A 57671-nucleotide genomic window follows, 5' to 3' on the forward strand; every position below is an offset into this window, starting at 1 on the left:
GATGATCCAGTCGAACCGCGCCGACCGTTCCCCCGGCTGCGTCGTCGGTCTCCACTATCACCTCCACCAGGCCGACTACTGGTACGTGCCGTTCGGGCGCGCGCGCATCGTGCTGCACGACCTGCGCCACGGCAGCCCCACCGACGGGGCGACCATGTCGTTCGACCTCGGACTCCCCGAGGGCACCGGCGTCGAGCACGATCACCGCGGCGTGTTCATCCCGCCCGGCGTCGCGCACGGCTTCGCGTCGCTCACCGAGATGACGATCACGTATCTCGTCGACGGCTACTACAACGCGGCCGACGAGCTCGGTGTCGCGTACAACGACCCGGAGATCAACGGCGACTGGCACGTGAAGGACCCGGTGCTCTCGAACCGCGACCGCGAGAACCCCTGGCGGCGCGACCTCGAGGCCGGCGCGCGCCCGGTGTGGCCACTGCGCACGTGAAGATCCTCGTCACCGGGGGCGCGGGCTTCATCGGCTCGAACTACGTCCGCCATGTGCTCGCGAACACCGACGACGAAGTCACGGTCTACGACGCGCTCACCTACGCGGGCAATCTCTCGACCTTGCGCGACGTCGACGACAGCCCGCGCTACGAGTTCGTCAAGGGGAACATCACCGACCCGGGCACGCTCGAGTCGGCGATGCGCGGGCACGACGCGGTCGTGCACTTCGCGGCCGAGAGCCATGTCGACCGCTCGATCGCCGGTCCGGACGACTTCATCAACACGAACTGCTTCGGCACGAACATCGTGATGGACACCGCGCGCCGCCTCGAGATGGCGCGCGTCGTGCACATCGGCACCGACGAGGTGTACGGATCGGTCGAGGTCGGGTCGTCGAGCGAGAGCGATCCGCTCGAGCCCCGCTCCCCGTACTCCGCGTCGAAGGCGGGCAGCGACCTGATCGCGCTCTCGTATCACCACACGTACGGGCTTCCGGTCGTCGTCACGCGCTGCACGAACAACTTCGGGGCGTTCCAGTACCCCGAGAAGGTCATCCCGCTCTTCACCACGAACCTGCTCGACGGCAAGCGCGTGCCGCTGTACGGCGACGGCCTGAACGAGCGCGACTGGATCCACGTCGACGACCACTGCGCGGGCGTGCACCTCGCGCTCGAGCGCGGCGAGCCGGGCGACATCTACAACATCGGCGCCGGCAACGAGACGCCGAACCGCGTGCTCGTCGACAAACTGCTCACGCTGCTGGGTCGCGACGACTCGTTCGTCGAGTACGTGCCCGACCGCCTCGGCCACGACCGCCGCTACTCCGTCGACATCGCCAAGGTCACGGCGCTCGGTTGGAAGAAGCAGCGCACGCTCGACGAGGCGCTCGCCGAGACCGTCGAGTGGTACCGCGCGAACCGGTGGTGGTGGGAACCGCTGAAGGCGGGCGCGTGAGGATCTTCGTCACCGGTGCCGGCGGCCAGGTCGGCCACGAGGTCGCGGCGCGCTTCCACGCGGCCGAACGCCACACCGTCGTCGCCGCCGACCACGCGACGCTCGACGTCGGTGACCGCGACGCGGTGCTCCAGGCGATCACGTCGACACGGCCCGATGTCGTCGTGCACTGCGCGGCCTGGACCGCGGTCGACGCGTGCGAAGGCGATCCCGACCGCGCGTTCCTCGTGAACGCGCTGGGAACCCGATACGTCGCCGAGGCGTGCGCGCGCACCGACGCGCACCTGATCACCATCTCCACCGACTACGTGTTCGACGGCGACCAGCCCGAGCCGTACGTGGAGTGGGACCGACCGAACCCGCGCTCGGTGTACGGGCGCTCGAAGCTCGCGAGCGAGACCGAGGCGGCAGGTTGTACGAGCGCGACCGTGGTGCGCACGTCGTGGGTGTGCGGCGCGTACGGCGCCAACATGGTGAAGACGATCCTGCGGCTCGCGGCCGAGCACGACACGCTCACGTTCGTCGACGACCAGCGTGGTCACCCCTCGTTCGCCGACGACCTCGCGGTGATGCTCGAACGGTTCGCGATCGATCGCCGCCCGGGCGTGTTCCACGTCACGAACCAGGGCGCGGTCAGCTGGTACGAGTTCGCACGCGAGGTGCTTTCGGCGGCCGGCCTCGACGCCGATCGGGTGAAGCCGATCTCGACCGCCGAGCTCACGCCGCCCCGCCCCGCGCCGCGGCCCCGCAACTCGGTGCTCGACAACGCCGCGCTCCGCCTCGGCGGCGTGCCCCTGCTCCCCGACTTCCGCGAGCCGCTGAGCCGGCTCGTGAAGCAGCTCACCGCCTGACCTGCGGACGAGCGCGGCACGCGGCGAGGTGCCGTCGGTCGCACGCGCGCGGATGCTATTTTCCGCCCGTTGACGACGGTTGTTGATCGCGACGCTTCGGACGCCACGACCGCGTCGAGCTCGTCGCAACCGATCCTCGAACGGCTCGCGGCCTCGCGACTAGCCGAGACGATGGCGGTCCTCGTCTCGCCGGTCGTGCTGTTCTACGTCCTGCGCATGCGCCCGATGGCGCCGAACGACCTGCCCGATCCCGGCATCCACACCGCGTACATCGTGCACTCGCGCGACATGTTCGCGCGCTACTTCGCGGTGATGTCGCCGTCGGCGCGCATGCGGGAGGCATATCGCATCGGATTCCTCGCGCCCGCACATCTCTTCTACGAGCTGTTCGGTGCGCTCCCGGGTTTCTTCGTCACTCGCTACTTCTTCGCGCTGATCGCGATCGCGCCGACGTATCTCCTGCTGCGCCGACTCTACGGCCGCCCCGCCGCCGCGCTCGGTGTGATCGTCGTGCTCAGCAACCCCGTGTTCATCACCGCGTGGGGTACCGACTACCCCGACTCCGCGCTCATCGCGTACGCAACCGGCGCGCTCGCCTGCATGGCGATGCCTTCCAAACGGCGCGGCATCTGGGTCGCACTCGGAGCTGCGCTCTACACGGCCGGAGTCTGGACCTTCGGCGTCGGGGCATTCGTGGCCGTCGCCGCCTTCGTCGGGCTCGTCGCGATCGGCCTGATCCGCGATCGCAAACGCGTGCTCGCGGGGATCATCGTCTTCGCGGGCGCAGCACTGATCGTGACCATCGTGCTGAGCCTCGTCTTCGAGAACATGTTCGGACACCTCGACTTCATCCGGCCGACGTTCGACTCGGCCCGCTTTCTGAGCCAACCCGAGCAAACCCGCCGTTACCACTCGACGACCTGGCGCTGGGCCCCGTACGTCGCATACCTCTTGGTGCCGCCTGCGGTCGCCGCCGCGTGGGCGATCGTGTTCGTGAAGAAGCGAGTGCGCATTCCGACGCCGCAACTCACCGTCGGCCTGATCTTCACGCTGCAACTGCTCCTCTTCATGGCCGCACAGTTCCTCGGCTCGGTGCAGGTGCTCGAGATGCACTACTTCTCGTCGGCGCTGTGGTCCGGCGTCTGCCTGACGCTCGCCATCGCCCTCGCCGAGATCGCGCAGCCGCTGTTCGCTGCGTCGCGCGCCGCGCGATGGCTACCGGCCGCGCTGTTGCTCGTGATCCCGCTCGTGTACGAGACCGATCCGCACGTGCCTGCGTTCGGTTGGGGTCCGTTCGGCTATCTGCTCGTGGCCGGGGTGATTCTCGCCGCGTGCGCGCCGCGTCTGGGCGCCCGGTTCGCGCCGGCGCGCCACGCGTGGATCGGCGCCGCGACCATCGTGGTGATCAGCGGTTGCGTGCTCGTCCTCACGGTCGCACCGATCCCGGCGCACCATCGGCTGTCGGGATCGGCCATCGCGCAGGGCCCGCCGCCGGCGTACGCGAGCGCGCTGGGTGGCACCGCCGATCGCTCGTTCGCCGAGTATCGGATCGAGACGGAGTTGCCGAAGTTCGTCGGCCCGGCCACGTACACCGGCGACGACCTGCTGCTGTGGTGGAACATGCCGCCGCACGCAGCACTCGACATCCCGGCCGCGCAGTACCACACGAACTTCAACTCGCTCATCGGGTCGAAGCCGCCGATGTTGACCGCCGGCGCGCGCCAGAAGCTCGCGCTGCGAAAGCCAACCGAGATCCTGCTGTTCGACCCCACCGACACGCACTTTTCGGCATCGGTCGCCGCGCTCGACCGCGCCGGCTACGACCCGGTCGTGCTCCGCAAGAAGGTGCTGCGATCCGGCGAGCTCGTGATGCACGCCTGGCTGATCCAATTGCGGGTCTTCGCGCACGGCGCGCGCTGACGAACGACTACGAGATCGCGGGCGCGCCGGCGTGCGATCGCCCGCGCGGTTCCACCAGCCGGTCGACGTCGAGGTACGGGTAGCGCCGCACGCCCATGCGATGCAGGCGGTACTGGCACGCGGTGCGCAGCACACCGACGCCGTACCGGACGCTCGAGCGGAAGTCGATCGAAGACGAATCGTCGGCGTACCGGGTCGGGCACGACAGCTCGCCGATCTTGGCGTCGGCCGCGAGCGCCTGCACGATCATCTGGTTGTCGAACACGAAATCGTCGGAGTTCCGTTCGAGCGGGAGCGCACGCAGCAGGTCGCCGCTGAACGCGCGCAGGCCGGTGTGGTACTCGGAGAGCTTGGCGCGCACGACGACGTTCTCGATACCGGTCAGCACGCGGTTCGCGATGTACTTCCACCACGGCATGCCCTGTTGCACCGCGCGCTGGGCGAGGATGCGCGAGCCGAGCACCATGTCGTACTCGCCGCTCACGACCATGCCGGCCATCGGCACGACCAGCTTCGGCGAGTACTGATAATCCGGATGCACCATGACGACGACGTCGCCGCCCGCTTCGAGCGCCCGCGCGTAACAGGTCTTCTGGTTCGCGCCGTAACCCCGGTTCTGCGCGTGACGGATCGGGTCGAGGCCGATCCGCTTCGCGACCTCGACGGTCTGGTCCGCGCTCGCGTCGTCGACGAGCACGACGAGGTCGATGATCTCGCGGTCCAACTCCTCGACCGCGCGCGCCAGCGTCGACTCCGCGTTGTACGCCGGCAGCACGACGACGACCTTCTTGCCACCCAGCACGTGAACTCCTCCCACGGACCAGTCGACGGAGCCCAACCCTCCGCGCCGATCTCGGCGTTCGAGCGCCGGTCGAACGTAGCACCGCACCCCTCCGGAATCGGGAGCGGGGCGAGCGCGGTTCCGAACGCGCTCAACCTTTCCGACGCACGACGCGTCTGGGAGATTGATGGTCGCGATGGCGGGGTCGGCGCGAGAGGTCGGGGCACAGACGTCGGCCGATGTCGCCGCGACCGAGCTCCACTCCGCCACGCCCGCCGGCTTCGACGCCCTCTTCGACGCGCATTTCGCACGCGCTGTACGCCTCGCGTGGTTGCTCGCGCCCGGCGATCAGGGCGGCGCCGAGGACGCGGCCGCCGACGCGATCGCGCGCGTCTGGCCGAAGTGGGCGAAGGGTCGCGTCGAGGAGTTCTGGCCGTATCTGCGGCTCGCGGTCGTGAACCAGGTCCGCGGGCGCGGGCGGCGCCTCGCGATCGCGCGGCGTTACGAGCCGATCGTCGGTGGCGCCGCGACGCGCGCCGACGACTTCGAGCTCGCGATCGTCGATCGCGCCCTGCTCACCGACGCGTTGCACGCGCTCCCCGACCGCCAACGCACCGCGGTCGTGCTGCGGTTCTACGAAGACCTGTCGGAAGCCGAGTGCGCGCGCGTCATGGGCTGCTCACTCGGGACGGTCAAGAGCACGACATCACGCGGGCTCGCCGCGCTGCGTGCCCTTCTGGAGACGAGCCGAGATGACTGACGATCCACGTTCATTGCGCGCCGAGCTCCACGACCTCGCGTCCGACGTCGCCGCGTCATCGGGCGCGACCACGCGAGCGCGCGACCGCGCGCACCGCGGGATCGTGCGGCACCGCCGCAACCAGCGCGCCGCGGTCGCGGGCCTTGCGACCGTCGTCGTGCTCGCCGGCGTCACCGCGGCGTTTGCGCTCGGCCACGACTCCCGCCACTCCGCACCGCCGGCCCACGACACGACCACCGTCGCGCCGTCCACCACCACGACCACCGCGGTCGCGAACACCGCACCTCCGTCGACACTCCCCTTCGTGAACCGCAGCCCGTACGCAGTGCCGTCCGTCGACCAGCTGACGCCCGCGAATGCGGTGTACTCGGCGCCGTTCGCGTGGGGCAAGGCTGACAACCAGGTGTCGTTCGCCACGACGGGTGGCGAAGGCGCCAGCGGCGGCCCGGCCGCGTTCCTCGCCGACCGCGTCGGCAACAAGGAGCTGTTCGACCACTCGAACGGGCGTCTCGTGTTCGAGCCGAAGGGCATGGCGCCGTATACCCGCACCCTCGACCTGCCGTCACCCGCGGTGACCGCGGCGGTGTTCGACGGGAACGCGCAGCACCGGTTGATCGCGGCGTTCTACAACGACCTCGTCGTCTACGACGCGTTCGACGGCTCGAAGATCGGCAGCTTCCCCGGCGCCGGACCGTCGGGACCGGAGATCACCCGGCTCGTCGTCGCCCGATCGACCGTCTACTCGGTGGCCGAGGACGGCGCCCTCACCGCCGAGCTCCACGACGACGGATCGGGTTACGTGCCAGCGTCGGACAACGCGCCGCTGGAGCCCGGCGCGATCACGATCACCTTCCACGCTCCTGCGTCGCAGCTCGATCTGTCCGTGAGCGGGAACGGCCGGCAGTACTCCTTCACCGGCACCGACTCCGTCAGCACGATCGACGTCCGCGCGGCGCGGGCGCTGCCCGACGGCTCGCTGGTGCTCGTGCTCACCGCGGTGCAGAGCGACGTGAGCGATCCCGACCGACCGCGGATGTACGAGATCGTCCGCGTCGATGCGTCGGGGAACGCCACCTACACGCGAGTCGACGCGCCGGTCGGGTACCTGATCTACGGCGCCGAGTTCGTGATCGACGACACGGGCGTCGCCGCGATGAGCAGCACGATCACGGGCGGCGTGACCATCTCGTACTACCCGTTCTGATCTTCTCGCTACAGACGATCCACGATGGCCTGCGCGAATTGCGACGTCTTGACTTCCGTCGCGCCGTCCATCAGTCGCGCGAAGTCGTACGTGACGACCTTCTCCGCGATCGTCGCCTCGAGCGCGCGCACGACATCGTGCGCGGCGTCGGTCCAGCCGAGGTGCTCGAACATCAGCACGCCGGACAGCAACAGCGAACCCGGGTTCACCTTGTCCTGGCCTGCGTACTTCGGCGCGGTGCCGTGCGTCGCCTCGAAGACGCCGTGGCCGGTGACGTAGTTGATGTTGGCGCCCGGCGCGATGCCGATGCCGCCCACCTGCGCGGCGAGCGCGTCGGAGAGGTAGTCGCCGTTGAGGTTCGTCGTCGCGATCACGTCGAAGTCGGTCGGTCGCGTGAGTACCTGCTGCAACGTGATGTCGGCGATGTTGTCCTTCACGAGGATCTTGTCGCCGGGGTCGCCGTTGCAGTCGTCCCAGCCGACCGCGACGTCGGCGAACTCGTCACGCGTGAGCTCGTAGCCCCAGTTGCGGAACGCACCCTCGGTGAACTTCTGGATGTTGCCCTTGTGCACGAGCGTCACCGACTTGCGATCGTGCTGCACCGCGTATTCGATGGCGGCGCGGATCAGGCGCTTCGAACCCGTCTCCGAGATCGGCTTGATGCCGACGCCCGAGTCGGGCCGGATCGTCCAGCCCATCTCCTTGCCGAGCAGCTCGATGAGCCGCTTCGCCTCGGGCGTGCCCTCCTCGACCTCGAGGCCCGCGTAGATGTCCTCGGTGTTCTCGCGGAAGATCACCATGTCGACCTGGTCGGGCCGCTTCACCGGTGAGGGGACGCCCTCGAACCACCGCACCGGGCGCAGGCACACGTAGAGGTCGAGGATCTGGCGCAGCGCGACGTTGAGCGAGCGGATGCCGCCGCCGACCGGCGTGGTGAGCGGTCCCTTGATCCCGATGAGGTACTCGCGGAAGGTGTCGACCGTCTCCTGCGGCAGCCAGTCGCCGGTCGCGTCGAACGCCTTCTGGCCCGCGAGGACCTCCTTCCAGGCGATCGACTTCCCGTGCTTCTTGGCCGCCGCGTCCATCACCAGCTGCGCGGCGGGCCAGATGTCGACGCCGGTGCCGTCGCCTTCGATGAACGGGATGATCGGTTCGTCCGACACCTCGAGAGTGCCGTCGCTACGCATCGTGATCTTGTCGGCCATGACGTTGGAGACTACTGATCCGGTCGCGCTCACTCGGCTCCGGGATACCCGTCGCCGCCCCCCGGGGTCGCGCGCCGCTCCGACGCGGGATGGGAGCGAGCGCTCGTCGATCGTGTGCTTCGCCGCCGGCGAGCGGTGTGAGTCACTCGTCGAGCGCGTGCCGCAGCTCGGAGACGAACGCGTGCGCCTCCTGCGGTCCGCCGCCCTGGAGCAGACGACGGACGAGCGCGCTGCCGATGATCACACCGTCGGCCGCGGCTGCGGCTTCCTGCGCCTGCGCGGGGGTGGAGATGCCGACACCGAGCAGCGCGGGCTTGTCGGTGGTGGCCTTGAGCCGCGCGCCCATGCGGTGCGCCGACTCCGTGAGCGCGCTCCGCTCGCCGGTCACACCCAGCAACGACACGCCGTACACGAATCCCTGCGAGCGCGCGCAGATCGCCTGCAAGCGTTCGTCGGTCGTCGTCGGCGAGGCGAGCAGCACGGTCTCGACGCCGGCATCGACGGCCGCGTCACCCCAACCGTCGAGCTCGTCGAGCGGGAGGTCGGGCACGATCGCGCCCGCGATGTCGGACTCGACGAGCGCGCGCGCGAAGCGCTCGTGCCCCGCGTGCGCGACGAGGTTGTAGTACGTCATGACGACGAGCGGGATGTCGACGTCGAGCTGCGCCGCGCCCGCGAGCACGCTCATCGGTGTCGCACCGAGCTCGAGCGCGCGCTGGCTCGCCTCTTGGATCGTCTTGCCGTCCATGACCGGATCGGAGAACGGGATGCCGATCTCGATCGCGTCGGCACCCGCATCCGCGCACGCGCGCACGACGTCACACCACGCGCCACCGAGGCCGCCGGTGACGTACGGCGCGAGCAGCTTGCGGCCCTCGTCACGACGCTTCCGGAGATGGGTTTCGAGCGGGACGCGACTCACCCGAGCTCCCCGAGCATCTCCGCGACCTGCGCCGCGTCCTTGTCGCCGCGACCGGAGAGCGTGACGAGCACCGTCGATCCGGTCGGCACGGAGTGGCCGGCTTCGCGTTCGAGCCACCCGATCGCGTGCGCAGGTTCGAGCGCGGGCACGATGCCTTCCGTCGCCGAGAGCAGCTTGAACCCACTCAACGCCTCGACGTCGGTCGCGACCTCGTAGCGGGCCCTTCCGGTGTTCGCGAGCATGACGTGCTCGGGACCGATGCCGGGATAGTCGAGGCCCGCGCTGATCGACGACGCCTCGAGCACCTGGCCCTCCTCGTCCTGCAGGAAGAGCGAGCGCATGCCGTGCACGACGCCGGGCACGCCGCGTGTCACCGCGGCGCCGTGCTTGCCCGACTCGAGCCCGAGGCCGCCGGCTTCGACGCCGATGAGCGCGGCGTCGGTGTCGAGGAAGCCTGCGAACGTGCCCATCGCGTTCGAGCCGCCGCCGACGCACGCGACGACGAGATCGGGGTCCTTGCCGTCGAGCACGGCGCGGCACTGCCGACGCGCCTCGTCGCCGACGACGCGCTGGAACTCGCGCACGATCCACGGGAACGGGTGCGGACCCATCACCGATCCGATGCAGTAGTGCGTGCTCTCGACGCTCGCGACCCACTCGCGCATCGCGTCGTTCACCGCGTCCTTGAGCGTCGCGCTGCCGGACTCGACCGGCACGACCTCGGCGCCGAGCAGCCGCATGCGCCACACGTTGAGGGCCTGACGCTCGACGTCGACCGCGCCCATGTACACGGTGCACTCGAGGCCGAAGAGCGCCGCCGCGGTCGCGGTCGCGACCCCGTGCTGGCCCGCGCCGGTCTCGGCGATGACCCGTTCCTTGCCCATGCGGCGGGTCAGCAGCGACTGGCCGAGGACGTTGTTGATCTTGTGCGAGCCCGTGTGGGTGAGGTCCTCGCGCTTGAGGAGGACGCGGACGCCGAGGCGATCACTCAGCCGGTGACACTCGGTGACCGGCGTGGGCCGCCCTGCGTAGCTCTCGAGCAGGGCCGCGTACTCGGCTCGGAACTCGTCGGAACCCCAGGCCCGCCGGAACTCGGCCTCGAGCTCCTCGAGCGCGGAGACGAGGGTCTCGGGCACGAAGCGCCCGCCCCACTCGCCGAACCGGCCGAGGCCCTCGGGCTCCGGACCCGGCGGGTCGAGCTGCACCGCGCCGCCGCGCGTCGGCACTGGCGTCTGCTTCGTCAGGGCGGGCTCCTCGACAGCGCTGGCGGGGGAGCCGCCATGTTACGGGAGCCGCCTCCCCGTTTCGCCGGGAATCCCGCCCGCCGGGCGGCGACCCTGGGCGGCGCCGGCAGCGCCCGACACTCGGCTCAGGCGTCGAGGGCCCAGTCGAAGGGGCGGTTGCGCACGGCGCGGGACATGCCGTCCGGAACGAACTCGGAGGTGAGGTCGAGGTCGGAGAACCCAGCGCCCTCGTAGCCCTCGTAGGTCCCCTCCCGGCGCGGTAGGTGGGCGTCGGCGAGCAGCTCGCCCGCCTTCCGCGCCTCCTCGACGAACAGCCGGAGCTTGCGGGCGTCCTTGCGGCCCGGCGTCGCCTCGACGCCGCTCGACACGTCGACACCCCACGGCCGCACCCGGGCGATCGCCTCGGCCACGTTGTCGTGGTTGAGCCCGCCCGAGAGGACCAGCTTCACGCCCCCCGGCGCGCCCTCGGCGAGTGTCCAGTCGAAGACCCGGCCCGAGCCGGGATTGGGCGAATCGATCAGCACCGCGTCGGCCGGCCCGTTGGCGGCCGCCGCCAGGCCGGGGTCGCCCGCGGTGAACGCCTGGATCACGAACGGCACCCGCTCGCGGATCCAGCGGACCTCGCTCAGCGGCTCGTGCCCGTGCAGCTGCACGCCGTGCAGCCCGACCTTCGACAGGATCGTCACGACCCGCTCGGGTCGCTCGTTCCTGAACACGCCGACGGTCGTGACGCCGTGCGGCAGCCGGCGCACGATCTCCCGCACATCGGCCGGCTGCACCTGGCGCACGCTCGGTGCGAACACGAAGCCGAGCGCGTCGGCGCCGACGCTCGTCGCGAGCAGCGCGTCCGACGCGGTCGTGATCCCGCAGATCTTCACGAACACGGCGACAACTCTACGAGCTTCGACGCGACTGCGCGACGACGACCTCGGACATCTTGCGCAGCAACGTCTCCGGATCGTCGGCGCGCACGAACGCCTCGCCGACGAGCACCGCGTCGAAGCCCGCGGCCGCCATGCGCGCGGCGTCGTCGACCGAGCGCACCGCGCTCTCCGCGACGCGCACGACCTCGGGCGGCAGCATCGACGCAAGCCCCTCGCCGACCGCGAGGTCTTCGGCGAACGTCTGGAGGCTGCGGCTGTTCACGCCCACGATGCCCGCGCCGCACGCGACCGCGCGCTCGACCTCGGCTGCGTCGTGCGCTTCGACGAGCACCGCGAGATCGAGCAAGCGCGCGAGCGAGTGCAGGTCCGACAGCAAACCGTCATCGGGAATCGCGGCGACGATCAACAACATCGCGTCGGCACCGATCCCACGCGTCTCGTAGACCTGCACCTCGTCGATGACGAAGTCCTTGCGCAACGCGGGCAAGGCCGTCGCTTCGTGCGCGGCTTGGAGGTCGGAGACCGCGCCGCCGAAGAACGGGCCGTCGGTCAACACCGACAGCGCGGCCGCGCCGCCGGACTCGTAGCGCGCGGCCAACGCGGCCGGATCGAGATCGGGCGCGAGGTCGCCCTTCGACGGTGACCGCCGCTTGATCTCCGAGATCACCGCGAGCCGGCCGTCGGACCGTCGCAACGCGGCCGTGAAGTCGCGCGGCGGCGCCGCGTTCAACGCCGCCTTCTGGATGCGATCGCGCGTCTTGGGCTGGTGCAGCACGGTGACCTCGTCGCGCTTCACCGCCAGGATCTCGTCGAGGATCGCCATGCGCTCCGAGCATGACACAGCGAATGCGCCGAGCAGCCGCCGCCTAGTGTCCGGCCCCGTGAGCATCGACTTCCCGAACGGTTTCGTCTGGGGCACCGCGACCGCCGCGCACCAGACCGAAGGCGGCAACTGGAACAACGACTGGTGGGAGCTCGAGCACCGCGAGGGCACCCACTGCCGCGACGTCTCGGGCGACGCGGTCGATCACTTCCACCGCTATCCCGACGACATCCGCATGCTCGCGGACCTCGGGTTCCAGGCGTACCGGTTCTCGCTCGAGTGGTCGCGCATCGAGCCCGAGGAGGGCGAGTTCTCGCGCGCCGCGCTCGACCACTACCGGCGCATGCTCGCGTGCTGCCTCGAGCACGACGTGATGCCCGTGCTCACGTACCACCACTTCACGACACCGCGCTGGCTCGTCGCCGACGGCACGTGGGCGAACCCCGCGATCGTCGATCGCTTCACGCGTTTCTGCGAGCGTGCGACCGCGGCACTGGGTGATCTCGTCGGAATGGGCTGCACGATCAACGAGCCCAACGTCGTGTCGACGCTCGGCTACATCATGGCGGACTTCCCTCCGGCCGTCCGCGACTTCGACGCGTTCGCGAAGGCGAACGAGCACCTCATCGCCGCGCACCGCAAGTCGTACGACGTGATCAAGGGCGGGCGCGGCGACTTCCCGCTCGGGCTCACGCTGTCGATGAGCGACTGGTCGGCACCCGAAGGCTGCGACGACAAGCTCGCGCGCACGCGCTACGGGCACGAAGGACAGTTCTGCGAAGCCGCGCGCGGCGACGACTACTTCGGCGTGCAGGCGTACACGATCATCCGCCTCGACGAGCGCGGCATGCCGACCGATCCCCCGGCCGGCTCCGAGCTCCTCGACATGGGCTACGAGTACTGGCCGCAAGGGCTCGAGGTGTCGATCCGCTACGCGGCCGAGACCGCGCAGACACCGATCTACGTCACCGAGAACGGCATCGGCACAACCGACGACGCGCTCCGCATCCGCTACACGAAGGACGCGCTCGACGGTGTCGGCCGCTGCCTCGACGACGGGCTCGACGTCCGCGGCTACTTCCACTGGTCACTGATGGACAACTTCGAGTGGGCCCAGGGCTACCTGCCCTGCTTCGGGCTCGTGGCCGTCGACCGGGAGACGCAGCGCCGCACGCCCAAGCCGTCGGCCGAATGGCTCGGCTCGATCGCGCGCGCCAATCGCCTCGCCTGAGCCTTCTGGTCGCACCACGCGATCCGGCCGGTCCTGCGGGAACGCCGCCTCACAAACTCCTCACACAGCCATCACCGTTGGCTGGCTGCTTCTTCGCGACGATGAAGGCGCATGGAGCAGGGCACGATCCTGGTGGTCGACGACGAGACGAACATCGCCGCGCTCGTCGACCTCTATCTGACTCGGGAGGGTTACCGGGTCGTGCAGGCCGCGAGCGGCGCGGCCGCGCTCGAGGCCGTCGACCGCTCACGGCCGCGCCTCGTCGTGCTCGACGTCGGCCTGCCCGACATCGACGGGCTCGAGGTCTGCCGCCGCCTGCGCCGCTCATCGAACATCCCGGTCATCTTCCTGACCGCACGGGACGGCGAGGTCGACCGCATCCTCGGTCTCGAGCTCGGCGCCGACGACTACATCACGAAGCCCTTCTCCCCCGCCGAGCTCGTGGCGCGCGTGAAGGCGGTGTTGCGACGCGTCGACGGCGGCGCGGGCGCGGCCGAGGTCGTGCAGGTCGGCACCGTCGCGATCGACGTCGGGCGACGCGAGGTGCGCGTCGACGACGAGCCCGTCGAGTTCACGACGAAGGAGTTCGAGCTCCTCCGCTTCCTTGCGGAACGTCCGGGGCTCGCGCTCTCGCGCCAGCAGATCCTCGACGGCGTGTGGGGCTACGACTGGTTCGGTGACGCGCGCACGGTCGACGTGCACATCGCACAGGTGCGCAAGAAGGTCGGCGACGCGGTGCCGATCACGACCGTGCGCGGGCTCGGGTACCGGCTCGACCGACCGCGATGAACGCGACCGCGTCGACCTCGAAGACGCGGTCGTCGCTCCGCACGCGACTGCTCGTGAGCCTCGTGCTCGTCGCGGTGCTCGTGCTCGCGCTCGCGGGCGGCGTCACCTATGGGTTCGTGCACGGCACCGCCGAGCGCGCCGCGGTGCACGACCTCCGGTCGAAAGCCCCGACGGTCCAGACCGACGTGACCCAGCTCGCCACCGCGCTGAAACGTGCGGAAGTCGCCGCGAACCGCGGAAACCGGGAGGCCCTGCGGCTCGCGCAAGCCGGACAGGCGCTGCGCCAGATCCGCGGCACCCTCCGCCTCTCCGACGCGCGCCTGGTGTTCCTCGACGCGAAGGGCGCGCTCACAGCCGCGTCCCACGTCGGCCGCCTCGGCACGCTCCTCACCGCGGCCGGGCAGGCCGACAACGACCTCTTCACGCTGCCCGACTCGGTCGACGCGAGCGCGCTGCGGGCGTCGCATCTCCTTGCCGGCGCGACCGTCACCGGCCGCCACGGCGACGTCGCCTTCCTCGCCGAGCCGCTGCCCCCGCTCACCGCGCAGGTGTACCAGCCGGTGCTCGTGCTCACCGAGCCCGTGCAGACCGACCTGCCGGGCCGCGCGGTCCCGGCCTTCCTGATCGCGGGTGCCGCCGCGCTGCTCGTGTGCGTCGCGATCTCGCTGTGGCTCACGCGCCGGTTGACGCGCCCGCTCGCGGCGGTCGAGTCGACCGCGCGCACGCTCGCTCGCGGCGACCTCACCGCGCGCGTCGCGGTGGACGATCGCGCCGACGACGAGATCGCCGACGTCGCCCACGCGCTGAACCTCATGGCGGCGCAGCTCGAGAACGCGCGCGGCTCGGAGCGCGCGTTCCTGCTCAGCGTGTCGCACGATCTGCGCACACCACTCACGTCGATCCGCGGCTACGCGGAGGCCCTCGCCGACGGGACGCTCGACGGCGACGATCCCGACGGTCGGCGACGCGCCGCGGTCATCATCATGTCGGAGGCGCGCCGACTCGAGCGGCTCGTCGGCGATCTCCTCGACCTGTCGCGTCTCGACAGCCATCAGTTCTCGCTGCACCCACGCCCGGTCGACGCCGCCGCGGTCGTGCGCGACGCGGTCGAGGCGTTCCGCCCGCACGCCGACGAGGTCGGCATCGCGCTCGCGGCCGACGCGAGCGGCGCGTTGCCGGCCGACCTCGATCCCGAACGACTCGGTCAGATCGTCGCCAACCTCGTCGAGAACGCGCTGAAGTACGCGCGCTCGTCGGTCGCGGTCACGGTCGCGGGCACGGTCAGGAACGGCGCCGACGGGCCGATCACGATCACCGTCGCCGACGACGGTCCCGGCATCCCGGCCGACGCCGGCGACCGCGTCTTCGAGCGCCTGTACACCGGTCGCGAGGGGCCGCAGCGCGCGATCGGCACGGGCCTCGGCCTCGCGATCGTGCGCGAGCTCGCCAGCGCCATGGGCGGCACCGCGTCGGTCGACGGCGGCGCGACTCCCGGCGCCCGCTTCGTCGTCACGGTCAGCCGCGGCGCCGTGCTCCCCGTCTGACCCGTGGTACTGCGTTGCCCGGCGATATGCCGGCAACGCAGTACCACTACGGGAAGGGGAGGTCCTGGACGACGGCGGCAACGCCGGCAGCGGACACCGCGGCGCCGGGCTCGACCTCGCGGCGCAGCATCGCGAGCGCGATCACGCCCCGCCGCGGTGACCGCGCGATCGACGTGACCTTCCCGACGACCTTCTCACCGACGACGACGTCGGCGCCGCGCGCGACGTCGCCTTCGAGCGTGAGCCCGCGCAGCGAACGGTTGACGTGACCGCGTGTGTCGATTCGGCACACGAGCTCTTGACCGAGGAAGCAGCCCTTCGTGAACGACACCGCGTCGCGCTCGAGGAACGCTTCCTGCGGAATCGTCGTCTCGTCGACGTCGAAGCCTTGGCGCACGACACCGGCCTCGATGCGCACGACCTCGAGCGCGCCCTCGCCCGCGAGCCCGACGCCCGCGTCGACGAGCGCACGCATCGCGTCGTCGACATCGTGACGCGGACCGACGACGTCGACCCCCGATGAACCCGGCCAGTCGGCGCGCACGACCCGCGCGCCGCGCCACGCGACGTGCGCGTGCTGCTGCGTCGGCACCGCGACTCCGAGCGCGTCCGACACGACGGTCGCGGCGTCGGGACCGCGCACCGTGAGCTGACCGCAGTCGTCGCTCACGTCGACGACCTCGACCTGCACGCGGATCTTGAACCGGTTCAGCCCGCCCGCGAGCACCGCGCCGAAGCCTTCGTCGGTGTCGAGCCACAGCTCCTCGGCACCGATCCGCAACATGCGGAAGTCGGCGGTGAGCTTTCCCTGCGGCTGGAGCAGCAGCGAGTGCGCGCCCTCGCCGTCGCCGAGCGTCGTGATGTCCTGCGAGACCAGGCTGTCGGTGAACGACACCGCGTCCCGGCCCGTCACACGCACCGAGCCGCGATCGCTGCGGTCGACGACCGCCGCGCGTGACACGAGTGCTTCGTAGGTGTCAGTCATCCTGGGCCTTGGTCGGGAACAGCCGGCGGGCCGCTTCGGCCGCGGTGAGCAACGCTCCCGCCTTGTTGCGGCATTCCAGGTCCTCTTCGGCGGCGACCGAATCGGCGACGATCCCGGCCCCCGCGGAGATGCTCGCGACGCCGTCCCGCCAGATCATCGTGCGGATCGCGATCGCGGTGTCGAGGTTGCCGGAGAAGTCGAGATAGCCGACGACACCCGCGTACGCGCCCCGCTTGCTCGGCTCGAGCTCGTCGATGATCTCCATCGCACGCACCTTGGGCGCACCGCTCACCGTGCCCGCGGGAAACGTCGCGCGCAGCACGTCGACGGGTCCCTTCGCATCGACGAGGTCGCCCGAGACCTGACTCGTGAGGTGCATCACGTGCGAGTAACGCTCGAGCGTCATGAGCTCGTCGACGTGCTCGGTTCCGAAACGCACGACGCGTCCGACGTCGTTGCGCGCGAGATCGACGAGCATCACGTGCTCGGCGCGCTCCTTCGGATGCTCGGTGAGCTCGGCAGCCATGCGGCGGTCGTGCTCCTCGGTGCGACCGCGACGACGCGTGCCGGCGATCGGACGGCTGATCACGCGCCCGTCGAGCAGCTGCACCATCGGCTCCGGCGACGAGCCGACGATCGTGGCCTCGGGATGGCGCAGGAAGTACATGTACGGCGAGGGGTTCACGAGCCGCAGCACGCGATACGTCGCGAACGGGTCGAAGTCGCCGACGAGATCGAAGCGCTGAGCGAGCACGACCTGGAAGATGTCGCCCGCGAGGATGTAGTCGCGCGCGGCCTCGACCGATTCCGCGTATTGCGTCTCCGAAGTGCGTCTGCGGACCTCGGGGCGCGCCGACAGGTCGTCGCCCGGCGGCGGCGTCGGGAGATACGGCAACGGCTGCGCGAGATCATCGACCGCGTCCGAGAGTCGCGAGCAGGCACGCGCGTAGGCCGTGGTGAGCGCGTCGCGCGACGCGCCCGGCGCGGGATACACGTTCTCGATCAGGAACAGACGCTGGCGGAAGTGGTCGAACGCGGCGACCTGACCGGCGAGGCACAGCACCGCGTCGGGCATGCCTTGGTCGTCGGGCGGCGCGTCGGGCAGCCGCTCGATCTCGCGCACCGTGTCGTAACCGAGCCAGCCGACGATGCCGCCGTGGAACGGAGGCAGCTCCGGGATCGTCGGTGCGCGATAGCGCGCGAGCAGCGCCTCGATCGCGGCGAGACTTCCGGCATCGGTCGGGATGCCGTCGGGCGGCTCGCCGTCGAGGAACTCGACGCGGTCGCCGCGCACGACGAGCGTGAGCGCGGGATCGCGCCCGAGGAACGAGAAGCGGCCCCACCGTTCCGCGTGCTCCACCGATTCGAGCAAGAACCCTTCGCGATCACCGACCAGCTTCACGAACGCCGACAGCGGCGTCTCGAGGTCGGCGAGCACCTCGCGCCAGACCGGGACGACCGCGTACTCGGTTGCGAGCGCGACGAACTCGTCGAGCGTGGGGTGAACGCCCTCCGAAGACCCGCTCACACCGCGCCGGGCGTCGCGCCGCCGCCGAACTCACGGAAGAAGCACGACCGCGAACCCGTGTGACAGGCGCCCGCGCCTTCCTGCTCGACGACGAACAGCAGCGCGTCCATGTCGCAGTCGTACGCGGCGCGGCGCACGTACTGCCGGTCGCCCGACGTCTCGCCCTTGCACCAGAACTCTTGGCGACTGCGGCTCCAGAACCACGTGCGGCCGGTCTCGAGCGTCTTGCGCAACGACTCGCGGTTCATCCACGCGAACATCAGCACCGCGCCCGTCGACGCTTCCTGCACGATCGCGGCGACGAGACCGGAATGGTCGAACTTCACGGCGTCCAACTCGGCTTCGCTGAACGGAACGGGCGTCGTCACGGGGGCCGCGGGCATGCGCGGCAGCGTAGTCCGCACCTGTGTTTCTGGTCGCGCTCGCTTTCGCTCGCCGCTGCTGACGCCTCGGGCTTCGGCCCCGGCGGCCCGCAGAGGGACCCGCACGTCCTGTGGGAACCCGCCGCCGATTCGCGCGCCCGCGCACGGCCGCTGCGCGAGACTCGCCGACCATGCCGGACCCCACCGCTCCCGTCGCCCCGCGCATCCCGAACGTCCTCCGAGCCCACGGAGACGAACGCATCGACGACTGGTTCTGGCTGCGCGAGCGCGCCAACCCCGACGTGCGCGCGTACCTCGAAGCCGAGAACGCCTACACCGACGCAGTGATGCGTCCGACGGCGGCGCTGCAGGATCGCATCTACGGCGAGATCGCGTCACGCGTGCAGCAGACCGACTCGTCGGCTCCGGTTCCGCACGGACCGTTCGAGTACTACCACCGCACCGTCGAGGGCAGTCAGTACGCGATCCACTGCCGCCGGCCACGCGGTGGCGGCGACGAGCAGGTCGTGCTCGACGTGAACGCGCTCGCCGTCGGCCACACCTTCATGGAGGTCGGCGATCTCGAGCTCGACCCGACGCACGCGATCGCCGCGTACACCGTCGACACGAACGGTGGCGAGCGCTACGAGTTGCGTTTCCGCGCCATGGCGACGGGTCGCGACCTCGACGACGTCGTGCCCGACGTGTACTACGGCCTCGCATGGGCCGACGACAGCCGCACGATCTTCTACGTGCGGCCCGACACCGCGATGCGTCCGTACACCGTCTGGCGGCACACACTCGGCAGCGACCCGTCAGAAGACACGCTCGTGTTCCGCGACGACGACGAGCGCTTCGACGTCTACCTCGGCCGGGCGCGCAGCGGGCGCTACGTGTTGATCCACTCGGTCTCGCGCACGACGGCCGAGGCGTGGTTCGTGCCGACGGCCGCACCCGAGACCGCGGCGCGTGTCGTCGCTCCCAGACGCGACGGAGTCGAGTACTTCGTCGAGCACTGGGGCAACGAGGTCGACGATCGCTTCTATATCGTCACCAACGCCGACGGCGCGCAGAACTTCAAGGTCGTCGCCGCGTCGTCCGCCGATCCCGACCTTGCGAGCTGGACCGAGGTCGTCCCCCACCGTCCGCACGTGCGCATCGAGCGCGTCGCCGCGTTCGCGGAGCACCTCGTGATCTCCGAGCGCGCCGACGGTGGGCAGCGGCTCCGCGTGCGCCGACTCACCGACGGCGCCGAGCACACGGTCGAGGTGCCCGAGGAGGCGGCGAGTGTGTGGCTCGGGCCGAACCCCGAGTTCGACACGACGACGATCCGCTACGGGTTCGCGTCGCTCGTCACCCCGACCACCGACTTCGACTACGACCTCGAGACGCGCGCGCGCACGCTCGTGAAGCAGATGCCCGTGCCGGGAGACTTCGACGCGTCGCAATACGTGTCGCGCCGGCTGTGGGCCAAGGCGAGCGACGGCACCGAGATCCCGATGTCGATCGCGCACCGGCGCGACCTCGAGCTCGACGGCAACGTGCCCGTGCTGCTCTACGGCTACGGCGCGTACGAAGCGTCGATCGATCCCGACTTCCGCGTCACCCGGCTTCCGTTGCTCGATCGCGGGATCGTGTTCGCGATCGCGCACGTGCGGGGCGGCGGTGAGATGGGTCGCGACTGGTACGACCACGGCAAGCTCGAGCAGAAGCCGAACACGTTCACCGACTTCATCGCGTGCGCGGAGTTCCTCGTCGAGACGAACGTCACCGCGCCCAAGCGGATCGTCGCGCGCGGTCGCTCCGCGGGTGGCCTGCTCATGGGCGCGATCACCAACCTGCGACCCGATCTGTTCGAGGGCGTCGTCGCCGAGGTGCCGTTCGTCGACGTCGTCACGACGATGCAGGACGCGTCGATCCCGCTCACGGTTCCGGAGTGGGAGGAGTGGGGCAACCCGCAGAACGTCGCGCACTACGAGGTGATGAAGTCGTACTCGCCGTACGACAACGTCGCCGCGAAGCCGTATCCGCAACTGCTCGTGACCGCGGGCTTCAACGACCCGCGCGTGCAGTACTGGGAACCCGCGAAGTGGGTCGCCAAGCTGCGCGTGACGGTGTCGAGCCCACGCATCCTGCTGCGCACCGACCTCGGCTCGGGCCACGGCGGACCGTCGGGTCGCTACGACGCGTGGCACGAAGAGGCGTTCACGCTCGCGTTCGTGCTCACGACGCTCGGCATCGACGCGTAGTCGTGGCGGAGGCCATCTCGCTCACCACCGCCGACGGCGTGGTGCTCGAAGCCGAGCACGCGCGCCCGGCCGCGGCGTCGGTACGCGCCGGGATGGTGCTCTGCCATCCGCATCCCCAGTTCGGCGGCACGATGCGCTCGATCGTGATCAGCGCGCTGTTCGAGGCGATGCCGGCGGCGGGGGTCGAGTGCGTGCGTTTCAACTTCCGAGGGGTCGAGGGCAGCGCCGGCTCCTATTCCGAGGGCGACCTCGAACGACTCGACGCGCAGGCGGCGATCGCGGCGCTTGGCACCTCGCTGCCCGCAGGCGCGCCCCTGATCCTCGCGGGCTGGTCGTTCGGCGCCGACGTCGCGCTCTCCTGCTCGGACGACGCGATCACCGGATGGCTCGCGATCGCGTGCCCCTTGCGGTTCGTGCGCGACCTCGAGCGTGTCAGCGACGACCCGCGCCCGAAGCAGCTGGTGCTCGCGCAACACGACGAGTTCCGCGCCGCGGACGATGTCGTCGGCGAGGTCGGCAGTTGGCGCAACACGCGCGCCGACATCGTCGGCGGCGCGAGTCACTTCTTCGTGGGTCGGACCGACCGCGTCGTCGCGCACGCGGCCGCGTTCGTGGACGCGGTGGCCGGTGCGTCGGGATGACCGAGGAGATCGGTCGGGTCAGCCGAGGGTGCCGAGACTCAGCGCCGTCGTCGACGCCGTGAGATCCGGTGCCGCGACGCCGTTCCGGTTGAGGAACACGTGGCGCCGCTCGAGCGCTCCATGCCAGGCGGCGAGGTCGAGCTCGAAGTGCGCTCGGTCACCGTCCTCGTATGCGTGCTCGAGCTCGTCGAACGCGCAATCCTCGGCGTCGAGCAGCTCTCGGTAGCGCCGGAAGAACTGCTCGCCAAAACCGTGGGTCTCGGGCATGCAACCCCCTCGCTCGTACGCCACCACCATGGCGTTCCGAAAACGCTACCCCGGTCGGGGGACGTTGTCGTCCACCGCTTCTCAAGGTCGCCCCCGCTTCGGGAACGCCCCTGGTCACGGCCGGACCGTCACCCCGCGATCGGTGAGGTATTGCTTCGCCTCGCGAATGCGATACGTGCCGAAGTGGAAGATCGACGCCGCGAGCACCGCGTCCGCACCACCCTCGGCGACCGCGGTGTACATGTGCTCGAGCGTGCCGACTCCCCCACTCGCGATCACGGGCACGGGCACCGCGGCGCCGACCGCGCGCAACAGCTCGAGGTCGTAGCCCGCCTGCGTTCCGTCGCGATCCATCGACGTCAACAGGATCTCGCCCGCGCCGAGCGCGCACACTTCGCGCGCCCACTCGACGACGTCGCGTCCGGTCGGCGTGCGTCCTCCGTGCGTCACGACGTCCCAGCCGCCTTCGCTCGCGCGCCGGCGCGCGTCGATCGCCACCACGATGCACTGCGCGCCGAACTCGTCGGACGAACGCCGGACCAACTCGGGATCCGCGACCGCGGCGGTGTTCAGCGACACCTTGTCGGCCCCCGCGCGCAGCATGGCGCGCACGTCGTCGACGGTACGGATGCCGCCGCCGACGGTGAACGGGATGAACACCTGGTCGGCGACACGCTCCACGACGTGGACCATCGTGTCGCGCGCGTCGGAGGACGCGGTGATGTCGAGGAACACGAGCTCGTCGGCGCCTTCCGCGTCGTAGCGCGCCGCGAGCTCGACCGGATCACCGGCGTCGCGGATCTCGACGAACTGCACCCCCTTGACGACGCGCCCCGCGTCGACGTCGAGGCACGGGATCACGCGGGTTGCGAGCACGCCGCGATCGCCTCCTCGATGTCGACGCGTCCTTCGTAGAGCGCGCGCCCGACGATCGCGCCCGCGAGCGAACGCCCTTCGACCTCCAACGACCGCAGCGCGACGAGGTCGTCGACCGTGCCGACCCCTCCGCTCGCGACCAACGGCGTGGCGCCGAGCACGCCGAGCAGCGCCGTGTACGCGTCGAGGTCGGGGCCGGTGAACATGCCGTCGCGCGAGATCTCGGTGACGACGACCGCGCTCACTCCGGCATCCGCGAAGCGTGCAGCCGTCTCCAACAGGTCGACACCCGTCCCCTGCTGCCAGCCGCGGATCGCGACCTCGCGCCCGCGTGCGTCGATCCCGACCGCGACCCGGCCGGGATGGAGCGTCGTGAGCTCGGTGACGACGTCGGGATGCTCGACGGCCGCGGTGCCGACGACGACGCGCGCCGCGCCGGCCGCGAGCCGGTCGCCGGCCGCGGCGACGCTGCGCACACCGCCCCCGGTCTGCACCTTGCACGAGACCGCTGCGCAGATCGCCTCGATGACGGCGAGGTTCGCGGCGACGCCGGTGCGCGCGGCCTCGAGGTCGACGACGTGGATCCAACGCGCACCCGCGTCCTCGTAGCGACGCGCGACCGTGACCGGGTTCTCGTCGTAGACGGTCTCGCGCGCGTAGTCACCCTGCTCGAGCCGGACACAGCGTCCGTCGAGCAGATCGATCGCCGGGAACAGGTCCATCAGCGGGTCACGGCCTCGTCGGCACGGCAGCGCGCGACGAAGTTGCCCAGCAATTGCAGGCCGGCGGCGCCGCTCTTCTCCGGGTGGAACTGCGTCGCCCACACGTTGGCGCGCTCGACCGCGGCCACGAACCGCCGTCCGTGCTGCGCCCACGCGGCAACGATGTCGTCGTCGGTCTCGGGCGCGTACGAGTGCACGAAGTAGAGCCACGCGGGATCGGTGAGCCCCGCGACGAGCGCCGAGCTCGCCACGCGCTCGATCGTGTTCCAACCGATCTGCGGCAGCTTCACGGTCGCCGGCAGCCTCGTGACCCGTCCGGGCAACACGGCCAGCCCCGACACGCCGGGCGCCTCGTCGCTGCCCTCGAACAGCATCTGCATGCCGATGCACACGCCGAGGAACGGGCGCCCCGAGTGCGCGGCCTCGACCGCGAGGTCGTGCAGTCCCGCGTCGTGCAGTGCGCGCATGCAGGCACCGAAGTGGCCGACGCCGGGCAGCACGACACCGGACGCGTCGCGGATCAGCCCCGCGTCGCGCGTGAGCACCACGGGCGCGCCGAGGTGCGCGAGGGCCTTCTCGGCCGAACGCAGGTTGCCGATCCCGTAGTCGAGGACCGCGACGACACCGCTCAAGACGACGCTCCCGCGGCCGTGGAGCGGGCGGCTGAGGCGTCAGGAGCGGCGAGCGAAGCGAGAACGACCAGACCGCTCAGAGCATGCCTTTCGTGGAAGGGATGCCGGAGCCTTCGACGCGCACCGCGTCGCGCAGCGCGCGGGCGACCCCCTTGAAAGAGGCCTCGATCACGTGATGCCCGTTCTTCCCGCTCACCGAGCGCACGTGCAGGGTGACGCGCGCGCCGTCGACGAAGCCCTTCCAGAACTCCTCGCAGAGCTGCGGATCGAACGTGCCGATCCACTCCGCGACCGGGTCGACGTCGTACGCGAGGAAGGGCCGCCCCGACAGGTCGAGCGCGACCTGCACGAGCGCCTCGTCGAGGGGCACGAGCGCATTGGCGAAACGCCGCACGCCCGCCTTGTCACCGAGCGCCTCGCGCAGTGCGGTGCCGAGCGTGATGCCGACGTCCTCGACGGTGTGGTGCAGGTCGACGTCGAGGTCGCCCTTTGCCTTCACGGTGAGGTCGAAGCTGCCGTGCTTGCCGAGCTGACTCAGCATGTGGTCGAAGAACGGGATGCCGGTCTCGACCTCGATGCGGCCGTCGCCGTCGACCACGAGGTCGACCGCGACGCTGGTCTCCGCAGTCGTGCGTTCCTGCCGGGATGCGCGAGTCACAGAACCTCCTGCAAGGCGCTCTGCAGCGCGGCGAGGAACGCGTCGTTCTCGGCGGGAGTGCCGACGGTGACGCGCAGGCACTCGTCGAGCCGCGGCCAGCGTGAGAAGTCGCGCACGAGGACGCCACGCGCGACGAGCGCCTTCCACACCGCCGCGCCGTCGCCGTGCACACGGAACAGCAGGAAGTTCGCGCCCGACGCGAACACGCTCACGCCGTCGAGCTCCGACAGCGCGGCGTCGAGGCGACCGCGCTCCTCGACGAGCGTCGCGACGCGCCGTTCCATGTCGTCGCGGTGCGCGAGTGCGAGCGTGCCGGCGAGCTGCGTCGGGATCGAGAGGTGGTACGGCAGCACGACCTTGTCGAGCTCGGCGACGAGCCATTCGGGCGCGACCGCGAAGCCGAGCCGCACCCCCGCGAGCGACCACACCTTCGAGTACGTGCGCGCCACGACGAGCGGCACCGAGTCGTCGACCAGTTCGAGCGCGCTCCACGACGAGAACTCGCCGTACGCCTCGTCGACGACGAGCAGGCCGCCGACGGCGGCGACCTGATCGAGCAGTCCTTGCACGACCTCGCGGCGCTCGACCCTGCCCGTCGGGTTGTTCGGGCTGCAGACGAACGTCACCGCGGGCCGGTGGCGCGCGATCAGCTCCGACGCGGCGTCGACGTCGATGGCCAGGTCGTCGTCGCGCTCGCCTTCGACGACCTCGGTCGCGGTGATGCGCGCGAGGTGTGCGTGCAGCGCGTACGTCGGCTCGAAGAGCAGCGCGCGCCGCCCCGGCCCCGCGTAGGTGAGCAGGAGCGTCTGCAAGACCTCGTTGCTGCCGTTGGCCGGAAAGATGCGTGCCGCGGGCTGGCCGAGCAACTGCGCGAGCCCGGCGCGCAACTCGCCCGCTTCACGATCCGGATAGCGGTGGTACGACGCGTCGCCCATCGCGGCCAGCCATTCCTGCAGGAACTCGGCGGGCGGCGGGAAGGGACTCTCGTTCGTGTTGAGCCGCACCGGCACCTCGACCTGGGCCGAGTGGTAGCCCTCGAGCGCGCGGAGGTCGTCGCGCGGCTGCGGGCGCGGCGCGTTCACGAGGGGTCCTCGCGCCGGCGGACCTCGATGGTCTGCGCGTGCGCGTCGAGGCCTTCGCTCGCGGCGAGCGTCGTGACGTACGGGCCGACGCGGTCGAGCGCGGCGCGGTCGAGGCTCACGACGTGAATGTGCTTCTGGAAGCTCGACACGCGCAGCGCGCTCGCGAAGCGCGCGGTGCCGTTGGTCGGGAGCACGTGGTTCGTGCCGGCGACGTAGTCGCCGATCACCGCGGGCGCGTACGGCCCGCAGAAGACCGCACCGGCGTTGCGCACCTCGGGCACGAGCATCTCGGGATCCGCGTTCATCAGCTGGAGGTGCTCGGGTGCGATCACGTTCGCGACCGCGATCGCGTCGGTCGCCTCGTCGACGAGGATCATCCGTCCGCCCGAGAACAAGGTCGCCGCGGCCTCGGCCCGGCGGGTCGTCCGCTCGAGCCGGCGCACCAGCGCGGCGTCGACCGCGTCGGCGAACGCCTCGTTCCAGGTGATGACGACCGCGACGCCCCCCGGACCGTGCTCGGCCTGCGCGAGCAGGTCGGCCGCGACCCACTCGGGATTCGTCGAGCCGTCGCCGATCACCGCGAGCTCGGACTCCGCCGCGAGCGAATCGATCCCGACGACGCCCTGCACCTCGCGCTTCGCGGTGGTGACGTAACGGTTGCCGGGCCCGACGATCACGTCGACCGCGGCGACCGATTCGGTCCCATAGGCCATCGCCGCGATCGCCTGCGCGCCGCCGATCCGGTACACCTCGTCGACATCGGCGAGCGCGGCCGCCGCGAGCGTCGCGTCGGGCGGCAGGCCGGTGTCGCCGTCGGGCGGCACGCAGAGCACCACCTCGGGCACCCCCGCGATGCGTGCGGGGATCGCGGTCATCAGCACGGTCGACGGGTATGCCGCGCGACCACCGGGCACGTACAAGCCCGCGCGCTCGACGGGCACGACGACATCGCGCACGTGCACACCGTGGCGCTCGTGCTTGCCGTCGCTCTCGCGCTGCGACTCGTGGTAGGCGAGGATCTGGTCGCCCGCGAACTCGAGCGCGGCGCGCAGGTCCGGGTCGATGCGGTCGAGCGCGCGCTCGATCTCGAGCTCGGGGACGCGCAGGTCGTCGACGAGCACGCAGCCGTCGAAGCGTTGCGTCAGCTCGCGGAGCGCCTCGTCGCCGCGCTCGCGGACCGCGGTGATGATCTCGCGCACCGCGTCGACGACATCCGGCTCCGCGCCCGCCGGGCGGGGAATCGCCTCGGCCAGGTCGCCTTCGTAGCCGCGGAGGTCGAGTCGCGTCAGCATGACAGCCCGCGAGCCTACGCGACCCCTACCCCACCCCCGGTCCGCTTTGCACCCCTTGGCGGGCGAGGCGGCGCGGCCGGGTCTGGCACGCTGTCGCCATGCCCGGCTCCGACAGCGCTCTCCTCTCGAGCATCTCCGCGCAGGTCGAGGACATCTCGAAACGCGTCACCACGCTCGCGGAGTCGTACGGCTCGACACCCGACTCCGCGATCGCCGCCGAGCTCTACGCGGCCGAGCGCGCGCTCCTCAACGCTCGCCGCGCCCTCGAGCGCGCCATGCGGTCGATCAACAGCTGATGCGTCCCGGCCAAGATCCGGCCGCGTGAGGAGCATCGTCGCGTTCGGCCGTGAGTGGCTGAGCCCGCGCGCGACGCGAGCAGGGCGGCCACGGTTGCTCCCATCCTGCGTTGCGGAGGGCGAAGCTCGCGAGCCCGACCAGATCTAGAAGTCGTCGGACATGACGGGCCGGCGGCCCGAGAAGACGGCGTCCAGCGTGATGGCCTCGGCGGCCGACAGGCCTTGCGCCATCCCCGAGTCGAGCAACACCGCGCTCGACGACCACCCCGTGTAGAGGGCGCCCAGGCCGTTGACGGTGAGCACCGCGTCGGGCTCGGTCGCAGCCGGCTCGATGCGTCCGCGACCGTCCTCGACGATCAATCGCCAACTGCCCTCGTTGCCCGGCGCGAACGGATCGCGCAACCGGAAGCTCACGTCGGCGCGCGCCGCCGGCGCGAACCCGCGCGCCGCGATCGCGCCCACGACGTCGAGGATGCGCGTCATCCAGACCTGCTGACCGAGCGGCTTGATCCGTTGCTCCGGCAGCAGGTGCTCGAGCGCGTCGAGCGGAACTCCGGCGACGGTGACGTGCTCGGCCTGCGCGAGGTGCGCGCCGAGGTGCCGCCACAAGGTGCGCTGCGCGTCGGCGTCGGTGCCGACGAGATCGTCGACCCACACGTTGATCCCGCGCGGCACCGCGCTCTCGTTGTAGGTGACGTAACCCTCGATGCGCGCGTCGCGCTCGACGACGTAGGTGAAGCGGTTCGGGGCGTCCTCCAGCCGCTCGTCCCACAACCAGGTCGGGCGCGCGAGGAAACCGGGATGACTCGGCGCGGCGCGGTCGTACGCGGCGATCATGCCGTCGCGGTCCGCGGTGGTCGCGCGGCGCTCGCGCGTCGAGCCTTCGGCGAGACCGACGAGATCCGCGGTGCGGACGCTCACCACGCCGTAGTGCCCGGCGAGCTCCCAGCCGCACTTGCGGTACGCCCAAGTCGTCGCGGGACCGAGCGTGCTGACGACCTCGCCGCGCTCGGCCATGAGCGTGAGCGCGAACGCGAGCATCCGCGGCGCGATTCCCCGCCCGCGCTCCTCGGGCGCGACGACGACCGACGCGACACCGCCCATCGGCACCGCGCGCCCGCCGAACCACTGCTCGAACGCGAGCACGTTCAACATGCCGACGAGCCGATCGCCGTCGAACGCGCCGACGAGCCGCTCGGTGCGCCCCGTCGTCGACACGCGCTCGATCCAACCCGACCGCTGGTTCACGGGGATCGCGTAGCCCTGCTCGCGCAATCGCGCGAAGCGCTCGAGCTCGTCGGTGTGCGCGACGCGCAGGTCGATGCTCATGCGCGCTTCACTGCCTTCTTCTTGTTCGCGACCGTCTTCTTCTTCACGGGTGCTTTCTTCACGAACGTGAACGCCGACGGGCAGACGTCGTTGAGCACGCACTCGTCGCATCTCGGCTTGCGCGCGTCGCAGATGCGGCGACCGTGCTCGATGAGCCGCAGCGAATAGCGACCCCGCTCCTCCGGCGCGACGAGCGCGTTGAGGTCGAACTCGATCTTCACCGGATCCTTCTCGTTCGTGAGCTTCAGCCGGTGCGAGAGGCGGGTCACGTGCGTGTCGACCGGCAGTCCCGGAAGATCGAAGGCGACCGAGCGCACCACATTGCCGGTCTTGCGGCCGACGCCGGGCAGCGTCACGAGGTCTTCGAGCTCGGTGGGCACCTCACCGTCGAAGCGCTCGACGACGGCCTGGGCCATCCCGATGATGCTCTTCGTCTTGGCGCGGAAGAACCCGGTCGCGTGGATGAGCGTCTCGACCCGGTCGGGATCGGCCACCGCGAGGTCGGCCGGCGCCGGGAACTCCGCGAACAGCGCGGGCGTCTCCATGTTCACGCGCACGTCGGTCGACTGGGCCGAGAGGATCGTCGCGACGAGCAGCTCGAACGGATTCTCGTGCACCAGCGCGCACCGCACGTCGGGGTAGAGCTCGGCGAGGCGCTCGCGCACGATCTCGGCCCGCGACTTCGCTCCACGGGGACGGGCCACGACCGGGCAGCGTACGTGCCCGCGGTACCGTCGTGTCCATGGCGGGACCGGAGATCGTCGTCACCGGTCCGCACGACCGCGACGCGATCGCAGCCCTCGATCACGCAGTACACGAAGCGACCGGACATCCCGCGCTCGGCGCGGCCGTGTGGCGCGACCTCGCGTCGCCGGGCGCTGATTCCGTCGGGCTGCTCGCGCGCCACGACGGGCGCGCCGACGCGTATCTGCACGTCGCGCGCAGCGACACGTTCGCGCCGCAGCACTGGGTGCTCGGACTCGCCGCGTCGCCGTCGACCGCCGACGGCGCGGTCGCGCGCCTGCTCGACGCCGCGACCGATCACGTCGCCGGACGCGGCGGCGGCGAGGTCGTCGTGTGGCGCTTCGACCCGACCCCGGGCGACGACGCGGCCCTCGTCGCGCAGGGCTTCGAAGCGCAGCGCGATCTGTACCAGATGCGCGTCCCGCTCCCCCTCGCCGAAACCGCGCGGTTTCCCGACTCGGTCACGGTCCGCACGTTCGAGCCCGGCCACGACGAGGACGCGTGGCTCACGGTGAACAACGCCGCGTTCGGGAACCACCCCGATCAGGGCGGGTGGGTGCGCAGCACGCTCGAGCGGCGCATGGCCGAGCCGTGGTTCGACCCGACTCTGTTCCTGCTCGCCGAGGACGACGCCGGCCTCGCCGGCTTCGACTGGCTCAAGGTCCACGAGCCCGACGGGCGCGACCCGCGCATCGGCGAGATCTTCGTCATCGGCGTCGACCCCGCGCACCAGGGCCTCGGGCTCGGACGCTCGCTCGCGGTCGAGGGGCTCGCGCGCGTCGCGGCGCGCGGCATCACCACCGGCATGCTCTTCGTCGCGGCCGAGAACGCGGCCGCGCTCGCGCTGTACCGCTCACTCGGCTTCACCGTGCATCGCACCGACCGCGCCTACGCGCGCACGGTCGCAGCCCGATGACCACCCGCTACGGCGCGACGCGCACCGACATCGACGAGCTCGTCGCGAGCTTCGGCGAGCCCGCCTACCGCGCCACGCAGGTCTGGGAAGGGCTCTGGACGCAGCGCCGACCGCTCGAATCGCTCACGAACGTCTCGAGATCGTTGCGCGACCGCGTCGCGACCGCGCTGCCCCTCGCGCTCGAACCCCAGCTCGTCACGAGCGCGGATCGCGACACGACGCGCAAGTGGCTGTGGCAGACGACCGCCGAAGCTCGTCCCGCGCAGATCGAGACCGTGCTCATGGGCTACCGCGACCGCGCCACCGTCTGCGTGTCGTCGCAGGCGGGGTGCGCGATGGGGTGCCCGTTCTGCGCGACCGGGCAGGCAGGCTTCGAGCGCCACCTCGACGCGGGCGAGATCGTCGAGCAGGTCGTGCGGGCCGCGCACGAGTCACCGCAGCGCGTCAGCAACGTCGTCTTCATGGGTATGGGCGAGCCGCTCGCGAACGTCGACGCGGTGCTGCGTTCGATCGATCGTCTGCACGGCGACCTCGGTCTGTCCGCGCGCCACATCACGGTGTCGACCGTCGGCGTGATCCCCGGCATGCGTGCGCTCGCCGCCGGTCCGCTGCCGGTGACGCTCGCGGTCTCGCTCCACGCACCCGACGACGCGCTCCGCGACGAGCTCGTCCCGCTGAACCGCCGCTACCCGATCGCCGACGTGCTCGACGCGGCGCGCGACCATGCGCGCACGCGCGGCCGCCGGGTGACGTTCGAGTACGCGTGCATCGACGACGTCAACGATCATCCGCACCAGGCGCGGGCGCTCGCGGGGCGGCTGCGCGGATTTCCGGGCGGCGCGCACGTGAACCTCATCCCGCTCAACGGCACCGGCGGCTTCGCCGGGCGCGCGTCCTCGAGCGTCCGCATCGAGGAGTTCGCGACCGTACTGCGGGACACCGGCATCACGGCCACCGTCCGTCGCAACCGGGGCACCGAGATCGACGCTGCGTGCGGTCAGCTGCGCGCCCGGGCCGCGAAGGCGTGAGCATTCGCACCCCCCGTGCGGCCTGAGGCGTGCGCGAAGCGAGCGAATGACCATGAGGCAGAATGGCGGCGTGAACGACTACCAGTGGGTCAACCGGGGTCACCCCCAGACCCTCGTCACGGCCACGGTCCTGCTCTACCTCGAAGGCATCTTGAGCCTGATCGGCCTGGGCGGCGTCTACGGCGGCTACCTCGTGTGCGTCGCGATGGTGGTCGGCGGCTTCGGCATCGCCAACGACAAGCGCTGGGGGTACGGCCTCGCGCTCGCGGCCTCGATCGTGAGCGTCGGCTTGCTGCTCTGGGCGTGGGGCTTCGGTGCGCTCACGAACTTCGGTCCGCTCATCGACCTGATCTTCGGCGGCGCGCTCCTCGGGTTGCTCCTGCACCCGATGAGCCGCAGCTACCAGCGCATCTGGTTCCGGTAGTCGCAACGTCACGATGAGCACGGCGCAGACCGCAGGCACGGAGGGATCGGAATGTCCTTCGCACCGTGCGGATCGAGCGCCGGAGGTCGGAGCCGCATGAACATCGGCGACGCGCCGCTCGTCACCGAGATCGAGGAGCGGCTGCGTCCGCTCGTCGTCGCGGCGGAAGCCGCGTGGTGGGACGCCGCGGTCGACGCGCGCGACGAGACCGAGGCCCGTCGCAAGACGACCGACCTCGCGGTCTCCGACGTGCTCGCGGAACCCGAGCTGTTCGGTGCCGTCCGTGCCGCGCGCTCGCAAGCCGGGCTCGACCCGACCGTCGCGCGCCAGCTCGACGTCGTGCACGACTGGCTCGCACCGAACCAGGTTCCGTCGGAGCTGCGCCGCGCGATCGTCGACCTGCAGGTGGCGGTCGAGTCCGAGTTCGCACAGCACCGCGGTGAGGTCGACGGCGAGCAGGTCGACGACAACGAGATCACCGAGATCCTGCGGACGAGCGACGACGTCGGGCTCCGCGAGCGAGCGTGGGAGGCGTCGAAGACGATCGGGGCCGCCGTCGCCGACCGCCTGCGCGAGCTCGCGCGGCGCCGGAACGAAGCCGCCCGCGCCCTCGGATGGCGCGACCACTTCGCGCTCGCGCTGGGCACGTCGGAGCTCGACGAGGACCGCCTCTTCGCGACCCTCACCGCCGTCGACGATGCGACCGCGGCGCCGTTCCGCGCGTGGAAGTCGCAGCTCGACGTGCGGCTCGCCGATCGCTTCGGTATCGCGGTGCGCGAGCTCGCACCCTGGCACTACGACGACCCCTTCTTCCAGACCGCGCCGGTCGGCGAGCTCGCCGACCTCGACGCGGTCTTCGCAGGCCGCGACCTCGAGGCGCTCGTCGTGCGCAGCTACGAGGGCCTCGGTCTCGACGTCGCGCCGGTGCTCACGCGCAGCGACCTCTACCCGCGCGAGCGCAAGAACCAGCACGCCTTCTGCACCGACATCGACCGCGAGGGCGACGTGCGCGTGCTCTGCAACATCACGCCGTCCGAACGCTGGATGGAGACGTTGCTGCACGAGTTCGGTCACGGCACGTATTTCGCCGAGGTCGACCGCACGCTCCCGTGGACGCTGCGCACGATGCACTCCCTCACCACCGAGGGCGTCGCGATGTTGTTCGGTCGCCGCTCGCGCGACCCGGAGTGGCTCACGACCGTCGTGGGTGTCGCGCCCGCCGAGGTCGAACGGCGCGCGGGCGCCCTCGCCGACGCGCGCCGCGCCCAGCTGCTGGTGTTCGCGCGCTGGGTCCTCGTGATGACGAACTTCGAGCGCGGGCTCTACGCCGATCCGAACGCCGACCACGACAACCGCTGGTGGGAGCTCGTCGAGCGCTTCCAGCTCGTCCACCGGCCGCCCGGTCGCGTCGGGCCCGACTGGGCCGCCAAGATCCACCTCGCGGTCGCGCCCGTCTACTACCAGAACTACCTGTACGGCGAGCTCGTCGCGTCGCAGGTCGAGGCGATGCTGCGGCGCGAGCACGGCGGTCTCGTCGACCGGCCCGACGTCGGGCGCACACTGCGCGACCGCATCTTCCGGCCCGGCGCCGCGGTCCGTTGGGACGAGCTCATCCGGCGCGCGACCGGCGAGCCGCTCACGCCGAAGCACCTCGCCGCGCAGCTCGCGTAACCGGCCGCGTCCGTCGTGTGCGACACGCTCTGCGTCCGGCTGCCCGACCGGATGCTGTTCGCGAAGAGCTCGGACCGGCCGTTCGACGAGCCCCAAGTCGTCGAGTCCCGCGCCCGGCGGGCTTCGAGCGCGGGCGGACTGCGCATGCAATACGTCACCGTCCCCGACACCGGCGGCGCGGCCGCGATCGTGTCGCGCCCCACGTGGCTGCGCGGGGCGGAGCACGGCGTGAACGAGCATCGCGTCGCGATCGGCAACGAGAAGATCTGGACGATCGACGATCCGCGCGGCGAGCCGCCCGCGTTGATCGGCATGGACCTCGTCGCGCTCGTGCTCGATCGCGCGCGCGACGCCGACGAGGGGTTGGTGGTACTCACGGCGCTGCTCGCGGAGCACGGTCAGGGGGGCAGCGGCGAGGCCGACCGCGACACGCCGTATTGGTCGTCGTTCCTGATCGCCGATCCGCTGCGCGCGTGGATCGTGGAGACGAGCGGTCGGCGCTACGCGGCCCGGCCCGCGGCGGCCGGCGACTCGATCTCGAACCGCGTGAGCATCGGAACCGACTGGACCGTCGCGTCCGACGACGTCGCACCGGGCACCGACATCGACTCGTGGCGCAGCCCACGCATCCCGACCGGCATCGCCGACCACCGTCTCGCGGCGACGCGCGCCTGCGTGAGCTCGGCGTCCACACCGCGCGAGCTCGTCACGACGCTGCGGCATCACGGGCGCCGACCCTGGGGCGCGCCGGGAGCCGACGCGCGCGACGCCGACGCGCCGCCGATCGAGATCGGCGACGACTTCGCGGGCATCACGGTGTGCATGCACACGCGCGGCGCCGACACGACCACGGCCGCGATGGTCTGCGACCTCCCCGTCGATCCCGACGAACCGGTTCGCGCCTGGTTCGCGCTCGGCAGCCCGTGCGTCAGCGTGTTCGTGCCCGCGTTCCCACCCTTCGTCGCACCCGAGCTCGCCGACGCGCGCCAGTGGCAGCGATTTGCCGCGCTGCGGGACCGCGTCGAGACCGACGGTGACGCGCTCGCCGCCGTCCGCGCCGAGCTCGCACCCGTCGAAGCCGACCTCTGGGAACAGGCCGCCACGTGCGCCGATCACGAGGCTTTCGCGGCGCGCGCCTTCGCCCCCGTCGACGCCGCGTTGCGTCGTCTTGGCGTGTGAGCGTTCTCGCGCGTCGGACGCGCGAGAACGGGCGGGTCGCTCCTCGGCCCGTCCGACCCGTGGCTGAGGCGTCGAGAAGGGCGAAGCTTGCGAGCCCGACCATGAGAATCGACCGCTCGCGCGGTCGGCCACTACGGTCCGCGGACCGCATACCGGTCCGAGCGGAGCACGGATGCAGTTCAACCTGGCCGATCTCTGGGAACGTGTCGCCGACACCGTGCCGGACAGCGCGGCCGTCGTCGATGGCACTCGTCGCTACACGTTCGCCGATGTCGACCGCCGCGCGACGCAACTCGCGCACGCGCTCGCGGCGCGCGGCATCGGCCCGGGCGATCACGTCGCGGTCTACCTCTACAACTCGACCGAGTACCTCGAGACGATGCTCGCCGCGTTCAAGATCCGCGCGGTGCCGATCAACGTCAACTACCGCTACGTCCAGGACGAGCTGCGCTACCTGTTCAACGACTGCGACGCGCGCGCCGTCGTCTTCCACGCCGAGTTCGCGCCGAAGCTCGACGCGATCCGCGCGTCGCTGCCGTTGCTCGAGACGTTCGTGTGCGTCGACGACGGCACGGGTGACCTCGAGACCACGGACGGGCTCGGCGCGGTCGAGTACGAAGCCGCGCTCGCGGCCGAGCCCACGGCGCGCGACTTCGCGCCGCGCTCGAACGACGACCTGTACATCCTCTACACCGGTGGCACGACCGGGATGCCGAAGGGCGTCATGTGGCGCCACCAGGACGTCTTCTTCGGCGCGATGGGTGGCGCGGGCGGTGGCGGCGCACCGGTGGCGACGCCCGAGGAGATCGCCGAGCGCTGCCTCGTTCCCCGCACCCGTTGCGTGCCCGCGTGCCCGTTCATGCACGGCACCGCGCACTGGATGGCGTTCTCCACGCTGTTCCTCGGCGGCAGCGTCGTCATCCCGACCGAGCACACGCTCGTGCCCGTGAAGCTCTGGGGCCTGATCGAGCGCGAGCAGGCGAGCTTCCTCGTGATCGTCGGCGACGCGTTCGCGCGTCCGCTGCTCGATGCGCTCGACTCCGACGCGACACCGAACGCGTCGCACATCGACCTCTCGTCGCTCCGCGTCATCCTCTCGGGCGGCGCGATCCTCTCGCCCGCGTTGAAGCGCGCACTCGTCGAGCGGCTGCCCGGCGTGCTCGTCGTCGACGGCTTCGGCGCATCGGAGACCGGCGGCCAGGGCCAGAGCATCACGGTCGCCGGCGGTCCGATCGCGCCGGCACCGACGTTCACCGTGAACGACGAGACCACCGTGCTCGACGAGCAGCTGCACCCGCTGCCCGCCGGCGTCATCGGACTCCTCGCGCGGCGTGGTCACATCCCGCTCGGGTATTACAAGGACCCGGTGAAGACCGCAGCAACGTTCCCGACCGTCGACGGCGTGCGCTGGTCCGTGCCCGGCGATCACGCGCGCATCGAGGACAACGGCTCGATCACGCTGCTCGGGCGCGGCTCGGTGTCGATCAACACCGGTGGCGAGAAGGTGTACCCGGAGGAAGTCGAGTCCGCGTTGAAGGCGCTCGACGTAGTGTTCGATGCCGTCGTCGTCGGTGTACCGGACGAGCGCTTCGGCGAGCGGGTCGTCGCCGTCGTGCAGACACGCGACGGCACCGAGCCCGACCGCGACGCGCTGCGCGAGCGGCTGCGCGGTCAGCTCGCGGGCTACAAGGTCCCGCGCGAGGTCGTCGCAGTCGATCAGATCGTGCGCTCGCCTTCGGGGAAGCCCGACTACCGCTGGGCGCGTGGTATCGCCATCGACCGGCTCGGCGCGACACCGGGCACCGAGGGGCGATGAACCGGCTCGCGCAGGAGTCGAGCCCGTACCTCCGGCAGCACGCCGACAACCCCGTCGACTGGTACCCCTGGGGCGACGAGGCGCAGGCGCGGGCCCACGAGCTCGACCGCCCGATCTTCCTGTCGATCGGCTACAGCGCGTGCCACTGGTGTCACGTGATGGCGCACGAATCGTTCGAGGATCCCGCGATCGCGGCGCACATGAACGACCGCTTCGTGAACGTGAAGGTCGACCGCGAGGAACGCCCCGACGTCGACGCGGTGTACATGCAGGCGGTGCAGGCCCTGACCGGCAGCGGCGGCTGGCCGATGAGCGTGTGGCTCACTCCCGACGGCCGGCCGTTCTACGCGGGCACCTACTTCCCGCCCGTCGAGCGGCACGGCATGCCGAGCTTCACGCGCGTCATCGATGCGGTCTCGGACGCGTGGAGCACGCGCCGCGACGAGTTGCTCGACGCCGCAGATCAGATCTCGGGCGCGATCGCGCGCTCGATCGTCCCGGAGAGTACGGGCGAGCCGGACGCGTCGGTCCTCACGAACGCGGTCGAGAGCTTGCGCGCGAGCTTCGATCCGCGATTCGGCGGCTTCGGGCGCGCACCGAAGTTCCCGCCCGCGATGGCACTGGCGTTCCTGTGCGGCCGCGCCGCGGTCGATCCGACGTTCGCGAGCCTCGAGATGATCACGACGACGCTCGACGCGATGGCTGCGGGCGGCATGTACGACCAGCTCGGCGGCGGCTTCGCGCGCTACTCGACCGACACGTACTGGCTCGTGCCCCACTTCGAGAAGATGCTCTACGACAACGCCCTGCTCCTGCGCGCGTACACGCAGGGCTGGCTGATCACGCGCGAGGCACGGTACGCGCGCGTCGTCGACGAGACGATCGGGTACCTCCTGCGCGACCTGCGCCGCCCCGGCGGCGGGTTCGCGTCCGCGGAGGACGCCGACTCCGAAGGCGAGGAAGGCCGCTTCTACGTGTGGTCGCGCGCGGAGCTCGAGGAGGTCTGCGGCGACGACGCGGCGGAGGCGATCCGCTACTGGGGCGTGACCGACGGCGGGAACTTCGAGGGCCGCAACATCCTCCACGTCGTCGACCCGCACGAGGAACCGCCCGACGCGGTGCAGCGCGCCCGCGCCGCGCTCCTCGCGCACCGCGAGCAACGCGTGCGCCCCGGACTCGACGACAAGGTTCTCCTCGCCTGGAACGCGCTCGCGGTGCGCGCGCTCGCCGAGGCCGGCGCCGCGTTCGACCGCCCCGAGTGGATCGACGCGGCGCGCGAGACCACGCGCTTCCTCCTGACGAGCCTCCGCCGCGCCGACGGCCGGCTCCTGCGTTCGTGGCAGGAGACCGCGCCCGAGCTCGAAGGTCAGGGCCGCGCCCGTCATCTCGCGTATGCGGACGACTACGCCGCCCTGCTCGCCGCGCTGATCACGCTCGCCGAGATCGACGACCCTGCCGGGCTGACCGACGCGATCGCGGTCGCCGACGCGCTCGTCGACCTCTTCCACGATGACGCCGGCGGCTTCTTCACGACCGGCTCGGACGCGCCCGCGCTGATCGTGCGGCCCAAGGATTACGAGGACAACGCGACGCCGTCGGAGAACTCGCTCGCCGCGCACGCGCTGCTCCGTCTCGCCGCGCTCACCGGCGAGCCGCGCTACGAAGCCCTCGCGGCCGAGGTCGTCGACGCGCTCGCGCCGCTCGCGTCACAGCACGCGGTCGCGTTCGGCGAGCTGCTCCAGGCGATCGAACGGCGCGTGAGCGCGCCGCTCGAGATCGCGATCGTCGGCGCGCCCGACGACCCCGCGACGACCGCGCTCCGGCGCGCGGTCACGGGTCGACTCCTCCCGACCGCGGTCGTGCTCGTCGCCGCGCCCGGCGCCGACGACGCACGGATCAGCCCGCTGCTCGCCGATCGTCCCCTCGTCGACGGCCGACCCGCGGCCTACGTGTGCGAGCGCTTCGCCTGCCGCGCGCCGGTCACCGAACCCGACGCGCTCCGCGCCGAGCTCGACCGGGTGATGGGCGTGACGAGCTGACCCGACCGGGCGGTTCGCTTCGCGGATCGCCCGCGCCGCTCCCATCCCGCGTCGGGAGCGGCGAGCGAAGCGAGTGCGACCAGAGAGCTCAGACAGCTCAGAGAGCTCAGACCGCGACGACGGTGAAGCTGCCGTCGGCGAGGGCCTCGGCGACGGCCCAACCGAAGGCGATCATCGCCTCGCCCTTGGCCGGCTCGTGACTGCCGACGAGCTCGACGACCTTCGCGCCGCCGGTCGCCTTCACCGGCGCGGCGTCGAGGATCGGAACGACTGACGGGCGACGACCGGGCACCTTGATGCGGAACGTGCGGTCGTCGAACTGACCCTCGTTGCCGAAGCGCTTCGCGAGCCTGCGACCCCACGCGCGCTCTTCGCCCGACGGGTTGTACGCGGGACGCGGCACGACGTTCGTGTAGCTCGTCAGCAGCGTGTACGCCGCGGGATGCGCGAGACGCGTCGCGACGAGCACGTCCTCGTCGGGAAACGAGATCGCGGCGCGGCGTGCGAGCTCACCGGTCATGAGCTTGAGCGCGGCGGCCGCGTTCTTGCCCTTCCGGCTCGCGCCCAGGCCCCAGAGGATCGAGGGCGTGCCCCCGATTCGCTCGAGCGAACCGAACATGAACGACTGGAGGTCGCCGTCGACGGTGACCAGCACGGCCAACGGGAAATGCTCGACCTGATGATCGAGCTGCTCGTCCTTCAGAGGGAGGCCGGCTGACTGGAGGAGCAATCCGAACTCGTCGAGCTCGGCCGGCTTCAGCGAGATGGAGTCACGGGAGTCAACGTGCATCGCGTATCTATTGTGGCCGACGCGGAGACCCCCGGGAAAGTCGTAGACCCGCTCCCGGCGTCACGACGCCGACGCCGGGCGAGCCTTCTCCAGCTCCCAGTAGGCCTTGCCGGTGACAATCCGGCCGTCACCGTCGAACGAGAAGACGTCGACCGCGTCGATGACCATCCCGGCTCCGCCGACCACTGTGTGGATCTCCATCACGAGCGCCGCCTCGGTGCCGCACACGTGCACGTGGATCGGCCGCAGCTCGATCGAGTCGGCCATCGAGTGGGCGGTGTCCCAGAACGCGCCGACGCCGTCGTGACCGTGATGGGTCGGGGTGCCGACCGGGTCGGTCCATTCGGCGGTCGGTGCGAAGCACGCGAGCAGCGCGTCGCGGTCGTTCGCCTTGTACGCGGCGACATAGGCGCCGACGGTCGCGCGGATCTGTTCGGGTGACGGTGCGCTCATCGTCGGGACAGTACGGCACCCGGTCCCCGCGCCGCGGCGAGCGGAGCGCCGCGCGCGACCGGAGCTACGGGATCACCGTGCCCTCGACGCCGGGCGGCTCGGGCGGGAGCTGCGGCTTCATCTCCTCCAGCACCTCGACCATGATCGAGGAGATCGCGAAGTTGCGGACCCACTTGTGATCGCCGGGCACGACGTACCACGGCGCCGCGGCGGTCGATGTCGCGGTGATCGCCTTGGCGTACGCGGTCTGGTACTCGTCCCAGTGCTCACGGGCTTCGAGGTCGGCACGATCGAACTTCCAGCGCTTCTCGGGATCGTCGACGCGCGCCTGGAGGCGGCGCCGCTGCTCCGCCTTCGAGATGTGCAGGAAGACCTTCACGACCGCGGTGCCCTGCGACACGAGCAGGTGCTCGAAGTCGTTGATCATCCCGAAGCGCGCCCCGCGCTCGTCGTCGTCGATGAGCCCGAGCACGTGGGTGGTGACGACGTCCTCGTAGTGCGACCGGTTGAAGATCCCGATCTCGCCCTTGCGCGGGCACACGCGGTGCACGCGCCACAGGAAGTCGTGCTCGCGCTCGACGTCGTTCGGTGCCTTGAACGACGCGACCCGGCAGCCCTGCGGGTTCACACCCGAGAACACGTGACGGATCGTGCCGTCCTTGCCGCCGGCGTCGAGACCCTGCAGCACGAGCAGCACGCTCCGGCGCCGCTCGCCCCACAGGTGGTTCTGCAGCAGCGCGAGCCGGTCGACGTGCGCCTGCGCGAGGGGCGCAGTGGTCGACTTGTCGCGCAGCCCGAGCTTGCGGTCGGTGGCCGAATCGAGCGGGGCATCACCCGACGCCCGCAATCGCGAGCGCATCGACTTCGCCACCGCGGCAGCCTACGGCGATGGTTCGCTAGCCGCGCGAGCGCCGGCGGCTGCGCACACCGGCCTCGAGGATCGCGCACTCGATGCACATCGAGCTCCGGCGACCCCGCGGGGTCACGAGGCACTCGTCGCACGCGGGCTCGCCGCAACGCGCGCACCGCTTGCGGGTGACGACACCGACGTGACGCACGCACACTGCGAGCGGTTCGGAGCCCGACGGCAGCGGCGCGGCGGGCTCGATCGGCGCGTCCCGCTCGCGCGAGGTGTCGAACCGACCTTCCCAGGGCGGAGCCTGCGGGACGGGCTTGTGCTTGCGCCGGCGCGTGTGCGGCGGCTTCCACGGACCCGTCGCGCGATCGGGCTGCGGTTCCTCGCGCCGGATCTTCGGCTGGGGCTCGGGCTTCGGCTCGCGCTTGGCCCTCGGCTCGGGCTTCGGCTTCGGCGCCTTCTTGGCCTTCGGCTCGCGGCGGGCGACGACCTCTTCGCGGTCGACGAACAGGTCGTCGAGCGGGTTGCGCTTCGCCTGCGTCCGCTCGACGGGCTCGATCGGCGACTCGACGGGCGCAGCCGCGACGGCCTCCACGGGCGGCGCCGGCGGGGCGGGTTCGACGGCCTCGACCGGCGGCGCCGGCGTGCTCGCGGCGGGCGGCTTCGGCTCCTCGTGCGCCTCGCGGTCGAAGAGCGCGGGTCGACGCACCTCGGCCACCGGCGCCTCGACGACGGGCCGCGAAGCGACCGGCGCCTGCGGCACGGCGGCGACGGGCGTCACGGGCTCGGGCTCCGGCTCGGGCGCGTTCGCAACGACCGGTTCCGCGGGCGCGGCCGGCTCGGGCTGCGTGACCTCGGGCTCCGCCCGGTGCGCAAAGAAGTCGGGCACGGGCTGCTCGGCGAGCCGCTTGGCGGCGGCGAGCGCCTCGGTGTCACCGAAGAAGTCGGCGGCGGGCCGCGAGTCGGCCGCGGCGGCGACGTCGCCGCTGGCGGGCGCCGACCCCTCCCAACCGAAGCGCAGCTTCGTCGGCGCGGGCGCCCACGCCGGGCGGGACCGCACGATGGGCGCGTCGTCGCTCATCGCCGAACCGGCGAGGGCGGGCTTCGCATCGGGCGACGGCTCGCGCACCACTTCGGGTACGGGCTCGGGCTCGGGCTCGGACTCGGGCAGGCTCGCAAACGCGGGCTCCACCGGGACGACCGGCTCGGCCACCACGACCGGCTCGGCCACCACGACCGCCTCGACCTCGACCTGCGCCGCGGCCGGAGCGGCAGGAGCGCCAGGAGCGGCGGGAACCTCGGGCACCGCCGGAACGTCGGCGACCTCAAGGGCTTCGGGGGCTTCGATCTCGACGCTCGCGACGACTTCGGGTTCGGTCGCGAACGCGACCGCGGGCGCGACCTCGGCCTCGAACGTCGGCGCCACCGCGACCTCGGCCTCGATCTCGGGGACCTCGTCGACCGCGGGCTCGACGCCCTCGTACTGCGCCGCTTCGACGTCGGCCGGCGTCCAGACGACCCCGTTGATACCGAGCTCCTCGGCCCAGCGCACGACCGCGTCGGCCTCGGTGACGATGACGACCTGGCGACGACGCGACAGCGTCGACAACGTGTCGAGCAGCGTCGCGAGCGCGTTCCCGCCAACGTCGTCGAAGCACTCCCCGACGACCACGGGCGGACCCGAGAGCTCGACGAGCACGCTCATCGCGTCGGTCAGCTCCCGTGGCTCCGCCGTGCCGAGGGTGACCGGCGCTTCACGTCCCGCGAGCGTGCCGCCGCTGACGCTGGCGATGAGGTCGCGCTCTGCGGCGGCGAGCTCGTTCTCGGCCAGGTCGAGCTGCTCGTCGAGGCGCGTGCCTTCGGCTTCGATCTCTTCGAGCTCGGCGCGCAACGCCGAGTGGTGGGCGCGGCGCGACTGGCCGCCCTGGAGGTGACGCTCGGCGGCGACGATCGGGTCGTCCCCGGCGGGAACCTCGGCCTCCCGGAGCGCAGCTCGGAGCCGGTCGCGCGCCGCGTTCGACGGCGTCTCGGTGAGCCCGGTGCGCAGCTCCGCGCCGACGTCGGGCCCGGGCAACCGGCCCAGCAGCCGCGCCACGCGCGCGCGCAGGTCGAGCTCTCGTTCCGAGAGCAGCACGAACACCTGCTCGCGGTCGCGGGCGCGCGCGAGCGCGGCGTCCGCGGTGACGAGCGCGGCCTCGTCGTGCGCGGCGTCGTCCTGACCGCGGCCTTCCGCCATCGCGAGGAGGAACGTCGCGTAGCTCTCGAAGCCGATCTCGCGGAGCGCGACCCGTTCGGCTTCGACGGCTTCGGCCACGAGCTGACCGGCCGCCTTGCGCTCACCGCGACGGGCGTTGTCGAGTCCCGACGCGAGCCGCTCGACCGCGGCGTGCGCCTCCTGCACCCGCCGCACCGAGGCGGGATCGATCTTCGAGGCCGAGGCCTCGACGTCGGCTTCCTCGCGCTGCGCGATGCGCGTCCGAACTGCCTCGAGGTTGGCTTCGGCGCGCTCGACGGTCGGGCCACCGCTGCTGGCCTTGCGCTCGACGACGAGCGCGTCCCACTCGTCGACCAGCGCGCTCATCAGCGGGTTGGGACTGATCGAGTCGGGCACGCGCGCAGCGGCGAGCAGTCGCTCGAGCTCGCTGTCGTCGACCCCCGCGACCTGCGTGATCTCGGCTTCGATGTCGTCGGCGCGCATCGACAGCTGCTCGAGCCGGTCGACCAGCTGATCGCGGCGCGCGAGCGCGGCTTCACGGCGGGAGGCGCGCGCGGCGCGCTTGCCGACGTCGGCCGCGGCGTCGGCCGCGCGCTTGCGAGCGATCTCGGCCACGAGCATCGGGCCGCGCAGCACGAACGGCCGCTCGTCGGCGGCGGCGAGCGCTTCGGGCAGCTCGAGCACCCGGCCGCCGATCTCGATCGTCCCCGTCGCTTCGGGTCCGAGCGGCGCGCCGAGCCGGCCGAGGCTCTCCACCACGGTGTCGGACGCGTCGCGACCGAACCCGGTGACCACGGTCAGCAACGGGTGCAGGACCAGCACGGGCACGGCCGGATGCAGCCCCCTGATCTCGAGCAGGCGGCGGCGGTCGGCCTCGGGAAGCGGAACGGCCATCATCGGGACTCAGATCGGCAGGAACCGGTCACGGCTAGAGGACAACGGCAATACTCTCCGTGGCCGCCTCCGGGCGCGATCCGTCGCACACCGGAGCCATACCCGCGGCGAGCCCCGGGCTCAACGGTTCTGGGGGAAGCCGAGGTCGGGCCCACGGGTCGCAGGGTCGGCGAAGCGGCTGGTCACGACCTTGCCGCGGGTGTAGAAGCGGACGCCCTCCGCCCCATGGACGTGGGTGTCGCCGAACAGGGAGGCGCCCCACCCGCCGAACGAGTAGTACGCCATCGGGACCGGGATCGGGATGTTGATGCCCACCATCCCGGCCTCGACCTCGAACTGGAAGCGGCGGGCGGCGCCTCCGTCACGGGTGAAGAGCGCCACGCCGTTGCCGTACGGGCTCTCGTTCACCAGCCGCACGGCGTCCTCGTAGGAGCCGGCCCGCACGACGTTCAGGACCGGGCCGAAGATCTCCTCGGTGTAGATCGACATGTCCGGGCGGACGTGGTCGAACAGGCAGGGCCCGAGCCAGAAGCCGTCGGCGCGGCCTTCCACGTTCAGGCCCCGGCCGTCGACCACGAGTGCCGCACCGGACGCCACGCCCGCGTCGACGAGCGACACCACGCGATCGCGGTGCGCGCCGGTGACGAGCGGACCCATGTCGGCGTCGGGGTCGGTGCCGTCGGCGACCCGCACCGCGTCGATGCGCTCGACGATGCGTCCGACGAGGTCGTCACCGATCGGGTCGACCGCGACGACGACCGAGATCGCCATGCAGCGCTCCCCCGCCGACCCGAAGCCCGCGCTCACCGCGGCGTCGGCCGCGGCGTCGAGATCGGCGTCGGGGAGCACGATCATGTGGTTCTTCGCGCCGCCGAGCGCCTGCACCCGCTTCCCGTTCGCCGCCGCGGTCGCGTAGATGTACTTCGCGACCGGCGTCGATCCGACGAACGAGATCGCGGCGACATCGGGATGCGCGAGCAACGCGTCGACTGCTTCCCGATCGCCCTGCACGACGTTGAAGACACCGTCGGGAAGTCCCGCCTCTCGCCACAGCTCCGCGATGAGCAACGACGCCGACGGGTCGCGCTCCGACGGCTTGAGCACGAACGCGTTGCCACACGCGATCGCGATGGGGAACATCCACATGGGCACCATCGCCGGGAAGTTGAACGGCGTGATGCCCGCGACGACACCGAGCGGCTGACGAATCGAGTACACGTCGGTGTCGGTCGAGACCTGTTCGGAGTGATCGCCCGCCAGGAGGTGCGGGATCCCGCACGCGAACTCGACGACCTCGATGCCGCGCGCCACCTCGCCGCGCGCGTCGGAGAGCACCTTCCCGTGCTCGGCCGTGATGCGGGCGGCGAGCTCGTCCTTGCGCTGCTCGAGCTGCTCGCGCAGTGCGAACAGCACACGCGCGCGCCGGCTGAGCGACACCGAGCGCCACTCGCGGGCGGCGGCGCGGGCGCTCTGGACGACGGTGTCGACGTCGGCCGCGGCGGCGAGCGCCACCCGAGCGGTCACCTCGCCGGTCGCGGGGTTCGTCACCGCGCCGAACCGGCCCGACGTGCCGTCCCACGCCTTGCCGTCGACCCAGTGCCCGACGTCCACCGCCATCCCCGACTCCCCGTTCGCTCGGCTCAGGGTAACGACCGCCGCGCGGTCGCGGTTGCCGGGCCGCGTGCCGACCCGCGACGATGCGTGCGCGTGATCGACGACGCCACCCTCTCCCGCCGCGCCCGCCTGCTCGGCGCGCACCTCGAACCGTGCATCGGTCAGGTGTACTTCGCGCCCGAGTGCCACTCCGCGTACGAGGCGCTCGGCTTCACCGGCAGCCGTGGCAATGCCGACGGCGTCGCGCTCCCCGATCCGGTCGCGTACTTCACGAGTCGTGGCTCGCTCATGGGCCAGGTCGCGCCGCACGTCGTGGCGGCCGCGTTCGCCGTGTTCAATCCCGAGGTCGTCGCGCCCTGCGTCGAGATGGGCTGGCGACTCACCGACGCGCCGACGATCTTCGCGACGCGGCGCGCGGGCGCGGTCGGCCAACTCGCACGCGTGCTCGGCCCCGCACCCGACGGTGTGGCGCGCGCCGCGGAGCTCCTCGAACGCGCCGCCGCGCCGAACGCCGTCGCCGGCCGGCCCCTCTTCGCGGGCCTGACGAGTCAGTGGGACGACCCCACCGATCCCCTCACGCGCTTCTTCCACCTCGGCGACGAGCTGCGCGAGCTGCGCGGCGACGCGCACACCGCGGCCTGGACCAGCACGGGGCTCGACGCGGTCGAGATCGGATTGTTGACGGAGCTGTTCCTCGGCCTGCCGCTGCGCAGCTACATCCGGACGCGCGCGTGGAGCGACGAGCAGCTCGGCGCCGCCCTCGACCGGCTCTGCGCGCGCGGCTGGGTCGACGGTGACGCGTTCACGGCCGCAGGTCGCGACGCGCGCGAGCAGGTCGAGTGGCGCACCGACGCGCAGATGCGGCCCGCGCTCGAAGCGCTCGGCACCGATTTCGACGAGCTGCTCGCGATCATCACGCCGTGGGGCGCGCAGCTTCGGGCCGCGGGGGCCTACCTGCGCACGCCCGGACAGCTCGTGGGTGCCTCGTGAACGCGCACGCCACCATCCACGACACGGCCGAAGGCGCGAGCGAATGAGCGTGAGCGCGCTCCCCACGATGATGCCGGCCGCGGTCTACCTCGGCGACGGCGTGGTCGAGGCGCAGGAGCTGCCGGTGCCCGAGCTGCAGGACGGCGGCGCGATCGTCGAGGTGTCGCACTGCGGGATCTGCGGCACCGACCTGCACTTCGTGCTCGAAGGGATGGGCCGCAAGGGCGCCGTGTTCGGCCACGAATGGTCGGGCACGCTCGTCGCGCTCGGGCCCGACGCACGGACCGACGTTCCAATGGGCACCACCGTCGTCGCGGCCGACCGTCCCGGATGCGGACGCTGCCGGTCGTGTCGCGCGGGGCGACCGTCGGTGTGCAGCGAACGCGCGGCACCGAACTTCTTCGGTGGCACCGGCGCGTTCGCGCGCTACAAGCACGTCGACGCGTCGTCGTTGTTGCCGCTGCCCGCGGGCGTGTCGTTGCGCGACGCCGCGCTCACCGAGCCGCTCGCGGTCGCGATGCACGCGCACACGCTCTCCGGCGCGCGTCCCGACGACCGCGTGCTGGTGACCGGCGCGGGTCCTGTCGGCACGCTGATGATCGCGGTGCTCAGGGCCGCGGGCATCGACGACATCACGGTGAGCGAGCCCGCGCCGTTGCGACGGGAGCGCGCGGCGGCGCTCGGGGCGCGGGTCGTCAGCCCCGACTCGCTCTCGCGCGCGCCGATGGGCCGCCCCGTCGACGAGGCGTTCACGCTCGCCTTCGAGTGCTCGGGCCGCGCCGTCGCCGCCGAAGCCGCGCTCGACCAGCTCGATCGGGCGGGAACCTTCTTGTTCCTCGGCACCGGCTCCGATGCGCCGCGCGTCAACCACAACCGCGTGATCATCCTCGAGCAGACGATCATGGGCTCGTACAACTACGACGACCACGGCTTCGCGAAGGCGCTCGACCTCATCGCGTCCGGGAAGCTCCCGCTCGATCTCCTGATCGAGCCCGAGGACTTCCCGCTCGATCAGGTCGGCACGACGATGCAGCGGCTCGGCGCGGGTGAGCTCGCGAGCAAGGCGCTCGTCGTGCCGCGGATCGGAGGATGACGATGGGACCGCCGACGCTCAACCACGTTGCGATCAGCGTCGATCCGAGGGTGCTCGACGCGCGCGGGCGCGCCGACATCCTCGGCTTCTTCCACGAGGTGTTCGGCTGGGTCGAGGGCGACAACACCGGCGAGAAGGGCGACCCGCTGATCCTCTACACGGGCGCCTTCGGCCAGTTCGTCTACCTGCTGCCGGCAACGCCCGCGATGGAGGCGCCCCCGCTCGACCACTTCGGTCTGCAGATCGAGAGCGTCGAGGAGCTCGAAGCGATCGTCGCGCGTGCCGCGACGGTGAAGGAGCGCGACGATCGCGTCCGCATCATCGAGCGCTCCGAGCGCACGACGCACGGCGCGACCGACGACTACGTCCTCACGAACGCGTACATCGGCTACCTGCTTCCGCTCATGGTCGAGCTGCAGCATCTCGAGCGGAAGCCGCGTTCGGCGTAATGGACAAGGCCAGCCCGCCGGAACGGCCGGGTCGTCTTTGCGGCCCGGCCGACTCCGAGGCTGAGGCGTCGTGGAGGGCGATGCGTGCGAGCCCGACCAGGCAGAGATAGCAGACTCCTCCGATGCTCCGAATCGAAACGGCCGACCGGGTCCGCACCCTCACGCTCGACCGGCCCGAGGCGCTGAACGCGTTCAACGAGGCGCTCTACGACGAGGTGACGGACGCGCTCATCGCGGCGCACGAGGATCCCGGCGTCGCGGTCGTGTTGATGACCGGCGCGGGGCGCGCGTTCTCCGCCGGCGCCGACCTCTTCGAGATGGCGCGCCACGCGAGCGATCCCGACTTCTCACCGGGCCGGCACGGTTTCGTCGGCATGCTCGACCAACTCATCGACTACGAGAAGCCGTTCCTCCTCGCGATCAACGGCATCGGGCTCGGTATCGGTGCGACGATCATCGGATTCGCCGATCTCGTCTTCATGTCGTCGACCGCGCGACTCCGCTGCCCCTTCACCGATCTCGCGGTCGCGCCCGAGGCCGCGTCGAGCTACACGTTCCCGACGCTGCTCGGGCGTCAGCGCGCGACGTGGATCCTGCTGAGCTCCGAGTGGATCTCGGCGGCGGACTGCGAGCGCTACGGCCTCGTGTTCGAGGTGTGCGAGCCCGACGCGCTGCTCGACACCGCGATGGAGCACGCACGGCTGCTCGCGGAGAAGCCGATCAGCTCACTGCGCGCGTCGAAGCGGCTCATCAACTCGCAGCATCGCGACGCGATCTTCGCGGCGCGCGCCGCCGAGAACGCGGCCTTCCAACACCTCATGGCCGGACCCGCGAACAAGGAAGCGCTCGCCGCGTTCGCGGAGAAGCGCAAGCCCGACTTCACGAACCTGCCGCCGGGTTGGTAGGCGAGCTCAGAAGTCGACGCGGAGCGGCATCCCGGAACGGCCACCATCGGGCTTCACCGCGAGCACCTGGTGGATCTGCGTGTTGCCGTCCTCGAAGTTGACGGCCGACGCCGCGATGTAGAGGCGCCAGATCCGCGCGATCGCGGTACCGGCGTCGGCGACCGCGGCCTCCCAATCGCTCTCGAGGTTCGCCATCCACGCCCGGAGGGTCAGCGCGTAGTGCTCGCGCAGGCTCTCGACGTGCCGCGCCTCGAATCCGGCCTGTTGGATCGCGGTCACGACGGCACCGACTTCGTGCAGCTCGCCATCAGGGAACACGAACCGGTCGATGAAGCTGCCCCGCTTGAAGTGGGTGCGCAGGCGCGGCTTCCACGGGCGGCTGATCGCATGGTTCAGGAAGCGACCGCCCGGTCGCACGAGCGCAAACGCACGCGAGAAGTACTCGTCGAGCATCTTCAGACCGACGTGCTCGAACATGCCGATCGAGCTCACCGCGTCGAACGGTGCGTCGGTGATGTCGCGGTAGTCCTGCACGCGCACGCTGAGCGCGCCCGCGAGCCCCGCCTCCGCGATGCGCTTCGACGCGAGGTCGGCCTGCGCGCCGGACAGCGTCACACCGACGCCTTCGACGCCGTAGTGCTGCGCCGCGTGCAGCAGCATGCTCCCCCACCCGCAGCCGATGTCGAGCAGCCGCATGCCGGGCTGCAGCCCCAGCTTGCGGCACACGAGGTCGTGCTTCGCGGTCTGCGCGGCGTCGAGCCCGACATCGGGTCGCTCCCACACCGCGCACGAGTACGTCAACGTCGGTCCGAGCAGGCGTTCGTAGAACTCGTTCGAGACGTTGTAGTGGTGCGCGATCGCGGCCGCGTCGCGCGCCTTCGAGTGCCGGGCACCGTGGAGTCGCGCCTCGCCCGGCGCGCGCGGAAGTCTGCGGAACAGTTGCGGTCCGAGCAGCCGCACCATGTCCGCGATCTGCCCGGCGCCGAACGACACGTTCGGAAAGCGATGACGCAGCTCGAGCGCGGCGAACATGTCGCCCTCGATGTCGATGTCGCCCGCCACGTACGCGCGCCCGAGACCGAGCTCACCCGGCGCGGTGACGATGCGGCGAAACGCGTCGGGTGAGCGCACCACGAGCGCGGCTCGCGCGTTCGCAGGCCCGAGCGTGCTGCCGTCGTACGCGCGCACGGCGACCGGCAGGTCGGAACCCAGAATGCCGGTGACGAGGTCGGCAACCGTCATGGCGACCCTCCAGTTCGAAAACCCACCCAGATGCTCGCGGATCGGAGCGACGCCTGCACGCGCGTGCGTCAGGTCGAAGGGTTCTTCCCCGCCTCGTGGCACCAGAACACTTCGGTCACGTACGGCAGCTCGAACCGGTCGGGGAAATCGGCCACGAGTGCGCGCACACCGTCGAGGATGTGCTCACGCTCCGCGGGCTCCATCGAGGCGATGAAGCTCGTGGTCGAGACCCGTTCGCAGAGCCCGTCGCGATCGAGGTTCTGCGAGAACCTGAATCGCTCGCGCTGCGCACTCGTGAAGCGCCCGGACCCGTCGAGCACCTCGCGGAAGTCGGTCCCCACCCGGTACGGCATCTGCACGTCCCACCGCATGACGTGGCTGAGCTCGGCAACCCACTCGACCGACTCGTCCCGTTCGTTCCACACGAGTCCGAGGCCGCCGGACACGCGCAGCACGCGCGCGATCTCGGCGAGCGCGCGGGGCGCGTCGAACCAGTGGAAGGCCTGCGCGACGACGACCCCGTCGACCGACGCGTCCGCGAGCGGGATCGCTTCGGCGGTGCCGGCTTGCATCGGCACTCCGGGCACCGCGAGCGCGAACTGCCGCCGCATCGCCTCCGAAGGCTCGACGGCGACGAGGTCGGCGCCCCGCTCGGCGAGCAACCGCGTGAGCTTGCCGGTCCCCGCCGCGAGATCGAGGACTCGGGTGCCGGCGGCGATGCCGAGCTCGGTGCAGAGCCGGTCGACCGCCGCGGTCGGATAGCTGGGCCGGCTGCGCTCGTACGCGTCGGCGGCGCGTCCGAATCCCGCGGCGGCGACCGGATTGACGTCCACGAGCTACGGAGTCCCCGTGAGATCGACGGGAATCCCCGCGGTCGGCGGTGCCGGCCGGTAGTCGAGACCCGCGACGGCCGCGAGGCCGTCGACGATCGTGGCGGCATAGCGGTGCGCGCCCGCGGAGTAGGTGCACACATGACCGACGATCGGACAGCCCACCGTGCGCGGGTCGTCGAAGTGGATGCGCGACGCGTCGCGAGTGACGATGCGACCGTCCTGGCAACCGAGGGCCGCGCGCTCGCCGGTGACGCACGGCATCGAGGTCACGTACGCGGGGCCGCCGAGCGCGGTCGCGGTCTTCACGAGCCGCACGCCCGGGTGCTCCAGCGCGAGGCGCGCGTACTGCGCGACGAGCCGGGCCCGCGGCGGCGTGTCGAGGTCCGCGGGGAACACGGGCGGGGCGACGAGCTCGACCGGCACGTGCCGCGCGGCGGCGAACGCCACCAGCGCCCCGAGGTCCTTCTTGTACTTCTCGTAGTACGCGTCGCCCGAGAGCGGTCGACCATCGCGCTGCATGCACGGCGTGAGGTTGTTGCCCGAGAACGCGAGCACCAGCACGCCCGGGCGCGTCGCGATCGACTGCCGGACGAGCGGCGCGAGGTCGCACGGCGCGAGGCCGAAGTACGCGGTGACCGACACCGACAGTCCGTGCGCGCGCCCCAGTGCGGCGACCGCGCTGCCCGCCTGCAGCATGAGGGAGTCGCCGAAGACCGCGACGCGCGCGGATGCGTGACGCGCGCCCGTCTCCGCCGGCGCGGCGCGCTCGCCCGCGGCGGCGCGGTTCGACCGGCTCGACGGCCCGAACGCGACGATCAGCGTCGCGACGATCCCCGCGACCGCGACCGCCACTCCGAGGCGCGCCGAGCGTCCACCCCGCGCGCCGAGCCGTCGGTCTCCGGCTTGCATCTCGCTCCCGACTCGGAAACCACCCCGAACGCGCAGTCTCGCACGGTCAGGCGATCGTTCCCGCCCCGCTCGCCGTCACGAGGAGGGAGCTCCCGAGGGCGGCCTCGGGATCGAGAGCGCGGGGTTCGACCTCGCTCTCGATCGACCAACCGGCCTGCCGCAGCAGCGTTTCCCAGCCGTCGTGAGCGAGCCGCGTGCGCGCCGGCTCGCCGATGCGCACGAGCCGGCGGCGGAACGCCGCGCGTCGGAGCCGCGCCGCCGGCGTCGCCGCCCGGTCCTCGAGCCCGAGGCTGAGCGCGAGCGTCGATCTCACCGACGGCGCCGCGCGCTCGCGCAGCCCGACGAAGAGCTGCGCGATCACGTCGCGGTCGAGGTACAGCAGCAGCCCTTCACACGTGAAGAGACTCGGGCGCTGCGCGTCGTGGCCGGCCCGCGCGAGCTTCGCGGCGACGTCGCCGTCCGTGAGATCGACCGGCACGAAGTGGATGTCGTCGCACGCGACGTCGAGCCGCGCGAGTCGCGCGCGCTTGTCGGCTTGGGTCTCGGGAAGGTCGAGCTCGAAGAACGCGATGCCCGGCGCGCGGAACCGCAGCGCGCGGCCGTCGTAGCCCGCGCCGACGATCACGATCTGCGGGACGTCCGCTGCGATCGCGTCGAGCACCTGCCCGTCGAAGAAACGCGTGCGCGCGACGAGGTGGTGGAACATGCCGGCGCCCGCATTCCGGTCACCCGCGCTCGCTTCACCGCGCGCCAGCTCGGCGGCGAGGTCACCGTTGAGCCGCTCCTCGCCTGCGGCGTCACCGCCCGCCGGCGCCGGGCGGCTCATCATCGAGCGCGCCCGCGCCACGCCCTGAGCGGTTCGCGACACCGGCATACCCCGGATTCTGCCCCGGGCGCGCCCACTGCGTCGCCGAGCGCGGATCACGGCGAGCGAGCACAATCCGTCGCGTGCACAGGATGCGAGGGGTTGGCGTGGCGCTCGCGATCGCGGTGGCGCTCGGGGCGTGCAGCTCGTCGTCATCGACCGCGGGGTCCCGGCCGTCCGCCGTCGCGATACCGACGACCACGACCGTTCCGCCGGTCGCGCGGATGACACACCGCGCCGCGGTCAGCCCGATCTACAGCCAGGGCCTCGCGCGGTTCGGCGACGGTTGGGTCTTCTCGGGCACGCGCTGGCTCGCACACACCGACGGCGCGCTGCACCAGACCGCGATCAACTCGCACGCGATCCCACCCACGTGGTTGGCGAAGGGCTACGACCACATCGGCGACATCGACATCGTCGGTGATGTGCTCTACGCGCCGTACGAAGAGCCGAACTATTCGCTCGGCCATCAGGCGACCGCGACGTACGACGCGCGGACGCTGCGCTTCGAGTCCGCGGTCGTGCTCCAACAGCATCAGAACTCGTTCGTCACCGTCGACCCGAAGACGATGATCGCCTATTCGATGGACCAGTTCGGCGGCGGCGCGCTCCTTCGTTACGACGTCGCGCACGCTTGGAAGCGACTCGCGCCGCTGAAGCTGAGCCGCTTCGTCGACAAGGTGCAGGGCGCCGACATCGCCGACGGCGCGGCCTGGCTCTCGACCGACGACGCCCACAAGGAGCTCTACCGCGTCGATCTCGAGACCGGCCACGTCGACGCGCTGGTTTCGCAGGGCTTCCTGAAGGGCGAGGGCGAAGGCATCGACGCGACCTCACTGTCGAGCGGCCTGCTCCACGCGCTCGTCGTTCCACCTACGCTCGCGCCCGTCTACCTCCAGGACTTCCGCACCGCTGAGTAGCGTCCGGCCCGGGAATCGGTCGGTCGATCGGGCCAGGAGGTCTCATGTCGGTGAAGCGTTCGTTCGTCGTGGCCACGGCCGCGCTGTTGGTGATCGTCGTGGGGCCGATCGCGCTCGCTTCGCCGGCGCTCGCCGCGCCCGTCAACGGTGGCGTGCTCAAGAACCACCACCCGGTCAACGGCGTGATGGGAACACCCGACGGCGTCAGCTACACGTTCAAGGCGGTCGCGGGTCGGCACGTCACGCTCGCCGCCACCAATGTGAGCGTCACACCCGAGTCCAGCGGTCTGACCCTGAGCGCCTACGACTCACACGGCGACGCCGATGTCCCCGGCATCCAGATCTTCACCGGCCAGAACCACGAGATCGACTTCACACCGACGGCCGCCCAAGCGGGACCGACGACCGTTGTGATCGGACCGTGGAACGCGGGCGCGACCGGAAGCTTCACGCTCACGATGGCCCGCGATCTCACCGGCACGCTCGCGTCGGGCACCGCCGTGCGCCCGAACCTCCGGTTCGGCGGCCAGCACGCCGACTACACCTTCACTGCGGTCGCGGGTCAGCACGTGACCGTCGCCGCGTTCAACGGGAACTTCGTGCCGCAGTTCCAGGGCATGACGTTGGACGTCTTCGGCGCAGACGGCGTGCGCGTCGCGCCCGGCGTGCAGTTCTACACGGGGCAGACGCACTCCATCGACTACACACCGACAGCCGCGCAAGCCGGGCTCACGCACGTCGTGATCACGCCGTACAACTACGAGACGACGGGCAAGTTCACGCTCGCCTACGCCGCCGACTCCGAGCGGCGCCTGACCCTCGCCAAGCCCGTGGCCGGCAACCTGAAGTTCGCGGGCCAGCACGTGCTCTACTCGTTCCGGATCAAGGCCGGTCAGCCCGCCGACATCTTGATCACGAACACGTTCATCCATCCGAACGACGCCGCCGCGCTGGCGATGGGCGTGTACGACGCGAACGGCGGCCTGATCAACGGCACCTACTACCTCAAGAACGGCTCGGACACGCAGGTCTACTTCGTTCCCACGGCCGAGCAAGCCGGGATCGGCAGCGTCGGCATCAGCCCGTACACCGCCGGCTCGACCGGCACCTTCACGATCACCTACACGAACTCGTTCCACTGACGCACTCGGTGGGCGGTAGAGGACTCGAACCTCCGACCTCGTCGGTGTGAACGACGCGCTCTAACCAGCTGAGCTAACCGCCCCCATAGGGAGCGCCCAAGATAGCGTCCGCGCCCGTGGAGAAGCTGATGTACCTCCTGTGGACGCCGGACGCCGAGCTTCCCGAGGAGACCGAGCAGCTGCTGCTCGCCGATCTCGCGCCGAAACTGCTCGCGCTCGGGCCGTGCGGGCTCACGATCGACGCCGACGACACCGGCGCGCAGGTGCCGCCGCCACTGCCCCTGCCCGACGACGAGTCGCCGGTGCGCGCGGTCGTGTCGCTGTGGCTCGACGCGTACGACCGGCGCGATCCGTTCGAGGAACTCCTGCGCGCGCACAGCACGCGCCTCGCCGGTTATCTGGTCACCGAGTCGATGTACACCGACTACGGCGGCAACCCATGGTCGGGCGCGCGCGACTGGGCCGACGGCACGCGTTCGCCCGGCATCCTCACGGTCACGCTGCTGCAGCAGAAGCGCGGGACCGAGTACGAGGAATGGATGCACTTCTGGCACACGCGCCAGTCGCCGATGTCGGAGGAGATCCAGCCGCGTGCGCGCTACGTGCGCAACTCGGTCGCACGCGCGATCACGCCGGACGCGCCGCCGTACCTCGGCATCGTCGAGGAGGCGTGGCCGACGATCGACGACCTCACCGACCCGATGCGCTTCTACTGCGGCGCCGGCGACGAGGAACAGATGAAGACGAACATGTCGACGATGCTCACGCACATCGCGACCCTGCTCGACCTCGACGTCACCCGCGTCCACACGATGAGCGAGTGGATCCTGAAGAGCTGATCAGGCGTTCGAGAGCATCGCGGCGTCGCCGGCGAGGAACGACAGCGCAGTCGCGCAGTACATGCCGACGCCGCTGCGCAGCGCGGACTCGTCGATCGTCATGCGGTTCGAGTGGCAGGCGTGCGCGTCGGTCGGCTTGTGGTCCGGAGGGCACACACCGAGGAAGGCGAACGCGCCGGGGCGGCGCTGGAGCAGGTACGAGAAGTCCTCGGCGCCCATCACCGGTGCCGGCATCTCCAGGTACGCCTGCTCACCCAGCAACCGCTTCGCGACCGACTCGGTGAAGCGCACGAAGTCGGGGTCGTTGATCGTCACCGGGTAGCCCTCGACGTTCTCGAACGACGCGTCCATCTCGTGCGCGCCCGCAATGCCGTGCACGATCCGCGCGATCCCCTCGAGTGCGATCTTGCGGCTGCGCTCCGACACGGAACGCAGCGTCCCTTCCATCAGGACTTCCTCGGGGATGACGTTGTTCGTGGTGCCCGCGCGGATCTTCGTGATCGTGATGACGACGGGATCGAACGTGTCGATGCGCCGCGTCGCGAACACCTGCAGCGCCGTGACGATCTCCGCCGCGACCGGCATCGGATCGTTCGCGAGGTACGGGCTCGACGCGTGACCGCCCTTGCCGCGCACGCGGATGCCGAGCACGTCCGGCGCGGCCATGATCGCTCCACCGCGACTCGACACGACACCTGCCGGCGCGTTCGGAGTGACGTGCAGCCCGAACACCGCGTCGACGCGCGGGTCGTCGAGCACGCCCTCGTCGATCATGAACTTCGCGCCGTGGAAGCCCTCTTCACCGGGCTGGAACATGAAGCGCACGCGCCCGGCGAACTCGTTGCGGCGATCGGACAGGACGCGAGCAGCACCCGCGAGCATCGCGGTGTGCGCGTCGTGACCGCAGGCGTGCATCGTGCCGTCGATCTCGCTCGCGAAGTCGACGCCGGTGTCCTCGGGCATCGGCAACGCGTCCATGTCGCCGCGCAAGAGGATCGTCGGACCCGCGCCCGCGCCGCCTTCGAGGTCGGCGACGACCGACGTGAGCGCCTTGCCCGTGCGCACCGACACCGGCAGGTCCGCGAGCGCGTCGAGCACGGCCTGCTGCGTCTGCGGCAGCTCGAGCCCGAGCTCGGGATGGCGGTGGATGCGACGACGCATCGTGACGACGTCGGGCAGCACCGCGTCGACCTGATTGAGGAGCGCAGCGACATCGAACGGCATGGTCGCAGGGTACCGAGCTTGCGGTCGCGCTCGCTCCGCTCGCCGCTCCTGACGCCGCAGCCTCCCGCGCCGCCGGGCCGCGCTGCGACCCGGCCGATCCGGCGCGAACACTCCGTGCTAGCGGCTCATGGTGGCCGTCAGCGCGGTCGCGAACGCACGCTGAAACCGCGCGTATCCGGTTCGCAGGTCCTTGCCCGGCCAGTCTGCGGGCACCAGGTCGGCAGGCAGGATCGGGTCGCGACGCGCGTGCTGCAGCGCGGCCGCGCCCGCGACGAAGCCCGGCGCGAGGGCGGAGTCGTGGCCGGCTTCGAGGTGGGCGGTCAGCGCAGCCATCCGCTCCGACACGACGCGGGCGCGCGCGGCCCACTCGTCGGGCGCGAACAATCGCTGCGCGAGCTCGGCCCCGTCGTCGTCGGGCGTCGCCGTCCACCACGTGCACTGTGACCCGACCGTCGCCCAGGCCTCCGCAGGCGCGGCCTCGGCGGGCAGGTTGTCGGGCCGCGTCCAGACGCCCTCGTGCAGCTCTGCGAACCGCACCCTGCGCATCGACTGCCGGAACGCATTGCGAGCCGCGGGGTCACGCGGCGCCGAAGCATCGACGACCGCGAAACGCCATCCGCCCCGCCACCGCCGCGGCCTCGGATCGAGGCTCCAGTCCTGCGCGGGCTGGAGCTCGCGCACGCGTCCGGCCAACTCGTACGTGCCGTCGGCAGACACGAGCTCGCCCCGGTCGACCATCCGGCTCAGCGCGACGCGTGCCGTGCCCTCGGCAATCCCGAAGCGGGTGCACCAGTCGACGATCCGGCCGCCGGGCAGCCGGGGCGGATGCACCCCGAGCAGCAGGCTCCCGATCACCGACCGGGCAGCGAGCGGCCGCTCGAGCAGATCGTCGGCCCCGGCGCCGCCCACCGCGGTGTTACGTCGTGGCGTCATGCGTTCCGAAAGTGTAACATCGGCGTTCGTGGCGACGACGATGGTCCCCGACCCCGAGCTCCTCACCGAGCCGCACGGCGACGCGGTCCTCCCGAACGGTCGACCCGCACCCGCGTTGCGCGAAGACCTGCGCCGCATCCCTTCGCTCCGCAACGCGGTGAGCGTCGCGTCCGTCTTCGTGCAGACGATCGGGATCGTCTGGCTCGC

Annotated in this window: 56 protein-coding genes and 1 tRNA gene (2 of these 57 cut by a window edge); 27 read left to right on the forward strand and 30 right to left on the reverse strand. The window is 71.2% G+C overall.

Annotated elements, in window-relative coordinates; genetic code table 11:
- The 4 genes from VH914_07765 to VH914_07780 all read left to right on the forward strand — a co-directional run.
- On the forward strand, nucleotides 1–448 hold the 3' portion of the coding sequence (locus VH914_07765) for a dTDP-4-dehydrorhamnose 3,5-epimerase family protein (GenBank protein HEX4491084.1). It extends 125 nt beyond the left edge of the window; only the last 448 of its 573 coding nucleotides appear in the window; its start codon lies off the left edge, out of view; it ends in the stop codon at nucleotides 446–448.
- The gene (rfbB, locus tag VH914_07770; GenBank protein HEX4491085.1) at nucleotides 445–1404 is read left to right on the forward strand and encodes a dTDP-glucose 4,6-dehydratase; all 960 of its coding nucleotides are present in this window, start codon (nucleotides 445–447) and stop codon (nucleotides 1402–1404) included. Before VH914_07765 ends, rfbB begins: the two co-directional genes overlap by 4 nt.
- On the forward strand, nucleotides 1401–2255 hold the full coding sequence (rfbD, locus tag VH914_07775) for a dTDP-4-dehydrorhamnose reductase (protein HEX4491086.1): 855 nt from the start codon (nucleotides 1401–1403) through the stop codon (nucleotides 2253–2255). The genes rfbB and rfbD overlap by 4 nt, the downstream gene beginning before the upstream one ends.
- A 69-nt stretch (nucleotides 2256–2324) precedes the next feature.
- Nucleotides 2325–4175: a hypothetical protein gene (locus tag VH914_07780; GenBank protein HEX4491087.1), complete on the forward strand. Its 1851-nt coding sequence runs from the start codon at nucleotides 2325–2327 to the stop codon at nucleotides 4173–4175.
- Nucleotides 4176–4182: 7 nt separating this feature from the next.
- Here VH914_07780 and VH914_07785 read toward each other — a convergent pair whose 3' ends face one another.
- On the reverse strand, nucleotides 4183–4977 hold the full coding sequence (locus tag VH914_07785; protein HEX4491088.1) for a glycosyltransferase family 2 protein: 795 nt from the start codon (nucleotides 4975–4977) through the stop codon (nucleotides 4183–4185).
- 175 nt (nucleotides 4978–5152) lie between these two features.
- Here VH914_07785 and VH914_07790 point away from each other — a divergent pair, with 175 nt between their 5' ends.
- Both VH914_07790 and VH914_07795 read left to right on the forward strand, forming a co-directional pair.
- A complete protein-coding gene (locus VH914_07790; GenBank protein ID HEX4491089.1) occupies nucleotides 5153–5716 on the forward strand; it encodes a sigma-70 family RNA polymerase sigma factor in 564 nt (187 codons plus the stop codon).
- Entirely contained in the window at nucleotides 5709–6920 is a 1212-nt protein-coding gene (locus tag VH914_07795) for a hypothetical protein (protein HEX4491090.1), read from the forward strand. Before VH914_07790 ends, VH914_07795 begins: the two co-directional genes overlap by 8 nt.
- An 8-nt stretch (nucleotides 6921–6928) precedes the next feature.
- Here VH914_07795 and icd read toward each other — a convergent pair whose 3' ends face one another.
- The 5 genes from icd to trpC form a co-directional block, all read right to left on the reverse strand.
- Entirely contained in the window at nucleotides 6929–8158 is a 1230-nt protein-coding gene (gene icd, locus VH914_07800) for an NADP-dependent isocitrate dehydrogenase (GenBank protein HEX4491091.1), read from the reverse strand.
- 109 nt (nucleotides 8159–8267) lie between these two features.
- Entirely contained in the window at nucleotides 8268–9047 is a 780-nt protein-coding gene (trpA, locus tag VH914_07805) for a tryptophan synthase subunit alpha (GenBank protein HEX4491092.1), read from the reverse strand.
- Nucleotides 9044–10273, reverse strand: a complete 1230-nt coding sequence (gene trpB, locus VH914_07810; protein HEX4491093.1) for a tryptophan synthase subunit beta — start codon at nucleotides 10271–10273, stop codon at nucleotides 9044–9046. Before trpB ends, trpA begins: the two co-directional genes overlap by 4 nt.
- A 143-nt stretch (nucleotides 10274–10416) precedes the next feature.
- Nucleotides 10417–11175, reverse strand: coding sequence for a phosphoribosylanthranilate isomerase (locus VH914_07815; protein HEX4491094.1), 759 nt, complete (start codon nucleotides 11173–11175; stop codon nucleotides 10417–10419).
- Nucleotides 11176–11185: 10 nt separating this feature from the next.
- On the reverse strand, nucleotides 11186–11998 hold the full coding sequence (gene trpC / locus VH914_07820) for an indole-3-glycerol phosphate synthase TrpC (GenBank protein ID HEX4491095.1): 813 nt from the start codon (nucleotides 11996–11998) through the stop codon (nucleotides 11186–11188).
- Between the two features lie 58 nt (nucleotides 11999–12056).
- On the opposite strand from trpC, the gene VH914_07825 reads away from it, so the two are divergent.
- The 3 genes from VH914_07825 (at nucleotide 12057) to VH914_07835 (ending at nucleotide 15562) form a co-directional block, all read left to right on the forward strand.
- The gene (locus VH914_07825; protein HEX4491096.1) at nucleotides 12057–13229 is read left to right on the forward strand and encodes a glycoside hydrolase family 1 protein; all 1173 of its coding nucleotides are present in this window, start codon (nucleotides 12057–12059) and stop codon (nucleotides 13227–13229) included.
- Between the two features lie 111 nt (nucleotides 13230–13340).
- Nucleotides 13341–14018: a response regulator transcription factor gene (locus VH914_07830; GenBank protein HEX4491097.1), complete on the forward strand. Its 678-nt coding sequence runs from the start codon at nucleotides 13341–13343 to the stop codon at nucleotides 14016–14018.
- Nucleotides 14015–15562, forward strand: coding sequence for an ATP-binding protein (locus VH914_07835; GenBank protein HEX4491098.1), 1548 nt, complete (start codon nucleotides 14015–14017; stop codon nucleotides 15560–15562). Before VH914_07830 ends, VH914_07835 begins: the two co-directional genes overlap by 4 nt.
- Before the next feature lie 46 nt (nucleotides 15563–15608).
- Here the strand turns inward: VH914_07835 and VH914_07840 are convergent, their stop codons facing one another.
- The 3 genes from VH914_07840 to hisI are packed head-to-tail and all read right to left on the reverse strand — an operon-like array spanning nucleotide 15609 to nucleotide 18458.
- Complete coding sequence (locus VH914_07840; protein ID HEX4491099.1) at nucleotides 15609–16547, reverse strand: glycine cleavage T C-terminal barrel domain-containing protein; 939 nt, start codon at nucleotides 16545–16547, stop codon at nucleotides 15609–15611.
- The gene (gene trpE, locus VH914_07845; GenBank protein ID HEX4491100.1) at nucleotides 16540–18075 is read right to left on the reverse strand and encodes an anthranilate synthase component I; all 1536 of its coding nucleotides are present in this window, start codon (nucleotides 18073–18075) and stop codon (nucleotides 16540–16542) included. The genes VH914_07840 and trpE overlap by 8 nt, the downstream gene beginning before the upstream one ends.
- Nucleotides 18072–18458, reverse strand: coding sequence for a phosphoribosyl-AMP cyclohydrolase (hisI, locus tag VH914_07850; protein ID HEX4491101.1), 387 nt, complete (start codon nucleotides 18456–18458; stop codon nucleotides 18072–18074). The genes trpE and hisI overlap by 4 nt, the downstream gene beginning before the upstream one ends.
- Nucleotides 18459–18628: 170 nt before the next feature.
- Between hisI and VH914_07855 the strand changes: the two genes are divergently transcribed.
- Together VH914_07855 and VH914_07860 are read left to right on the forward strand one after the other, a co-directional pair.
- Complete coding sequence (locus VH914_07855) at nucleotides 18629–20686, forward strand: S9 family peptidase (protein ID HEX4491102.1); 2058 nt, start codon at nucleotides 18629–18631, stop codon at nucleotides 20684–20686.
- Nucleotides 20687–20688: 2 nt separating this feature from the next.
- On the forward strand, nucleotides 20689–21327 hold the full coding sequence (locus tag VH914_07860) for a hypothetical protein (protein ID HEX4491103.1): 639 nt from the start codon (nucleotides 20689–20691) through the stop codon (nucleotides 21325–21327).
- 18 nt (nucleotides 21328–21345) lie between these two features.
- Here the strand turns inward: VH914_07860 and VH914_07865 are convergent, their stop codons facing one another.
- The 7 genes from VH914_07865 to hisD all read right to left on the reverse strand — a co-directional run bounded on the left by VH914_07865 (nucleotide 21346) and on the right by hisD (nucleotide 26856).
- Nucleotides 21346–21594 (reverse strand): hypothetical protein, encoded by a 249-nt coding sequence (locus tag VH914_07865; GenBank protein ID HEX4491104.1) that lies wholly within the window; start codon nucleotides 21592–21594, stop codon nucleotides 21346–21348.
- A 114-nt stretch (nucleotides 21595–21708) separates the two neighbouring features.
- Nucleotides 21709–22470 (reverse strand): imidazole glycerol phosphate synthase subunit HisF, encoded by a 762-nt coding sequence (gene hisF, locus VH914_07870; GenBank protein HEX4491105.1) that lies wholly within the window; start codon nucleotides 22468–22470, stop codon nucleotides 21709–21711.
- Nucleotides 22452–23192 (reverse strand): 1-(5-phosphoribosyl)-5-[(5-phosphoribosylamino)methylideneamino]imidazole-4-carboxamide isomerase, encoded by a 741-nt coding sequence (gene hisA / locus VH914_07875; protein ID HEX4491106.1) that lies wholly within the window; start codon nucleotides 23190–23192, stop codon nucleotides 22452–22454. Before hisA ends, hisF begins: the two co-directional genes overlap by 19 nt.
- Nucleotides 23192–23824 carry an imidazole glycerol phosphate synthase subunit HisH gene (hisH, locus tag VH914_07880; GenBank protein HEX4491107.1) on the reverse strand — a complete coding sequence of 211 codons (633 nt, stop codon included), beginning with the start codon at nucleotides 23822–23824 and terminating at the stop codon, nucleotides 23192–23194. The genes hisA and hisH overlap by 1 nt, the downstream gene beginning before the upstream one ends.
- A gap of 76 nt (nucleotides 23825–23900) precedes the next feature.
- Nucleotides 23901–24482 (reverse strand): imidazoleglycerol-phosphate dehydratase HisB, encoded by a 582-nt coding sequence (hisB, locus tag VH914_07885; protein ID HEX4491108.1) that lies wholly within the window; start codon nucleotides 24480–24482, stop codon nucleotides 23901–23903.
- Nucleotides 24479–25564: a histidinol-phosphate transaminase gene (gene hisC / locus VH914_07890; GenBank protein HEX4491109.1), complete on the reverse strand. Its 1086-nt coding sequence runs from the start codon at nucleotides 25562–25564 to the stop codon at nucleotides 24479–24481. The genes hisB and hisC overlap by 4 nt, the downstream gene beginning before the upstream one ends.
- Nucleotides 25561–26856, reverse strand: coding sequence for a histidinol dehydrogenase (hisD, locus tag VH914_07895; protein ID HEX4491110.1), 1296 nt, complete (start codon nucleotides 26854–26856; stop codon nucleotides 25561–25563). The genes hisC and hisD overlap by 4 nt, the downstream gene beginning before the upstream one ends.
- Nucleotides 26857–26954: 98 nt before the next feature.
- On the opposite strand from hisD, the gene VH914_07900 reads away from it, so the two are divergent.
- Nucleotides 26955–27152 carry a hypothetical protein gene (locus VH914_07900; GenBank protein ID HEX4491111.1) on the forward strand — a complete coding sequence of 66 codons (198 nt, stop codon included), beginning with the start codon at nucleotides 26955–26957 and terminating at the stop codon, nucleotides 27150–27152.
- A gap of 144 nt (nucleotides 27153–27296) precedes the next feature.
- Here the strand turns inward: VH914_07900 and VH914_07905 are convergent, their stop codons facing one another.
- Both VH914_07905 and nth read right to left on the reverse strand, forming a co-directional pair.
- Nucleotides 27297–28481, reverse strand: a complete 1185-nt coding sequence (locus VH914_07905) for a GNAT family N-acetyltransferase (GenBank protein HEX4491112.1) — start codon at nucleotides 28479–28481, stop codon at nucleotides 27297–27299.
- On the reverse strand, nucleotides 28478–29185 hold the full coding sequence (gene nth, locus VH914_07910; GenBank protein HEX4491113.1) for an endonuclease III: 708 nt from the start codon (nucleotides 29183–29185) through the stop codon (nucleotides 28478–28480). Before nth ends, VH914_07905 begins: the two co-directional genes overlap by 4 nt.
- Before the next feature lie 38 nt (nucleotides 29186–29223).
- Here nth and mshD point away from each other — a divergent pair, with 38 nt between their 5' ends.
- The 7 genes from mshD to VH914_07945 all read left to right on the forward strand — a co-directional run bounded on the left by mshD (nucleotide 29224) and on the right by VH914_07945 (nucleotide 38298).
- Nucleotides 29224–30141, forward strand: a complete 918-nt coding sequence (gene mshD, locus VH914_07915) for a mycothiol synthase (protein HEX4491114.1) — start codon at nucleotides 29224–29226, stop codon at nucleotides 30139–30141.
- Nucleotides 30138–31169, forward strand: coding sequence for a 23S rRNA (adenine(2503)-C(2))-methyltransferase RlmN (rlmN, locus tag VH914_07920; protein HEX4491115.1), 1032 nt, complete (start codon nucleotides 30138–30140; stop codon nucleotides 31167–31169). The genes mshD and rlmN overlap by 4 nt, the downstream gene beginning before the upstream one ends.
- Before the next feature lie 70 nt (nucleotides 31170–31239).
- Nucleotides 31240–31593 (forward strand): hypothetical protein, encoded by a 354-nt coding sequence (locus VH914_07925; protein HEX4491116.1) that lies wholly within the window; start codon nucleotides 31240–31242, stop codon nucleotides 31591–31593.
- A 96-nt stretch (nucleotides 31594–31689) separates the two neighbouring features.
- On the forward strand, nucleotides 31690–33264 hold the full coding sequence (locus tag VH914_07930; protein ID HEX4491117.1) for a peptidase M3A and M3B thimet/oligopeptidase F: 1575 nt from the start codon (nucleotides 31690–31692) through the stop codon (nucleotides 33262–33264).
- Nucleotides 33265–33279: 15 nt separating this feature from the next.
- Entirely contained in the window at nucleotides 33280–34443 is a 1164-nt protein-coding gene (locus tag VH914_07935; protein HEX4491118.1) for a hypothetical protein, read from the forward strand.
- Between the two features lie 172 nt (nucleotides 34444–34615).
- Nucleotides 34616–36259, forward strand: coding sequence for an acyl-CoA synthetase (locus tag VH914_07940; GenBank protein ID HEX4491119.1), 1644 nt, complete (start codon nucleotides 34616–34618; stop codon nucleotides 36257–36259).
- Nucleotides 36256–38298: a thioredoxin domain-containing protein gene (locus tag VH914_07945; protein ID HEX4491120.1), complete on the forward strand. Its 2043-nt coding sequence runs from the start codon at nucleotides 36256–36258 to the stop codon at nucleotides 38296–38298. The genes VH914_07940 and VH914_07945 overlap by 4 nt, the downstream gene beginning before the upstream one ends.
- 106 nt (nucleotides 38299–38404) lie before the next feature.
- Here VH914_07945 and VH914_07950 read toward each other — a convergent pair whose 3' ends face one another.
- From VH914_07950 to VH914_07970, 5 genes are all read right to left on the reverse strand, one after another.
- Complete coding sequence (locus tag VH914_07950; protein HEX4491121.1) at nucleotides 38405–39088, reverse strand: hypothetical protein; 684 nt, start codon at nucleotides 39086–39088, stop codon at nucleotides 38405–38407.
- Nucleotides 39089–39148: 60 nt separating this feature from the next.
- Entirely contained in the window at nucleotides 39149–39541 is a 393-nt protein-coding gene (locus tag VH914_07955; GenBank protein HEX4491122.1) for a nuclear transport factor 2 family protein, read from the reverse strand.
- Between the two features lie 64 nt (nucleotides 39542–39605).
- Nucleotides 39606–40412, reverse strand: a complete 807-nt coding sequence (locus VH914_07960) for a PPK2 family polyphosphate kinase (protein ID HEX4491123.1) — start codon at nucleotides 40410–40412, stop codon at nucleotides 39606–39608.
- Nucleotides 40413–40437: 25 nt separating this feature from the next.
- Nucleotides 40438–43509 (reverse strand): hypothetical protein, encoded by a 3072-nt coding sequence (locus tag VH914_07965; GenBank protein HEX4491124.1) that lies wholly within the window; start codon nucleotides 43507–43509, stop codon nucleotides 40438–40440.
- Between the two features lie 117 nt (nucleotides 43510–43626).
- Complete coding sequence (locus tag VH914_07970) at nucleotides 43627–45123, reverse strand: CoA-acylating methylmalonate-semialdehyde dehydrogenase (GenBank protein ID HEX4491125.1); 1497 nt, start codon at nucleotides 45121–45123, stop codon at nucleotides 43627–43629.
- 90 nt (nucleotides 45124–45213) lie between these two features.
- Here VH914_07970 and VH914_07975 point away from each other — a divergent pair, with 90 nt between their 5' ends.
- From VH914_07975 to VH914_07990, 4 genes are all read left to right on the forward strand, one after another.
- On the forward strand, nucleotides 45214–46110 hold the full coding sequence (locus VH914_07975; protein HEX4491126.1) for a hypothetical protein: 897 nt from the start codon (nucleotides 45214–45216) through the stop codon (nucleotides 46108–46110).
- Between the two features lie 43 nt (nucleotides 46111–46153).
- The gene (locus VH914_07980; protein ID HEX4491127.1) at nucleotides 46154–47203 is read left to right on the forward strand and encodes an alcohol dehydrogenase catalytic domain-containing protein; all 1050 of its coding nucleotides are present in this window, start codon (nucleotides 46154–46156) and stop codon (nucleotides 47201–47203) included.
- Entirely contained in the window at nucleotides 47200–47652 is a 453-nt protein-coding gene (locus VH914_07985; GenBank protein HEX4491128.1) for a hypothetical protein, read from the forward strand. The genes VH914_07980 and VH914_07985 overlap by 4 nt, the downstream gene beginning before the upstream one ends.
- A gap of 122 nt (nucleotides 47653–47774) precedes the next feature.
- Nucleotides 47775–48557 carry an enoyl-CoA hydratase-related protein gene (locus tag VH914_07990; protein ID HEX4491129.1) on the forward strand — a complete coding sequence of 261 codons (783 nt, stop codon included), beginning with the start codon at nucleotides 47775–47777 and terminating at the stop codon, nucleotides 48555–48557.
- 6 nt (nucleotides 48558–48563) lie between these two features.
- On the opposite strand, the gene VH914_07995 is transcribed toward VH914_07990, so the two are convergent.
- From VH914_07995 to VH914_08010, 4 genes are all read right to left on the reverse strand, one after another.
- Nucleotides 48564–49799, reverse strand: a complete 1236-nt coding sequence (locus tag VH914_07995; GenBank protein HEX4491130.1) for a cyclopropane-fatty-acyl-phospholipid synthase family protein — start codon at nucleotides 49797–49799, stop codon at nucleotides 48564–48566.
- Nucleotides 49800–49867: 68 nt separating this feature from the next.
- Complete coding sequence (locus VH914_08000) at nucleotides 49868–50632, reverse strand: methyltransferase domain-containing protein (protein HEX4491131.1); 765 nt, start codon at nucleotides 50630–50632, stop codon at nucleotides 49868–49870.
- Nucleotides 50633–50635: 3 nt separating this feature from the next.
- Nucleotides 50636–51541, reverse strand: a complete 906-nt coding sequence (locus VH914_08005) for a hypothetical protein (GenBank protein HEX4491132.1) — start codon at nucleotides 51539–51541, stop codon at nucleotides 50636–50638.
- A 46-nt stretch (nucleotides 51542–51587) separates the two neighbouring features.
- Complete coding sequence (locus VH914_08010) at nucleotides 51588–52415, reverse strand: class I SAM-dependent methyltransferase (protein ID HEX4491133.1); 828 nt, start codon at nucleotides 52413–52415, stop codon at nucleotides 51588–51590.
- A 98-nt stretch (nucleotides 52416–52513) separates the two neighbouring features.
- Between VH914_08010 and VH914_08015 the strand changes: the two genes are divergently transcribed.
- Both VH914_08015 and VH914_08020 read left to right on the forward strand, forming a co-directional pair.
- Entirely contained in the window at nucleotides 52514–53326 is an 813-nt protein-coding gene (locus VH914_08015) for a hypothetical protein (protein HEX4491134.1), read from the forward strand.
- A gap of 44 nt (nucleotides 53327–53370) precedes the next feature.
- The gene (locus VH914_08020; GenBank protein ID HEX4491135.1) at nucleotides 53371–54468 is read left to right on the forward strand and encodes a hypothetical protein; all 1098 of its coding nucleotides are present in this window, start codon (nucleotides 53371–53373) and stop codon (nucleotides 54466–54468) included.
- Nucleotides 54469–54477: 9 nt separating this feature from the next.
- Here VH914_08020 and VH914_08025 read toward each other — a convergent pair.
- Nucleotides 54478–54551: transfer RNA gene (locus tag VH914_08025), tRNA-Val, on the reverse strand.
- Nucleotides 54552–54584: 33 nt separating this feature from the next.
- Between VH914_08025 and VH914_08030 the strand changes: the two genes are divergently transcribed.
- Entirely contained in the window at nucleotides 54585–55307 is a 723-nt protein-coding gene (locus VH914_08030; GenBank protein ID HEX4491136.1) for a hypothetical protein, read from the forward strand.
- Here VH914_08030 and VH914_08035 read toward each other — a convergent pair whose 3' ends face one another.
- Nucleotides 55308–56531, reverse strand: coding sequence for a M20 family metallopeptidase (locus VH914_08035; protein HEX4491137.1), 1224 nt, complete (start codon nucleotides 56529–56531; stop codon nucleotides 55308–55310).
- A 117-nt stretch (nucleotides 56532–56648) separates the two neighbouring features.
- On the reverse strand, nucleotides 56649–57464 hold the full coding sequence (locus VH914_08040) for a PaaX family transcriptional regulator C-terminal domain-containing protein (protein HEX4491138.1): 816 nt from the start codon (nucleotides 57462–57464) through the stop codon (nucleotides 56649–56651).
- Between the two features lie 28 nt (nucleotides 57465–57492).
- On the opposite strand from VH914_08040, the gene VH914_08045 reads away from it, so the two are divergent.
- Nucleotides 57493–57671, forward strand: partial view of a fatty acid desaturase family protein gene (locus tag VH914_08045; GenBank protein ID HEX4491139.1) — the 5' portion only. The gene runs 793 nt beyond the window's last position; only the first 179 of its 972 coding nucleotides appear in the window; it begins with the start codon at nucleotides 57493–57495; its stop codon lies beyond the right edge, outside the window.

The sequence above is a fragment of the Acidimicrobiia bacterium genome (assembly GCA_036271555.1).
In the GTDB taxonomy this organism is placed as follows: Bacteria; Actinomycetota; Acidimicrobiia; order IMCC26256; family PALSA-610; genus DATBAK01.

Coding starts and splice junctions, on each gene's coding strand:
- VH914_07990 (HEX4491129.1), top strand. CDS start 47,775: ATGCTCCGAATCGAAACGGCCGACCGGGTCCGCACCCTCACGCTCGAC.
- VH914_07970 (HEX4491125.1), bottom strand. CDS start 45,123: ATGGCGGTGGACGTCGGGCACTGGGTCGACGGCAAGGCGTGGGACGGC.
- VH914_07950 (HEX4491121.1), bottom strand. CDS start 39,088: ATGCACGTTGACTCCCGTGACTCCATCTCGCTGAAGCCGGCCGAGCTC.
- rlmN (HEX4491115.1), top strand. CDS start 30,138: ATGACCACCCGCTACGGCGCGACGCGCACCGACATCGACGAGCTCGTC.
- VH914_07940 (HEX4491119.1), top strand. CDS start 34,616: ATGCAGTTCAACCTGGCCGATCTCTGGGAACGTGTCGCCGACACCGTG.
- VH914_07965 (HEX4491124.1), bottom strand. CDS start 43,509: ATGATGGCCGTTCCGCTTCCCGAGGCCGACCGCCGCCGCCTGCTCGAG.
- VH914_07985 (HEX4491128.1), top strand. CDS start 47,200: ATGACGATGGGACCGCCGACGCTCAACCACGTTGCGATCAGCGTCGAT.
- VH914_07865 (HEX4491104.1), bottom strand. CDS start 21,594: ATGCCCGAGACCCACGGTTTTGGCGAGCAGTTCTTCCGGCGCTACCGA.
- VH914_08010 (HEX4491133.1), bottom strand. CDS start 52,415: ATGCCGGTGTCGCGAACCGCTCAGGGCGTGGCGCGGGCGCGCTCGATG.
- VH914_07980 (HEX4491127.1), top strand. CDS start 46,154: ATGAGCGTGAGCGCGCTCCCCACGATGATGCCGGCCGCGGTCTACCTC.
- VH914_07855 (HEX4491102.1), top strand. CDS start 18,629: ATGCCGGACCCCACCGCTCCCGTCGCCCCGCGCATCCCGAACGTCCTC.
- VH914_08020 (HEX4491135.1), top strand. CDS start 53,371: ATGTCGGTGAAGCGTTCGTTCGTCGTGGCCACGGCCGCGCTGTTGGTG.
- hisA (HEX4491106.1), bottom strand. CDS start 23,192: ATGGACCTGTTCCCGGCGATCGATCTGCTCGACGGACGCTGTGTCCGG.
- VH914_07790 (HEX4491089.1), top strand. CDS start 5,153: ATGGCGGGGTCGGCGCGAGAGGTCGGGGCACAGACGTCGGCCGATGTC.
- VH914_07840 (HEX4491099.1), bottom strand. CDS start 16,547: ATGACTGACACCTACGAAGCACTCGTGTCACGCGCGGCGGTCGTCGAC.
- VH914_07995 (HEX4491130.1), bottom strand. CDS start 49,799: ATGACGGTTGCCGACCTCGTCACCGGCATTCTGGGTTCCGACCTGCCG.
- VH914_07955 (HEX4491122.1), bottom strand. CDS start 39,541: ATGAGCGCACCGTCACCCGAACAGATCCGCGCGACCGTCGGCGCCTAT.
- VH914_07830 (HEX4491097.1), top strand. CDS start 13,341: ATGGAGCAGGGCACGATCCTGGTGGTCGACGACGAGACGAACATCGCC.
- VH914_08040 (HEX4491138.1), bottom strand. CDS start 57,464: ATGACGCCACGACGTAACACCGCGGTGGGCGGCGCCGGGGCCGACGAT.
- VH914_07835 (HEX4491098.1), top strand. CDS start 14,015: ATGAACGCGACCGCGTCGACCTCGAAGACGCGGTCGTCGCTCCGCACG.
- VH914_08035 (HEX4491137.1), bottom strand. CDS start 56,531: ATGCCGTTCGATGTCGCTGCGCTCCTCAATCAGGTCGACGCGGTGCTG.
- VH914_07795 (HEX4491090.1), top strand. CDS start 5,709: ATGACTGACGATCCACGTTCATTGCGCGCCGAGCTCCACGACCTCGCG.
- VH914_07905 (HEX4491112.1), bottom strand. CDS start 28,481: ATGAGCATCGACCTGCGCGTCGCGCACACCGACGAGCTCGAGCGCTTC.
- trpC (HEX4491095.1), bottom strand. CDS start 11,998: ATGGCGATCCTCGACGAGATCCTGGCGGTGAAGCGCGACGAGGTCACC.
- mshD (HEX4491114.1), top strand. CDS start 29,224: ATGGCGGGACCGGAGATCGTCGTCACCGGTCCGCACGACCGCGACGCG.
- VH914_07930 (HEX4491117.1), top strand. CDS start 31,690: ATGAACATCGGCGACGCGCCGCTCGTCACCGAGATCGAGGAGCGGCTG.
- hisI (HEX4491101.1), bottom strand. CDS start 18,458: ATGCCCGCGGCCCCCGTGACGACGCCCGTTCCGTTCAGCGAAGCCGAG.
- VH914_07900 (HEX4491111.1), top strand. CDS start 26,955: ATGCCCGGCTCCGACAGCGCTCTCCTCTCGAGCATCTCCGCGCAGGTC.
- VH914_07945 (HEX4491120.1), top strand. CDS start 36,256: ATGAACCGGCTCGCGCAGGAGTCGAGCCCGTACCTCCGGCAGCACGCC.
- hisD (HEX4491110.1), bottom strand. CDS start 26,856: ATGCTGACGCGACTCGACCTCCGCGGCTACGAAGGCGACCTGGCCGAG.
- VH914_08005 (HEX4491132.1), bottom strand. CDS start 51,541: ATGCAAGCCGGAGACCGACGGCTCGGCGCGCGGGGTGGACGCTCGGCG.